Source organism: Pseudarthrobacter phenanthrenivorans, from assembly GCF_000813845.1.
In the GTDB taxonomy this organism is placed as follows: domain Bacteria; phylum Actinomycetota; class Actinomycetes; order Actinomycetales; family Micrococcaceae; genus Arthrobacter; species Arthrobacter phenanthrenivorans_B.
Window position 1 is genome coordinate 1 of the sequence record NZ_JWTB01000049.1, and the last position, 49,253, is coordinate 49,253.

General features: G+C 65.0%; 44 protein-coding genes. 17 read left to right on the plus strand and 27 right to left on the minus strand.

Annotation, left to right across the window (positions count from 1 at the left end):
* Window positions 1-185: 185 nt before the first annotated feature.
* From RM50_RS19520 to RM50_RS21190, 6 genes are all read left to right on the plus strand, one after another.
* Window positions 186-1,085, plus strand: a complete 900-nt coding sequence (locus tag RM50_RS19520) for an SDR family NAD(P)-dependent oxidoreductase (RefSeq protein ID WP_240472023.1) — start codon at window positions 186-188, stop codon at window positions 1,083-1,085.
* A gap of 41 nt (window positions 1,086-1,126) precedes the next feature.
* Window positions 1,127-2,578, plus strand: a complete 1,452-nt coding sequence (locus tag RM50_RS19525) for an aldehyde dehydrogenase family protein (protein WP_043456103.1) — start codon at window positions 1,127-1,129, stop codon at window positions 2,576-2,578.
* A gap of 31 nt (window positions 2,579-2,609) precedes the next feature.
* A complete protein-coding gene (locus RM50_RS19530; protein ID WP_043456105.1) occupies window positions 2,610-3,398 on the plus strand; it encodes an HpcH/HpaI aldolase family protein in 789 nt (262 codons plus the stop codon).
* A 24-nt stretch (window positions 3,399-3,422) separates the two neighbouring features.
* The gene (locus RM50_RS19535; protein ID WP_043456107.1) at window positions 3,423-4,409 is read left to right on the plus strand and encodes a ketopantoate reductase family protein; all 987 of its coding nucleotides are present in this window, start codon (window positions 3,423-3,425) and stop codon (window positions 4,407-4,409) included.
* Window positions 4,410-4,593: 184 nt separating this feature from the next.
* Window positions 4,594-4,833 carry a hypothetical protein gene (locus RM50_RS20755; protein WP_156133920.1) on the plus strand — a complete coding sequence of 80 codons (240 nt, stop codon included), beginning with the start codon at window positions 4,594-4,596 and terminating at the stop codon, window positions 4,831-4,833.
* 173 nt (window positions 4,834-5,006) lie between these two features.
* Window positions 5,007-5,129, plus strand: coding sequence for a hypothetical protein (locus RM50_RS21190; protein ID WP_276202745.1), 123 nt, complete (start codon window positions 5,007-5,009; stop codon window positions 5,127-5,129).
* 826 nt (window positions 5,130-5,955) lie between these two features.
* On the opposite strand, the gene RM50_RS19545 is transcribed toward RM50_RS21190, so the two are convergent.
* The 4 genes from RM50_RS19545 to RM50_RS19560 form a co-directional block, all read right to left on the minus strand.
* Window positions 5,956-6,696, minus strand: coding sequence for an SDR family NAD(P)-dependent oxidoreductase (locus tag RM50_RS19545; RefSeq protein ID WP_043456113.1), 741 nt, complete (start codon window positions 6,694-6,696; stop codon window positions 5,956-5,958).
* A gap of 116 nt (window positions 6,697-6,812) precedes the next feature.
* The gene (locus RM50_RS19550; RefSeq protein ID WP_240472025.1) at window positions 6,813-7,646 is read right to left on the minus strand and encodes an ABC transporter ATP-binding protein; all 834 of its coding nucleotides are present in this window, start codon (window positions 7,644-7,646) and stop codon (window positions 6,813-6,815) included.
* A gap of 155 nt (window positions 7,647-7,801) precedes the next feature.
* A complete protein-coding gene (locus tag RM50_RS19555; RefSeq protein ID WP_043456116.1) occupies window positions 7,802-8,824 on the minus strand; it encodes an ABC transporter substrate-binding protein in 1,023 nt (340 codons plus the stop codon).
* Window positions 8,825-8,914: 90 nt separating this feature from the next.
* Window positions 8,915-9,787 (minus strand): ABC transporter permease, encoded by an 873-nt coding sequence (locus tag RM50_RS19560; protein WP_043456119.1) that lies wholly within the window; start codon window positions 9,785-9,787, stop codon window positions 8,915-8,917.
* A 379-nt stretch (window positions 9,788-10,166) separates the two neighbouring features.
* On the opposite strand from RM50_RS19560, the gene RM50_RS19565 reads away from it, so the two are divergent.
* Window positions 10,167-11,102, plus strand: coding sequence for an aldo/keto reductase (locus tag RM50_RS19565; protein WP_043456121.1), 936 nt, complete (start codon window positions 10,167-10,169; stop codon window positions 11,100-11,102).
* 255 nt (window positions 11,103-11,357) lie between these two features.
* Here the strand turns inward: RM50_RS19565 and RM50_RS19570 are convergent, their stop codons facing one another.
* Entirely contained in the window at window positions 11,358-12,350 is a 993-nt protein-coding gene (locus tag RM50_RS19570; RefSeq protein ID WP_052260413.1) for an alpha/beta hydrolase, read from the minus strand.
* A gap of 63 nt (window positions 12,351-12,413) precedes the next feature.
* Window positions 12,414-13,076 carry an SDR family NAD(P)-dependent oxidoreductase gene (locus RM50_RS19575; protein WP_043456185.1) on the minus strand — a complete coding sequence of 221 codons (663 nt, stop codon included), beginning with the start codon at window positions 13,074-13,076 and terminating at the stop codon, window positions 12,414-12,416.
* Between the two features lie 189 nt (window positions 13,077-13,265).
* On the opposite strand from RM50_RS19575, the gene RM50_RS19580 reads away from it, so the two are divergent.
* Entirely contained in the window at window positions 13,266-14,159 is an 894-nt protein-coding gene (locus RM50_RS19580) for a helix-turn-helix transcriptional regulator (RefSeq protein ID WP_043456122.1), read from the plus strand.
* Between the two features lie 193 nt (window positions 14,160-14,352).
* Here the strand turns inward: RM50_RS19580 and RM50_RS19585 are convergent, their stop codons facing one another.
* Complete coding sequence (locus tag RM50_RS19585) at window positions 14,353-15,405, minus strand: LLM class flavin-dependent oxidoreductase (protein WP_043456124.1); 1,053 nt, start codon at window positions 15,403-15,405, stop codon at window positions 14,353-14,355.
* Window positions 15,406-15,580: 175 nt separating this feature from the next.
* Here RM50_RS19585 and RM50_RS19590 point away from each other — a divergent pair, with 175 nt between their 5' ends.
* Window positions 15,581-16,525, plus strand: a complete 945-nt coding sequence (locus RM50_RS19590) for an alpha/beta fold hydrolase (RefSeq protein ID WP_043456127.1) — start codon at window positions 15,581-15,583, stop codon at window positions 16,523-16,525.
* A gap of 96 nt (window positions 16,526-16,621) precedes the next feature.
* Here RM50_RS19590 and RM50_RS19595 read toward each other — a convergent pair whose 3' ends face one another.
* The 6 genes from RM50_RS19595 to RM50_RS19620 form a co-directional block, all read right to left on the minus strand.
* Window positions 16,622-17,128 carry a gluconokinase gene (locus RM50_RS19595; protein WP_043456129.1) on the minus strand — a complete coding sequence of 169 codons (507 nt, stop codon included), beginning with the start codon at window positions 17,126-17,128 and terminating at the stop codon, window positions 16,622-16,624.
* Window positions 17,128-17,439: a putative quinol monooxygenase gene (locus RM50_RS19600; protein WP_043456131.1), complete on the minus strand. Its 312-nt coding sequence runs from the start codon at window positions 17,437-17,439 to the stop codon at window positions 17,128-17,130. Before RM50_RS19600 ends, RM50_RS19595 begins: the two co-directional genes overlap by 1 nt.
* On the minus strand, window positions 17,436-18,359 hold the full coding sequence (locus RM50_RS19605; protein WP_043456133.1) for an NAD(P)-dependent oxidoreductase: 924 nt from the start codon (window positions 18,357-18,359) through the stop codon (window positions 17,436-17,438). The genes RM50_RS19600 and RM50_RS19605 overlap by 4 nt, the downstream gene beginning before the upstream one ends.
* Before the next feature lie 3 nt (window positions 18,360-18,362).
* Window positions 18,363-20,282, minus strand: coding sequence for a TRAP transporter large permease subunit (locus tag RM50_RS19610; protein ID WP_043456135.1), 1,920 nt, complete (start codon window positions 20,280-20,282; stop codon window positions 18,363-18,365).
* A gap of 93 nt (window positions 20,283-20,375) precedes the next feature.
* Entirely contained in the window at window positions 20,376-21,407 is a 1,032-nt protein-coding gene (locus tag RM50_RS19615; RefSeq protein ID WP_043456136.1) for a DctP family TRAP transporter solute-binding subunit, read from the minus strand.
* A gap of 94 nt (window positions 21,408-21,501) precedes the next feature.
* The gene (locus RM50_RS19620; RefSeq protein ID WP_043456138.1) at window positions 21,502-22,854 is read right to left on the minus strand and encodes an NAD(P)H-dependent oxidoreductase; all 1,353 of its coding nucleotides are present in this window, start codon (window positions 22,852-22,854) and stop codon (window positions 21,502-21,504) included.
* A 236-nt stretch (window positions 22,855-23,090) separates the two neighbouring features.
* On the opposite strand from RM50_RS19620, the gene RM50_RS19625 reads away from it, so the two are divergent.
* Window positions 23,091-24,125 (plus strand): LacI family DNA-binding transcriptional regulator, encoded by a 1,035-nt coding sequence (locus RM50_RS19625; protein ID WP_043456140.1) that lies wholly within the window; start codon window positions 23,091-23,093, stop codon window positions 24,123-24,125.
* Between the two features lie 116 nt (window positions 24,126-24,241).
* Complete coding sequence (locus RM50_RS19630) at window positions 24,242-24,508, plus strand: YciI family protein (protein ID WP_240472027.1); 267 nt, start codon at window positions 24,242-24,244, stop codon at window positions 24,506-24,508.
* A gap of 15 nt (window positions 24,509-24,523) precedes the next feature.
* On the opposite strand, the gene RM50_RS19635 is transcribed toward RM50_RS19630, so the two are convergent.
* From RM50_RS19635 to RM50_RS19650, 4 genes are all read right to left on the minus strand, one after another.
* Window positions 24,524-25,099, minus strand: coding sequence for an SRPBCC family protein (locus RM50_RS19635; protein WP_043456143.1), 576 nt, complete (start codon window positions 25,097-25,099; stop codon window positions 24,524-24,526).
* Between the two features lie 105 nt (window positions 25,100-25,204).
* Window positions 25,205-26,131: an intradiol ring-cleavage dioxygenase gene (locus RM50_RS19640; protein ID WP_052260415.1), complete on the minus strand. Its 927-nt coding sequence runs from the start codon at window positions 26,129-26,131 to the stop codon at window positions 25,205-25,207.
* Window positions 26,132-26,459: 328 nt separating this feature from the next.
* On the minus strand, window positions 26,460-27,095 hold the full coding sequence (locus RM50_RS19645) for a GntR family transcriptional regulator (protein ID WP_052260417.1): 636 nt from the start codon (window positions 27,093-27,095) through the stop codon (window positions 26,460-26,462).
* A gap of 123 nt (window positions 27,096-27,218) precedes the next feature.
* A complete protein-coding gene (locus tag RM50_RS19650) occupies window positions 27,219-28,124 on the minus strand; it encodes a LysR family transcriptional regulator (protein ID WP_043456145.1) in 906 nt (301 codons plus the stop codon).
* A gap of 129 nt (window positions 28,125-28,253) precedes the next feature.
* Between RM50_RS19650 and RM50_RS19655 the strand changes: the two genes are divergently transcribed.
* Entirely contained in the window at window positions 28,254-29,396 is a 1,143-nt protein-coding gene (locus RM50_RS19655; RefSeq protein ID WP_043456147.1) for a PrpF domain-containing protein, read from the plus strand.
* A gap of 53 nt (window positions 29,397-29,449) precedes the next feature.
* Window positions 29,450-30,760: a C4-dicarboxylate transporter DctA gene (gene dctA / locus RM50_RS19660; RefSeq protein WP_043456150.1), complete on the plus strand. Its 1,311-nt coding sequence runs from the start codon at window positions 29,450-29,452 to the stop codon at window positions 30,758-30,760.
* 404 nt (window positions 30,761-31,164) lie between these two features.
* On the opposite strand, the gene RM50_RS19670 is transcribed toward dctA, so the two are convergent.
* The 6 genes from RM50_RS19670 to RM50_RS19695 are packed head-to-tail and all read right to left on the minus strand — an operon-like array spanning window position 31,165 to window position 37,368.
* On the minus strand, window positions 31,165-32,553 hold the full coding sequence (locus RM50_RS19670) for an NtaA/DmoA family FMN-dependent monooxygenase (protein WP_043456156.1): 1,389 nt from the start codon (window positions 32,551-32,553) through the stop codon (window positions 31,165-31,167).
* 10 nt (window positions 32,554-32,563) lie between these two features.
* The gene (locus RM50_RS19675; RefSeq protein ID WP_043456157.1) at window positions 32,564-33,616 is read right to left on the minus strand and encodes an LLM class flavin-dependent oxidoreductase; all 1,053 of its coding nucleotides are present in this window, start codon (window positions 33,614-33,616) and stop codon (window positions 32,564-32,566) included.
* The gene (locus tag RM50_RS19680) at window positions 33,613-34,449 is read right to left on the minus strand and encodes a DUF1684 domain-containing protein (protein ID WP_043456159.1); all 837 of its coding nucleotides are present in this window, start codon (window positions 34,447-34,449) and stop codon (window positions 33,613-33,615) included. Before RM50_RS19680 ends, RM50_RS19675 begins: the two co-directional genes overlap by 4 nt.
* Window positions 34,446-35,507, minus strand: coding sequence for an ABC transporter substrate-binding protein (locus tag RM50_RS19685; RefSeq protein WP_043456161.1), 1,062 nt, complete (start codon window positions 35,505-35,507; stop codon window positions 34,446-34,448). Before RM50_RS19685 ends, RM50_RS19680 begins: the two co-directional genes overlap by 4 nt.
* Before the next feature lie 11 nt (window positions 35,508-35,518).
* Window positions 35,519-36,337, minus strand: coding sequence for an amino acid ABC transporter ATP-binding protein (locus tag RM50_RS19690; RefSeq protein ID WP_043456163.1), 819 nt, complete (start codon window positions 36,335-36,337; stop codon window positions 35,519-35,521).
* On the minus strand, window positions 36,337-37,368 hold the full coding sequence (locus tag RM50_RS19695) for an amino acid ABC transporter permease (RefSeq protein ID WP_043456165.1): 1,032 nt from the start codon (window positions 37,366-37,368) through the stop codon (window positions 36,337-36,339). The genes RM50_RS19690 and RM50_RS19695 overlap by 1 nt, the downstream gene beginning before the upstream one ends.
* A 326-nt stretch (window positions 37,369-37,694) precedes the next feature.
* On the opposite strand from RM50_RS19695, the gene RM50_RS19700 reads away from it, so the two are divergent.
* The 4 genes from RM50_RS19700 to RM50_RS19715 all read left to right on the plus strand — a co-directional run bounded on the left by RM50_RS19700 (window position 37,695) and on the right by RM50_RS19715 (window position 43,262).
* Window positions 37,695-39,653, plus strand: a complete 1,959-nt coding sequence (locus RM50_RS19700) for an FAD/NAD(P)-binding protein (RefSeq protein ID WP_043456167.1) — start codon at window positions 37,695-37,697, stop codon at window positions 39,651-39,653.
* A 20-nt stretch (window positions 39,654-39,673) separates the two neighbouring features.
* Window positions 39,674-40,213 carry a GNAT family N-acetyltransferase gene (locus RM50_RS19705; protein WP_043456170.1) on the plus strand — a complete coding sequence of 180 codons (540 nt, stop codon included), beginning with the start codon at window positions 39,674-39,676 and terminating at the stop codon, window positions 40,211-40,213.
* A 73-nt stretch (window positions 40,214-40,286) separates the two neighbouring features.
* Entirely contained in the window at window positions 40,287-42,086 is a 1,800-nt protein-coding gene (locus RM50_RS19710; RefSeq protein WP_043456173.1) for a helicase HerA-like domain-containing protein, read from the plus strand.
* A 183-nt stretch (window positions 42,087-42,269) separates the two neighbouring features.
* A complete protein-coding gene (locus RM50_RS19715) occupies window positions 42,270-43,262 on the plus strand; it encodes a hypothetical protein (protein WP_205622309.1) in 993 nt (330 codons plus the stop codon).
* A 69-nt stretch (window positions 43,263-43,331) separates the two neighbouring features.
* On the opposite strand, the gene RM50_RS19720 is transcribed toward RM50_RS19715, so the two are convergent.
* From RM50_RS19720 to RM50_RS19735, 4 genes are all read right to left on the minus strand, one after another.
* On the minus strand, window positions 43,332-44,201 hold the full coding sequence (locus tag RM50_RS19720; protein ID WP_043456176.1) for a type IV toxin-antitoxin system AbiEi family antitoxin domain-containing protein: 870 nt from the start codon (window positions 44,199-44,201) through the stop codon (window positions 43,332-43,334).
* 168 nt (window positions 44,202-44,369) lie between these two features.
* Window positions 44,370-46,388: an NHL domain-containing thioredoxin family protein gene (locus RM50_RS19725; RefSeq protein WP_043456178.1), complete on the minus strand. Its 2,019-nt coding sequence runs from the start codon at window positions 46,386-46,388 to the stop codon at window positions 44,370-44,372.
* Complete coding sequence (locus RM50_RS19730) at window positions 46,388-48,559, minus strand: cytochrome c oxidase assembly protein (RefSeq protein WP_043456180.1); 2,172 nt, start codon at window positions 48,557-48,559, stop codon at window positions 46,388-46,390. The genes RM50_RS19725 and RM50_RS19730 overlap by 1 nt, the downstream gene beginning before the upstream one ends.
* 114 nt (window positions 48,560-48,673) lie before the next feature.
* On the minus strand, window positions 48,674-48,958 hold the full coding sequence (locus RM50_RS19735; protein ID WP_011693739.1) for an HU family DNA-binding protein: 285 nt from the start codon (window positions 48,956-48,958) through the stop codon (window positions 48,674-48,676).
* Window positions 48,959-49,253: the final 295 nt, after the last annotated feature.

Sequence of the window (49,253 nt, forward strand, 5' to 3'; positions counted from 1 at the left end):
GGACATAGCGGACCTGGTCGACTTGACTGAATCAACATGACGGGATTTCGGGCATAAAGCCACCTACTCCGGCGTCCATATCCGGCAGGTTCAAAGAAATCAATGCTTGACCGAATCCCACATGACGGGATATCTTTGATAGAGACTATTTTGCAGTGCCCCCGAGAAATTCGGCGCACTAGGCGGTGGCTGAACTGGAAAAGATCAGCCCCGCCACCCCTGCCACGACCATCATGACGACGAAGCCACAAGGATCGACTATGACGACGACACCCCAGACTCACACCCCCCATGACTCCGGCGTGCCGGCTTCTGCACGGGACTTCAGCGTAGAGGGGCGCGTGGTGATCGTCACCGGCGCCGCGCAAGGCATCGGGCGGGAACTGGCCCGTCAGTTCGCGGCGGCTGGAGCACTGGCCGTAGTCGCCGACCTCGACATCAACAAGGCCGAATCAGTGGCCAAGGAAATTCACGACGCTGGGGGCACGGGGCTGGCCATCAAGGTCAACGTGGCAGATGAATCCTCCGTCAATGCCATGGTCGACACCGTTATCAACACCTGGGGCCGGATCGATGTGCTGATCAACAACGCCTCGATCTTCGCAACCCTCGAAAAGGTACCGTTCGACCAAATTCCCGTCGCACAGTGGGAAAACGTCTTGAAGGTCAACATCACAGGTACCTACCTGTGCGCACGCGGGGTTGCTGAGCACATGCGCAAGGCGGGCTTTGGCCGCATCATCAACGTCTCCTCCGACGCGGTCACCCGCGGCACTGTCAACTACCTCCACTACGTCACCTCCAAATCGGCAGTGATTGGCATGACCAACTCCCTGGCCCGCGAGCTGGGTAGCTACGGCATCACGGTAAATTGCATTCGGCCCGGCAGCGTTGCCACAGAGGTCGAACGCGCAGTCAACCCGACCGTTGCAGTCCGGGAGCGCGCAGCATCCCTGCAGTGCATTCCCCGCGGCATGGTTCCCACGGATCTGGTCGGCATCATGCTCTTCCTGGCTTCACAAGCCTCCGCTTTCATTACCGGCCAAACTATCGCCTGCGACGGCGGCTACACGCACAGCAGCTAACCCATACGATTCGTACGACGCAGCCCGAGGAGATCGCGCTCATGAAGCAGTACCCGCACCTCTATATCGATGGCCAATGGACCGAACCGGCCGGCTCCCGGGTTGTGGAGCTCATCGATCCCACCCGCGAGGAGCCCTTCGCCCATGTCACTTTGGGAACCGCTGCGGACGTTGATCGGGCCGTGGCGGCGGCCCGGAAGGCATTCGAGACGTTCTCCACCACGACCGTTGAGGAACGCATCGCCCTGATCGGCCGGATCATCGATGCCTACGAAGCCCGCATTGAAGAGTTCTCTGAACTGATCGCCCGCGAAGAAGGCATCCCGGTCGCCAACCGGGCACAAGTCACCGGACCGGCTCAGCACATGCGCGTCGCCCGCGAGATTCTGGCGCAATACTCCTTCGAGACACACATTGGCAATGCCATCGTCCGCCGGGAACCCATCGGCGTCTGCGCACTGATCTCCCCCTGGAATTGGCCGATCCAAACCGGCGTCATCAAACTCATCTACGCCCTCGCCGCGGGCTGCACGATCGTTGCCAAGCCCAGCATCAACTCTGCCGCCAGCGGCGCGCTCCTGGCCCAGGTACTGCACGAAGCTAAGGTCCCGGCAGGTGTTTTCAACCTCGTCAACGGCACCGGCCGCGAGGTGGGTGACGCACTGTCCCGCCACCCCGGGGTGGACATGATTTCCTTCACCGGGTCCACCGGCGCCGGCCAGCAGGTAGGAGCTGCCGCAGCGGAAACCGTCAAGCGTGTCAGCCTCGAACTCGGCGGAAAGTCCGCCAACATCGTCCTCCCCGACGCCGATCTCGAAAAGGCCGCCCGCTGGAATATTCAACGCGCCTTCTTCAACGCAGGCCAGTCCTGCCACGCCCCCACCCGTATGCTGGTCCACGAAGACCAGATTGACCAAGTCGTCCCGTTCCTCGTTGACGAAGTACAACGCTTCCGCCTCGGCGACCCGTTGGACCCCACCACGACGATGGGCCCGGTCGTCAGCGCCGCGCAGTACAAATCCATCCGGGATCTGATTCAAAGCGGAATCAACGAAGGAGCCCGACTCGTCACAGGTGGACTCGAGCGGCCCGAAGGCCTGGACCAGGGCTACTTCATCCAGCCCACTGTGTTTACCAATGTCACACCGGAAATGACCATCGCCCGCGAGGAAATCTTCGGACCCGTCCTGGCCGTCATTCCCTACAAGGATCAGGACAACGCCCTCCGTATCGCCAACGATTCCCCCTACGGACTCGGCGGCTATGTCTTCGGCGAAGACGAGGCCAACGCCCGCCGTATCGCCAACGGCCTTCGTGCCGGAAGGGTGAGCTACAACGGTGCGCCCACGGACTCATACACCCCTATGGGCGGATACAAACAGTCCGGCATCGGCCGCTCCATGGGCAGGTTCGGACTCGAGGAATACCTGGAAATCAAATCCGAATATGGCTTCGAAGACGAGGCACAGACACTGCCGGCACTTTTCGGCTGACAACCCCGAGTCGATCAGGAGACGACAGAACATGAACAAAGAAGCACCCGTACTGCGCAACCACGCAAAGGAAAAACTGGCTAAGGGTGAAACCGTATACTCCATGACCGTTCGTCTGGTCCGGACGGTGGATATCGCCTCTATCGCTCACACTGCAGGCTTCGATTCCGTCTACATCGATATGGAGCACAGCAGCTTCTCCCTGGAAGCCGCAGGGCAAATCTGCATGGCCTGCAACCACCTTGGTGTCACTCCCCTGGTCCGCGTCCCCGGCCTGGACCCAGCCTTCATTGCAAGGGTCATGGACTCCGGCGCCATGGGCATTATCGTGCCCGACGTGGAATCGGCCGAGCAGGCACGCGCCCTCGTCCGCGCGGTCAAACACGCGCCCCTCGGAGAACGCTCCCTCGCCGGCGCTGCACCCCAGCTGAACTACCGCACCTACCCGCCCGCCCAGGTCGTCCAAGCACTCGACCAAGCCTCCATGGTCGTTGCGATGATCGAATCCCAAACAGGACTCGACGCAGTTGAAGAAATCGCCGCCGTCGACGGGCTCGACATGATCCTCGTCGGAGCCAACGACCTCAGCGTCGTGCTCGGGATCGCCGGCCAAATGGACCACCCCAAAGTCCACGACGCCTACCTACGGGTCATTAAAGCCTGCCAGGCCAACGGCGTCTCGATAGGAATCGGGGGCCTTGGCGGATGGCCGGACCTCATCCGCCAGTACATCGAACTCGGTGCAGGCTACGTATCCACCGGCAACGACATCACATTCCTCAGCGCAGCGGCCGCGCAAAAGCGTCAGCAGTTCGCGTAATCGAGAGACCCCGGAGCGGAAAACATGAAAATCTGCGTGTATGGTGCGGGAGCGGTTGGCGGCCACATCGCCGGCCGCCTCGCCACGACGGAAGCCGACGTGTCACTCATCGCTCGCGGTGAGCAGCTGGCCGCCATCCGGCAGAACGGGTTGCGTGTCGAAACACGGGAAGAGACCCTTATTTCGCATCCTGTTGCCACCGACCAGCCGGCTGACCTTGGCCCGCAGGACATCGTCATCGTCACGGTCAAAGCCCCCGCCCTGCCAAACATCGTTGAAGGCATCAAATCCCTGCTGCATGAGGATACCCTCGTGCTGTTCGTCGGGAACGGCATCCCCTGGTGGTACTTCCACGCCCACGGGGGCGACCTCGACGGCACCCAGCTCCGGCGGCTGGACCCCGACCACTCCCTCTGGGACCGCATCGGCCCCGAACGCGCAGTCGGCGTCGTCGCCTACACCGCATGCACCGTCACCGCTCCCGGGGTGATCCGTGCAGAGAATCCCGTCAACCGCCTGATTATCGGGCGTCCCGACGGCAAGGCAGATCCCAAGCTGGACGCGTTGCCATCACTTTTGAACCCGACCGGTCTGGAAGTGAGCATCACGCCAAGAATCCGTGATGTCATATGGACCAAACTGAGCATGAACCTCATAGGCGGCTCCCTTGCCGTCCTTACCGCCTCCCCAATGAAGGACGTCCTGAACAAGCCGGCCATGGCGGGCACCGCCAAGGCAATGGCAGATGAAGGCTCAGCCATTGCCCGAGCCCTCGGATGCGACCCAGGCAACTCCGACGAGGGCCTCGTCAAACTGGCAAAATCAAGTCACCTCCAAAGCATCGCGCAAGACCTGCTTGCCGGGCGACCCATGGAAATCGATGCCCTGTTCCGCGTCCCCCTCGATCTCGCCGAACTCGCCCAGGTCCCAACGCCCAACCTCGACCTCATCATCGAACTCGCCATCCAACGGGCCCGGGCCGCCGGTCTGTATCTGGACACGGTCAAATGACATCCAGCCTCTGCAGCCGACAGGCAACTTAAGGCAGCAACACCAAACCCCAGCAGGCAAAGCTGCGGCAGCTCGCATTCCCAATTGGTTCTGTCAGCCGCGGCACATGAGGAAACACAGCCATCATGCCGTCGGGTTCTTTATGCCGGACCATGACAGCCACAACTGATTTCCAAGGAAAAAGATGAGTCGGAAAGAGACCCACGAGGACTGGGCGGGCACCAATTGGAAGCTCACTCCAGGCGAAATCGTCGAAGTTTGCTCAGCACGAAATGGCAGGCGGCGAGGAGTCATCGAAGAAGTCATGAAAGACAAATCAGGCTTCTGGTTGGCTGCCGACGGAGTAGAACCTCGCATATTTGTTGCTCTTGAAGAACAAAGCGTGCGGGTAACAGGTGCACCGACCGACAGCACGTTTCCGTAAGGCAATTCTCCACACGTATCCGCCCGTCCTCTGAGCTGAGTACGAGTGCTGGGCTGGAACAAACGAATCTTGCCGGGGCCGAGCGTGCTCGCAACCGTTCGGTCCCGGCAGTCCAACTTGGCCACAGGCCTACAGCAGTACTGGTGTTATTTGCGGCAGAAAGGAGAGATCAAGTGAAGATCCTGGAACAGGACTTGCCGAACAATCCCCCTCAGCTCGACACGACAAGCCAATTTTGCGACGGAAGTGGCGACAACGTCGACTGCCCCTTCTGCACCGGCCCCGAAACCGACTAAAGGCAGCGCTGTGGGCCGCCGTAGAGGATTGAACATCTGTCTGATGCGCGCACCCAAGCGTGCCTCCATGGCATAGCAGAGCGACTTCCGATCCTGCTGCCAGACGAAGCGCTTGTCGATGGTGTCGCAGGCTGCGCCACTTTGGGCTGCATCGGCTATGCACGCCCGCAAAGGGCTCCTCACTCGGAAACGTGGGGTGCGCGCGGGCCTGCCGTGTCCATCGACAGGGCCGCGCAGCGGCAAACCAGAAGCGCAGGGGAACTCCGTTCCTCGCCGGCTCTTTCCACCATTAGCCGGCCTAAAGTATTGCGGGAACAGTCCTAAGTTCGGCAGGGCCTGGCTCAACCTTGGAATGAGAAGAACTCCCATAATTCTTCCTCGTGCTTCATCCAGTGCCCTTCCCGAGGAAACCGCCGGCACGGAGTTCGGCCCTCAAACCCCGTCGGCACGAGAGCCGCCCGGTCCCGTGGTGAGCCCAGCCCCTGATGCCCCGGTTTGTAGGGGTTTCTGAGGACATTGGCGCCACCTGCGGACCCTTACTTCTTCGCCGCCACAGGCCACCACATACTCATCGACCACTGTAGAAGGTTCGGATGGTTCATCGTCCCGGTTAGGTGGTTCAGTCCGCACCCACAAACGGAAGCGGGGGTCATGGCTGGGTCGCTGGTCTCCTGGGCACCCGACTCGTTGCGGTCGGCGATGCGGATAGTGAAGAGGCGGCGTAAGTCCGCTGCGCGCATTGCTGTAACACTCCTTACGTGCAGGTTGCGAGATGATGACGTTTGCCGTGGTTTTCGGACGGGAACCACTTAAAGTCGATGATTCTCTAGTGGAAGGACCTGCCACCATCCGCTGCCAGGGCTGCGCCGGTGATGTAGGAAGATTCTGGTGTGGAAAGGAAGAGGATGGCCCGGGCGATTTCCACCGGATCGGCAAGTCGGTTGAGGGCGTAATTTCCGACGTTTCCCCTATAGCCGTCAGCCATCGCTGTGTCGACCATGCCCGGACAAACCGTGTTCACTCGTACTGCAGGTGCTAACTCGGCTGCCAAAGCCTTCGTTAGGGCAATCACTCCCCCCTTGGACGCGGCATACGCGCTATATCCGGGGGCATTGGGGAGCAGGCCTGCCGCTGAGGCGATAGTGACAATGGTTGAAGATGCTTCCTGCGAGAGCCAAGGTATCGCGCCGCGCAGGACGTTGTAGGTGCCGGTGAGGTTGATGTCGATCACCTTGCGCCAATCCTGTGCCGTTACATCCACAGCACGGCCTCGGAACATCACTCCTGCGGCATTTACCACCCCATCGATCCCGCTCAATGCGGCTGCAGCTTCGGTGATTACGCTTGTAACTGCTTCCTCATCGGTTATATCTACCGGAAACGCCGTGCCTCCGATTTCTTCGGCTGCTGCCTGGAGCTTCTCCTTGTCGCGATCCAGTAGCCCCACCGTCGCCCCCTCGCGAGCGAACAGCTGTGCGGTACTTTTTCCTATCCCAGAAGCTGCGCCAGTGATAATGATCCGGCGCCCCTTCAGACGTTCAATTGGACGCTCTGTATAGGCACTCATGTTGCTTCTTCCCAAGTTGTAGTTAGTCAGGTGCTCCTAGCTTTAGTGCTAGGCGCCCAGGCAAGACAGATTTCCGTACCGGGCACCGGATGTACCGGGCCGAATTCGAAGCTCCTTTACTCGTTACCCCGCTTCGGAATCTCGATCCCATGGAGGACGCCCATGCGCTCAAAGTGGGTGTAGATCCTATCGACGTAGGTTCCGAAGTCAGGGGATTCCACGAGGGCGAGCGGGCGGGGACGCGGGAGATCGACCACGATTTCGTCTACAACTTCACCTGGGCTGGGGCTCATAACGAATATCCGGTCGGAGAGACCGACAGCTTCTTCAACGCTGTGGGTGATGAAAAGAACGGTGGGCTTGTTGCGCAGCCATAGTGCCTCGAGGTCCGCTCTTACCTGCAATCGGGTAAGGGCATCCAGTGCTCCGAATGGTTCGTCAAGCAGGAGCACAGATGGTTCGTGAACGATGGTGCGAATGAGCGACACCCGTTGACGCATGCCGCCGGAGAGTTGGCGCGGGTATTTGTCGATCGCTTTCTCGATGTGGAGTTGTTTGAACAGCTCGGTGGCTCGAGAGCGCAGTTCCTTTTTGTCCAACCCACGGATGTCTGCGTGGATGAGGACGTTTTCCATTGCCGTCCTGAAGTCCAGCAGGAGGTGGTCCTGGAAGGCGATACCTATGTCAGTGAAGGGCTTATTGACTGACGTTCCACCGACTTGGATGTCGCCTTCGGTTCGTTCCAGCAGGCCGGCAACCATGAGCATGAGGGTGCTCTTGCCGCAACCGGACGGGCCGACGATCGAAATGAACTCCCCAGGGTTAATATCCATCGAAACAGGCCGCAGCGCTTCGAAGGACTTTCCCGCTGGGCTCGTGAAGGTCTTGGCGACGTCTTTTATTGAAATGGGCAGACCTGCCGCCCGTGTCTGCACTGCTGTGTCGTTCACTGGTGTGCCTTTCGCGATCCGTGCAGGACGGATCTAAATCCGCGTTGTGGATCTCCACCGTTCATGGTGGGTCAGACTGTGAGTTGCTGATCTGCTCTCATGAACCCTGAGCAGACCCCCAAGCCCTTGGTGATGCTCCCGGGTCTGCTGGGAGACTACTTGCAGCTCTTCAGGTCGCTGGCTGGAGGGAGGAAGTCGTAGGAGACGGACTTAGCGGTGTCCAGGGGAGCCGGGAGCAGCTTGGCTTTGGTCAGGATGTCATTGCTTTGCTGCCAGTGGGTTGGTTCAGCGCGGCCGATGGCGTTTGCGTCCGCCGCGCAGAGCAAGGGGAGCAGGAACGTGAGCTCAGCTCGTACGGTGTCGTCGACGGAGTCGGGCAGGAGCTGTTTGACGGCTGCCACCGCGTGTTCGGGATTGTCCCGCGCGGACGCCCAGCCTTTGAGGCTTGCCGACACAAATTTCTTGACTGCATCCGGGTTCTTCTCGGCAAAGCTTTGGGTCGTGAAGATCGAATGGGCGACCGGAGAGACGCCGTGGTCAGCGAACGGGAAGTTCTTGAAATCTGCGTGCTGCTGTTCGAGCGATACTGCCGTGTCCTGGCCGCCTACGATCGCGTCCACGTTGCCTTGGAGCAGCGCCGCGGGCATGGAGGCAAAGGGAACGTTCGAAATGGTGACATCCTTTTCGGACAGCCCGTTTGCCTCGAGGAACAGGGGGAACAGGAAAGCGTGGGCGCTGCCCTGGGGAACGGCGACGGTCTTGCCTTTAAGGTCCTGGACTGAGTTGATCCCTGATTTGTTAAGGACCTGCATGGCGATGTTGGTCACCTGGTTCACAGTTGCAACGATAACCAGAGGGGCGCCTTTTTCAATCTGCTGGCTGATCGGGACGGCGTCCGCAATGCCGATGTCTGCCTGGCCATTAGCCACAAGTTGTACTGCCGTGCCAGAGCCGGTGCCCTGCTCAATCTTCGCGTCGATTCCGGCGTCCTTATACAGGCCATCAGCCTGGGCGACAGCGAAGCCGGCGGTCGAGGCTGACCACGACCAGTGCATTTGAAAGCGGACCGAGTTTTCACCACCCGTACCACTGGCAGAAGGGCTGGCAGCGCAGCCGGAGAGCAGCATTGCTCCCGCAGCGATCGCGGCTGTGAGCAACTTGGTGATGCTTCTTTGCATAACGATTCCTCTAGATGTCGTTTACCGATTGGTGGGTTGAGAAGTGCCGGATCCAGCGGTGGACGCCCTGTAAATAAGCCGCGCGCGCCTTTACGCCGAGCGGCGCTGCCACGGCGTCAACAGCCATTCGGCTGCCTCAACGACGTAGTTCAGGATCACGCCGATGACAGTGAGGATCACCAAGATGGCAAACATGTATTCGGTATCCATCGCGCCGCTTGCCCGGAGCAGGGCGTAACCCAGGCCGCTGTTTGAACCAAGGAATTCCGCGACAAGTGCGCCGGTGATTGCGATGGTCGCGGAGGTTTTGATGCCTGAGAAAATCACCGGAAGTGCCGCCGGAAAACGAAGGGCCCAAAAGGTTTGCCACCGGGTGGCCCCCATGGACCGTGTCAGGTATAGGAGCCTGTCGTCCAAAATCCTGAATCCACTGATGCTGGCCATCAGCAAAGGGAAGAATGTTATGAGGACGACCAGCGCAACCTTTGTGTTAAGGCTGAAGCCGAGCCACACCAGAAGCAGCGGTGCCACAGCGATTTTAGGCACGAGTTGAAGCACGATCACCGGTGGGTAGACCAGCTGTTTAGCGGTCTTAGACAACGCAATGACCAAGCCGAGTGGGATGCCGATGACGATACTGAGCAGTAGACCGACCACGAGTACGACGAGAGTGGACTGTGTATGTACCCAAAGGCTGCCGGCGTCAGTGAAGAGCCGCTTGAAGACGGCGACTGGTCCGGGAAGAAGATAGGCAGGAATTTTGAATAGTTCTACCGCTGCAGCCCACGCCAGCACGATGGCAACAAAGACAAGAGGTGGCAATGATGACCAGGCGACGGAACCGATGCGCCGTTTCGTAGCCGATGACTCCCGTGCTTTGGGGCGAGCCGTTCCCGTTGTTGGCAAGGCAACGGCGGATGCTGTCTGACTGGGCCGATCAGCCGTGAGATTTTTCCTCGACATGAACCTTCTCCTCCTTGAGCGGAACAAATAATGGCGGCCCGCCCTATTTCTCCCGCAGAGTGGAACCTCACGAGAAAAAGGGGGGAAACGGAGCCTCTAGGGCTTCCCGGGGCGAGGACTCCCACGTGCTCCCCTTCGGATTATGGGGCGCATCACACAATGTCCGAAAACGACAATATCCGGCACTGTGGGACATCGTCAAGAGATTAATCCTGCAATATGAGATTACTTTCATGCTACGGTGCAGGTGTGTTCTGGTGGCGACCTCTGTGGCCGTGGTTTGTTTTGTATAACGACCGCAGTCAGCGGTTATGGACCCCCACTGAAAATGCCACCGAGACGCTTATAGCGTCGTTTTAAAAATATCTATGGAGGAACCTTGCGCACCGTTCCCTTTGGCCCGACAGACATCCGGGTGCCTAACCTCGCTGCGGGCATGATGCGAATCAAGGACAGTTCAGATGACGAAATTCGCGCCCTGTACACGGCGGCGCGAGAGGCAGGTATCAACTTTTTCGACCACGCCGACCTGTACGGAGGTCAGCGGCACATGTGCGAGCGGCGGTTCGCATCAGCCCTCAAGTTGAGCGGAACTGAGCGTGAGCAGATCATCCTGCAGACCAAAACCGGCATTGTTGCCGACGAGTGGCATTACGATTCCTCATACGAGCACATCGTTGCCTCCGTGGAGGAGTCGCTGGAAGCACTTGGCACCGACTACATTGATGTGCTGCTGCTGCATCGGCCCGACGCCCTAGTAGAGCCTGAAGAGGTTGCACGCGCGTTCGACGACTTGAAGACCAGCGGTAAGGTCCGGGCCTTTGGGGTCTCCAACCACACACCCCGTCAGATTGATCTGCTCAAAACCGCAGTGACTCAGCAAATCGTGGCAAACCAGGTGCAGCTGTCTCTCACGCACTCCACCATCATCGCGCAAGGGCTTTCATCCAACATGGCTGTCGAGGCTGATTCAATCACCCGCGATGGCGGTGGCATCATTGACTACGCCCGCGTCAACAGGATCACCCTGCAAGCATGGTCTCCCTTTCAAAAGGGCTTCCAGGATGGTGTGTTTTTTGCGTCAAAGGAACATTTTGAACTCAACGCAGAACTCGAACGGTTGGCGGCGAAATACAAGGTTACCCCGACTGCCATCGCCACCGCCTGGATTACCCGCCACCCGGCCGGGATCCAGGTCGTGCTCGGGACTACAAGGCCAGGGCGCATTGTGGATGCGGCGGCAGGCTCGGAGATTCCGTTGACCCGTGGAGAGTGGTACGGGCTGATTCAGGCCGCTGGACACAGGGTGCCTTAAGGGAGCTTCCGCCGCGCTCCAAGTGATGTCGATCCTGTCTTTCCGTAGGAGGCAAGAAGGACTCGCTAACGGCGTACACGATAACCAGCACTGTCCGACAGGTAAGGCTACGTCGCTACCGCTTCCTGGTGGTGACGCGGCGCGGCTTCTTGCCCTTTAGGCTAGGAGAAACCACTTGCCCGTAGAGATAGGCGCATTTGCTTCTATGTTGGGTGCCAGTCCCTGTGGCCGGCGCCCAACACAGAAGCAGACGGTCTAGACGGAGCTGTCTGCCGGTATCCGTAAACCTTCCTGTTTAAGGCTTTCGGTGAAAAAAGTCTGGATCTCATTGAACGGGATGAGTTCCGTTCGGTCATAGAGGTCGATATGGCGCGCCGCCGGAACGACAACGAGTTCCTTCGGCCCGGTCGCTTGCTCGTACACCGTGTCGCTGAAGTAGCGGGAGTGTGCGTGTTCGCCAGTGATCAGCAGGATGGGCCGCGGCGCGATGTCCTGCAGGTGAGCGAGCGGGCCAAAATTGATGTGCGATGCGCTGCTGGTGACAGTGAAACCGCCGATGGACCGCGGGTGCCGCCCGCGATTCGTGACGTAGTACTCGTGAAACTCGGCCGTAATCGGGTCGAGCTTCTCCGGCTTGAATTCTTCAGGAAACACGGGAGTCAAAGCCGGCTCCCCTGCATCAACGTCTGCCCAACGCTGTGCAGCGACCGATTGGATAACGTCCCGGCGTCCCTGATCGCTCTGCGAATTTTCCCATCCGTTGCGAACAACTCCGCTGATGTCGTACATCGCCGCCGTGGCAACCGCTTTGATACGTGGATCTACCTGAGCCGCGCTCAGTGCGAACCCTCCGCTACCGCAGATACCAAGGGCACCGATCCGCTCCCTGTCCACGTATGGCAAGGTTCCGAGAAAGTCGACGCCTGCGCTGAAATCTTCGGCAAAGATGTCTGGCGAGGATACGTGACGTGGTTCGCCGCCACTCTCGCCGTTGTAGGACGGGTCAAAGGCAAGGACGATAAAACCGCGGAGGGCGAGCTCGTTAGCGTAGACCCCCGGTCCTTGCTCCTTGACGCCGCCGTAGGGAGGTCCGATGACGAGGGCCTGATGAGGCTGGGATTCATCGAGGTTCTTGGCGGTGTACAGGTCACCGGCAATGCCGATCCCATAGCGGTTTTTGTAGCGAACAGGTGTACGTTTCACCTCTGTGCCAAGGGCGAAGGTGAGACCATCTGCATGCAGTGGCATTTATCTATCTCCGAATGCAATTAATAGGGGGTTGTGTCAGCGGGTAGGACTAGCGCTGCCTGACTAATCAAGCGGTTTGACAAAGGTTCGGAACTCATCGCGCTCACTATGAATACGCCAAAGTCGGTCGGCCAGGGCGGCAGGCTCGTGATCCGGATCGCCCCCGCCGATGCCCAAAGGAATGATGAGCTGTGCCACGTGGATGCCTCCCGTGGCCAATGCCTCATGGAGAACCTGGGCGTAGGCGCTCTCGCCGGCGAAGGCGACGGAAGTTCCGGTGACAGCCCCCCGCGGCCGGACCGCACTAGCACCGTTGATGAAGAGGATTGTGCCCCTGCCCAGGGATTGCATGCCAGGGATTACCGCTCGGGAGGCGGTGACTGGCCCATAGATCGAAAGCTGAACCGGGCCCACCAGATCATCGGCGGCAGTGTCCAGTGCAGGACGCATGAACTCTTTTGCGGGGACAGGGCTGTACTGCAGCACTTCAATCGGACCAAGCTGTTCCGCCGCCTGCCCGATGGATGCTTCCAGGGACGATTGATCCCGAACGTCAGCGGTGAAGCCTTCTGCAGTAACTCCTTCGCTACGGAGGGTCGAAACCAAACTGTCCAATTTGCTCTTGTTACGGGCAATCAGGGCCACGGCATGGCCTTCCTTCCCGAAACGGCGGGCTGCAGCGAGCCCCAGCCCCCTACCGGCTCCGACAATGGCCATGGTTGTCATGAACGTACCCCTCACGGTGGTCACTCTTGGGACGTTCCCAAGTGCAGGCTGTCGGAGTCAGGACATGACGGCAGCCCCTCCGACCCCATGCCATAAAACCCGTATTCCAGCGCGGTAGCGAGGGTTCTGCTGTAACTGGTTTTGACAGACCCTCCTTACGATCCCTGGATTCGGCCTACCGTATCCTTCATGGATAACCGAGCCGAAGTGCGGCAGTTCCTCTCGACCCGGCGGGGCCGTATCAGTCCAGAACAGGCGGGGGTCGAACCCTATGGCGGCCGACGCAGGGTGCCGGGATTGCGCCGCGACGAAGTTGCCCATCTGGCCGGCGTCAGCGTGGACTACTACACCCGGTTGGAGCGCGGGAACCTGACGGGAGTATCCGAGAGTGTCCTGGACGCGATCGCCCGAGCCCTGCAACTCGATCGCGCGGAACACGACCACCTTTATGACCTAGCCCGCACCGCCAACACCTCCGGCCGTAAACGTTCCGAGGGTGTCAGGGGCTCTACACCAACAGGGGTCCGGCCCGAACTCCAGTACCTTCTGGACGCCATCACCGAAGCCCCGGCATTCATAGGCAACAACCGGATGGATATCGTGGCAGCCAATGTCCTTGGCTACGCCCTATATTCAGACATGTACCGCGCTCCGAGTCGGCCGGCCAACCACTCGAGGTTCATCTTCCTGGACCCAAGAGCCCACAACTTCTACACGGACTGGGACAGGGCAGCGAACACCAACGTAGCCGTCCTTCGCCGGGAAGCCGGGCGCAACCCGCACGATAAGGGAATTGCATCGCTCATCGGCGAACTTTCCATGCGCAGCGATGAATTCCGAACCTTGTGGGCGGCCCACAACGTGCGCCGCCACTACGCTGGAATCAAGTTATTCCAACACCCCGTCGTGGGACTGCTGGAACTGAACTACCAAGTTCTTGACCTTGAAGAGGACCCAGGACACACGCTGACCGTCTACCCGGCAACACCCGGAAGCCCCTCCGAGGAAGCCCTGAAGCTACTCGCCTCGTGGGCTGCCACCGAGAACATCGGCGCCCGGGTTGGCCATGGCGCAGGAAAATAAATCGCTCTGGTCCGTATCCTGCCTACTTGAACTACACCCCAACCTGACGTCAGCTTGGGGTGAGATTTGCGTCAGAATAGGGCCCCAGCTGGCACTTTGTGGACGGATACGTCGAACAGTTTTAGATTCAAACCTGACAGGTCGGAACCCTGGAAAGTCCATCGCGAGCGAGGCGTCGGGCAAACCGTGCCTCCTACGACGCCTGCTTGTCGCCACCCGTTGCAGCCCACCCCACTGCCGGCCCCAGCTTGCCGGCTATGTCCGTCAGGATCTGGACGTAGTCCTCGTGGTCGAAGCTGAAGGGAAGGGCGAATGCCACCTCATCCACTTCCTGGAAGCCGGCGTGGGCGTACAGCTGCTCGGCGATCTCTTCGCTCGTACCGATCAGATCAGCCGCGAACATCATGCCCCGCGGACCCTGCGGAGCAGCGGTGCGCGGAGTGCGTTCATCCACGTACCGCTGGTACTTCTCCCGCTGGGCCGGCGTGGCCGAGTCGGTGGGGATCACCACAAGACCCTGCGAGACCCGCGCCCCAGCATGCCCCGCCAAAGCAGCCGCCTCCCGGAACGCCCGCATCTGCGACTGCTGAACCAGGGCAAAGTCCGGCTCCTGGTCCTTGTCCGGAAAAATGACGCTGCTGGAAAGCAGGTTGAAGCCGTGCGAACCAGCCCACACCGCTGACTTCGTGCTGCCGGCCCCATACCAAAGCCGGTCACGCAGGCCCGCGGAAAAAGGTTCCACCCGGTTGGAGAACTCCTCCACCACGCCCTGCTTGCCCGAAAACTCCCGCACCGGCTCCCCTGCCACCAATCGCGCAAACCGCTCCACCCGGGCATAGCTGAAGTCCTCCACGTCGGCCGTATCCGGATACAGCTCATGCTTCACGGTGTCGTACTGCATCGGCTCACCCACGCTCACGCCGGGATTGATGCGCCCGCCGGCGAGCAGGTCCACCGTGGCCAGGTCCTCGGCCAGGCGCAGCGGATTCTCCCAGCCCAGCGGCGTCACCGCCGTTCCCAGCTCGATCCGGGAAGTGCGCTGACTTGCGGCGGCCATCACCGCCACCGGCGAAGAGATGCCGAACTGCAAGTGCCGGTGGCGCAGCCAAGCACTGTCAAACCCCAGCCGCTCCCCCAGTTCAATGATCTGCAGCGTCGATTCATGCCCGGCAGCAGGATCAAGAGGATCAAACAGCCCAATGGTGAGGAAGCCAAGCTTGCGCAAAGGACGGTCGGGCTGCGGCATGGCTTCCTCCAGGATCCGGGGACGTGGCTGGTGTTCAGACTAGGCGCTCGGACAGAGCATGAACCAACATGTCCCCACGGCCCGGCACCGCATGTAAAGACAACCTTGACGGCGCCGTCCACCGAGGCGTTAGGCTCACCACGGGCAGGCGAAGGCGCCGCCACAGGAGGAACACATGTCACTGCAGGAAATCGAGTTCACGTCCGCCAACGGCCGCGACACCATCCAGGCGTGGGTCTACGAACCCATCGGGCAGCCCAAGGCGATCGTGCAGCTGATCCACGGGCTCGGCGAGCACTCCCGCCGCTACCTCCACCTCATCTCCACCCTGGTGGACGCGGGATTCATCGTGGTCGCGGGCGACCACGCCGGCCACGGGCGCACGGCGATGCAGCAGGGCACCTGGGGCGACGCCGGCGAGGACGCGGCCAGCGTGGTCGTCGCCGATGAGGTCACCCTCCAGGCCAAGGCCAAAGAGGCGCTCCCCCCGCTCCCCTACGTGGTGTTCGGCCACAGCTGGGGATCCATGATCGCCCGCGGCATGGCCGTGGACTTCCGGACCCAGCTGTCCGGCCTGGTCCTCTGCGGAATCGCCGCCCAGATGCGCGGTATCGAAAAGATGGTCAACCGGCCCGAACTGGCACGGCTTGCCTCCGGCGAGCGCGCTGCGGAGCCCGCACCCGAGGAACTGGTGGGCCAGTTGTTCGACGGCTTCCTGGGCCGCTTCGGCGAAGGCGCCGGCCCCACCGCCTGGGTGGCGCTGGACGCCGACGTCGTCGACGACCACGGCCGGGATCCCTTCAACAACTTCGGCGCACCGCTGAGCGCCCGCTTCCTGCAGGGCTTCGTGGACCTCTACGACCAGGTCAGCTCCGACGACTGGTACAAACAGCTCCCCGCGGACCTTCCCGTGCTGATCCTCGCCGGCGACCAGGACCCCGTGACCAACTACGGCGAAGGGGCCTACCACGTGGCCAACCGCCTGGTGGATTCGGGCCACGCGGACGTCCGCACCCGCGTCTTCCCCGGCGTCCGGCACGAGGTGCACAACGAACCCACCACCCGCGCCGAGACGGAACGCGAGACGGTCGAGTTCATCCAGCGCATCGTCGGCAGCTGACGGCCCCCGAAGCACCTCCGGCAGAAGGTTCGACGGCGGCACTCACCGCGCCGCCGTCGTCGAACCTTCCAGCCCGGTACCTTCCAGCAGATGGAATCAATTCGCTGCTGCCAGCACCAGCAGTTTCCGGATCCGTTCGACGGTCGCGTCGATGCCGCCCGTTGACTCGATCATTACGCCCGATTCGTCGTCCTGCAGCTCCTCCAGGGTTTCCAGCTGGGAGGTGAGCAGCGATGCCGGCATGAAGTGCCCGGGACGTTGGGTAAGCCTTTCCTGGAGTGCCGGCTTGTCCGCCCGCAGCAGGATGAACGTGGTGTCCGGCGCGGCCGTCCTGATGGCATCCCGGTAGCTGCGCTTCAATGCTGAGCAGGCAACAACGGTTCCGGTACGGGAGCCGGTGGACAGTTTGGCCCCGACGAGGTGGAGCCAGGGCCAGCGGTCCTCGTCGGTGAGGGGCACTCCCGAGGCCATCTTCCTGACATTGGCTTCCGGGTGCAGGGTGTCGCCATCGATGAAATGGGCTTCCAACTGGGTGGCGAGCGCCTGGCCCACGGAGGATTTCCCTGCCCCGGAGACGCCCATGACCACAATGCTCTGGGGCATTACAGGGCGCCCTGCCGGGCAGTGCCGGCGGGGATGGGAACCAGGCGGGTAACCTCGACAGGTTCTGCCAGGAGTCCTTCGAGCGAGGCGTTGAGCCGCTTGACGGCATCCCCGCCGCCGTGGGCGTCGAGCAGTTCCGCTGTCTCCCACTTCTCGATCATCACGATCTGGCCGTTGGGCGCGTCGTGGATGGCGTACAGGAGGCATCCCGGTTCTTCGTGGACCTCGGCGATGGCGGGCTCCAGGGCTGCGACAACCTGGTCGCGGGCGCCGTCTTGGGGCGTGAATACTGCAGTGACGACGATGGTCATGATGGTTCCTTTACTCGATGGCTGGTGATGCTCAGGTAAATGCCTGTATGGTCCAGGTCCCCGAGACCTTCGGTGACCATGGATTCAAATTCCGATGTGAGGGTGTTGGCGACAGGCAGGGAGAGTCCGGCGTCCGCCGCGGCCTCCGTGACGAAACGCAGGTCTTTGAGCTGGTTCTTGGCCGAACCGCCGCCGTGGAAGTCCCCGGTAATCCAGCGGCCGCCTTTTTGTTGAAGGACCTCGGAGTTGGCGAGTCCGCCTTTGAGGATTCCCTGGACTTTGTCCAGGTCCAGGCCCGAGGCCTTCGCCAGGGCCATCGACTCCGACAGGGCGGTGACCGTTGCCGCCACCACGATCTGGTTGCAGGCCTTTACGATGGCCCCGGCGCCGGACTCCCCGAACCACATGACGGTGGAGCCGTAGAGCTCAAAAAGCGGGGTCAGCCACTGGACCACGCCCTGGGGGCCGCCCGCCATGATGCTCAGCCGGCCCTGCTCGGCCCCGATCGTTCCACCGCTGAGCGGCGCATCGATAACGACCACGCCGTGGCGGGACTTGCAGTGGGCGGCGAAGGCCGCGACCGCCGTGGGTGACACGGTGCCGTGGATCACCAGGACCGGTTCACTCACACGGGCCCGGGCCCACCCGGCGAGCAGGCCCTCATCTCCTTCGAGGAGTGCTTCTACCTGGGGCAGGTCCGGCAGGACGGTGAGGACAACGTCCGCTGCCGCATCGGCTGGCCGCGGGGCTACTGTCCCGCCTTCGATGGCCTGAGCCTTGTGGAGGGTGCGGTTCCACAAGGTCAGGGGTACCCCGCCGTCGATGAGGTTCCGGGCGATCGGGGCGCCCATGGGGCCGGTGCCCAGCAGTGAGACGGAGACGCCGGGATCCGGGGGTGAAAGGGGCGTGTTTTTTGGCATGGGTTAGAAGGGGATCAGGCCGGCGAGGGCGGGAAGGAAGGTGCTGAACCAGGGCACGGCGGCGAGGACCAGGAGGCCCACGAACACCGCCACCAGGTACGGCCAGAAGTGTTTGAGGCTGTTCTCCACTGTTTCGCGGGCGGTGGCGCAGGCGACGTAGAAGCCCACCCCTGCCGGCGGGGCAAAGGAGCCGATGCCCATGGAAATGATGAGGACCATGGCGTACTGCACGGGGTTGACGCCGAAGTCGGTGGCGATCGGCAGGAGCAGCGGGGCGAAGATGAGCACCGCGGGCAGGCCTTCGAGGAGCTGGCCCATGATGACCAGCAGCAGCACGGTGAAGAGCATGAACAGGATGGGAGAGTCCCCCAGCCCGGACATCAGGTCGTGGATCTGCTGCGAGACACCCGCCAGGGCGAGCGTCTGGGCCAGCGGCGACGCGGCGGCGATGATGAACAGCACCATGCCCGCCGTCGTGGTTGTTTCACGCAGGGTGTCGCCGAGCAGGCGCCTGCTGCCGCGGCGGTAGGCTGCCGCGAGCACGAAGGCGTAGGCGACGGCGACCGAGGAGACTTCCGTGGGGGTGGCGAATCCGCTGAGGATCCCGACCACCATGCCCACGGGCAGCAGCAGCGTGGGCAGCGCGAAGAAGGTGGCGGAGCCCCGGGCCCGCCACGTGGCCTTGGCGCTGGGCACGCCGCCCTGCTTGCGCGCCCTCAGGAACACCAGTGCCATGACCACCAGGGCGAGGAAGGCTGCCGGCAGGAACCCGGCAAGGAACAGCGTGGTGGTTGAGATGGTGGTGATGGAGCCCAGGATGAGCAGGACGATGCTGGGCGGGATGGTTTCGCCCATGATGGCCGACGCCGACAGCACCGCGACCACTTCGCCCCGCGGGTATTTGCGCTCTTCGAGCATGCCGCGCATGGTGGTGCCGACCGCTGCGACATCGGCGACCTTCGAACCTGAGATGCCGGAGAAGATGTACATCGTGACCACCACGACCTGCAGCAGGCCGCCCCGGAGATGGCCGATCAGGGCATCGACGAGCTTGGCCAGCGGCAGGGTCAGGCCGGCCGAGTTCATGACCGTGCCGGCCAGGATGAAGAACGGGATGGCCAGCAGGACGAATCCCTTGGCTCCGGATGCCATGCCGATGGGGATGGCGCTCACGTCGGAAATGCCGCCCAGGTACAGGTAGATTCCGGACGCGAGGGCCAGGACAAAGGCAATGGGCAGCCCCAGGAACAACAGGCCAAACAGGGCTACGAGGACCACCACGAGCAGGACGTTCGGGGAGGCGTAGTAGAACAGCGGCGGGGAGACCAGGACGACGGCGACGAGGGCCGCCGCGATTCCGGCACCCACGAGGGCGGGACGCCAGGGCTGGCGCCGAAGTTTGACCAGGGCAAACCAGGCGATGAGGACCATGCCCACCGAGAAGGGCATGTTGACCCAGAAGACGGGCAGCTGAAGGATGGGCGTCTTTTCCTCGAGCTGCTGGACGAGGGTGGGCACGAACAAGGCCAGCGCGCCGGCACTCATGACGAAGACGAGCCAGTCCACAAGCGCCGCGAGGTACGGCTTCCAGGCTGCGGGCAGGCGCATGATGAGCGCCTGGACGGACATGTGCGCGCCCTTCGGGTAGGCGATGGCGCCACCGATGAAGGCAATGGTCAGCAGGGCAATCTCGGACACCTCCTGTGTCCACAGCACGGAGTCGCCGGTGATGACGCGGACGGCGATGTTCAGGAGGATGACCACGAGCTCGGCGAGGATCGCTGCTCCCACAATCCATTCGAGAGTCTTGTCGAGCCATGCCGCGCCGCTCCAGCGGTCCGGCACGTGGTCGTGATGAAGGATTTCCTCCGCTTCGAGGGGAAGGACTTCCTCATAGTCCTGGGGAGCAACGGTGGGTTTCATGGTTTTCCAGACTGTCGACATTGATAGCGGGATGGCGGTGGGGAGTGGTGTTGATACGGGTGGGAGCCGCCGAATGGCTCCCACCCGTACCGGCTACTTCTTGCCGGCGAAGGCGATGGCCTGATCGAAGAATTCCTTGCCGATGAGCTTGGAGAACTCCGGGTAGAGGCTTTCGGAGGCGGACTTGAACTCGGCGAGTCCGGATGCGCTGAGCTCGTTGGCCTTCATGCCCTTGGCCGTCAGTTCATCCAGTTGCTTCTTGGACTGTTCCTCGTCATAGCCGGTCTTGAAGGTTGCCGTTTCCTCGGAAGCAGCGGTGAGCGCCTTCTTCTGGTCGTCCGTCAGGGAATCCCACTTCTTCGACGACAGGGCCAGCACCCAGGCGTCGTTGATGTGGTTGGTCATCGAGACGTACTTCTGCACCTCGGAGAACTTGTTCGTCCAGGGAACCTCAATCGGGTTTTCCTGGCCATCAATGGTTCCGGTCTGCAGGCCGGTGAAGACTTCCGAGAAGGCCATGGTAGTGGGGCTTGCGCCCAGCTTTCCGAAGAAGTCGGTCCACAGGGTGTTGCCCGGCACCCGGATCTTCAGCCCCTTCAGGTCCGACGGCTGTTCAATCGGACGCACAGAGTTGGTGATCTCGCGGCCGGTCCGGGTCAGGAAGGAGAGCGCCACCGTGTCCTTTGCGGCCAGCTTGTCCTTCAGCACCTTGCCCGGTTCTCCGGCGAGGAACTTTGCCTCTTCCTTGGTGTCCGCGAAGAGGTAGGGAATGCTGATGCCGTTCATCTCCGGCACCACCGAGGCGTAGACGGAAGTGGACAGGATGAGCCCGTCGAGCGATCCGCCTTGGAGCCGGGTCACAGCGGCATTCTGGTCTCCGCTGAAGCTCGTGCCGTTGGGCACCACGGTGACCTGGACCGAACCATTGGAGGTCTTCTTGACCTGGTCGGCAAAGTGCTGGGCAGTCACGCCCACGGAGGAGGTCAGCGGATCCGGGATGGAGAGCTGGATCTTGGCCACCGGACCAGTCTGGCCGGCGGGGGCTCCTCCTGCACAACCGGACAGCAGGGCCGCAGCCAGGCTGGTTGCCAGTACCCCGGTGATGGCGCGGGTCTTGAGGTTCATTCGATGCCTTTCTTCATTGGAAGGATGCGGTGCTGCGCGGCAGACACGGCTGGCCGCCGGCGGCAGCAGGTTGGCGTGGAGCCAGGGGCGCTGTTCAGGAGACAGCGACGGGGGTAGCGAGGAGCGCTTCGGTTTCGCGGCGGAGTTCCAGCGCCTGGGACAGGGAGTCATCAATGATGACATCGTCCCAGCCAACGATCGCTCCCTTGGGCACATCATTACGAAGCTCCACATGGTGGGCCAGGGCGACGGGGAGGGCGCCGGTGGCAACGGAGTGCTTGGCGGAAACCAGCTTGCCCCAGACCGTGAAACCGCCTTCGCCGTCGAGGAATTCACCGGCCTTAAGGTCCTTCTTGGCGGTGGCGACCACATCGCCGTAGAAGCCGACCGGTCCGCCGGTGGGGATGCCGCGAAGTGCTGCGTTGGCAATGGACATGTTCAGTTCGAGGCCGACGTAATGGTAGGGACGGTACAGGGCGGCGTACTGGCCGGTGGGGTCCGGGTGCCAGGGGTATTCGTTGAAGCAGCCGGAGACGTAGTCGTTGGTGGCCTTGACGACGACGAAGACGCCTTCCTGGGTGTTGTGGGGGATCCAGCTGCCGTCACGGTTGACGCTGGACATGACGTCGACGCTTCCTTCGTGGGCCAGGGAACCGCCGACGGCGGCCGGGCGGCAGATGGTTGCGATTTCCTCAACGTTGCCGGGCGTGAAGCTCAGGCCGGAATCGGAGGGGGCCAGTCCTGCGCCGTTGGCTACCGCCGCCATTTCGATGGCGGCCTTGGTGCCGTCGCGGAAGGAGGTGTGCATGTAGGGGTTCAGCTGGCCGGAGTCGGTCAGTTCCTTGGAGAACTCCCAGTTTTCCCAGACGTTGTCCGGGTTCATCTCGTGGTAGTGCTCCAGGTACTTGGCGCCCTTGCCTGCGCAGACCACGTCAAAGCCGCTGGTGCGGGCCCAGTCAACGAGTTCCATGATGAGGGCCGGCTGGTCGCCGTAGGCCATGGAGTAGACCACGCCTGCTTCTTCGGCCCGCTTGGCCAGCGCCGGGCCGGCGAGGGCATCAGCTTCGACGGTGACCATGATGATGTGCTTCTTGGTTTCGATCGCCTTCAAGGCGTGCTTGATGCCGACGATCGGGTTGCCGGTGGCTTCGACAATGACATCGATGTCGACGTCGAACAGCTCGTCAGCGTTTGCGACGATGGCGGTGGAGCGGTCCCGCAAAGCCGTGGCGATATCCGGGGCGACCTGGGCGGCAGGCCATTCCACCAGTTCAAAGGCGCCCTGGGCCCGCTTGACGTTGATGTCTGCAATGGCCACGACGTGGATGCCGGGAATGTTGTTGGCCTGGGCCAGGTACATGGTCCCGTAGCGGCCGGCGCCGATCAGTCCAACACGGATGGGACGGGACTGCTGCTCGCGTTCGCTGAGGAGTTTATGAAGGTTCACGGAATCTCTCTAAGGGGTGCCTGGCGAAAGAAAGCACCTCCGGCAGGCCGGATGGCACAACTTCTTTGTCGCGTTTTGTTGGGAAAACTGTCCGGAGTGGAACCGGTTCCACTTTTGTACCAGCTGCTGATAGGCTGTGTCAACGGTCACCTTCCCGGCCTTCCGTCATGAAGCGGAAGGGCAGGAATAGTGGCATGGATAAGGACCACCTGGGTCTTGTGTCTCAAGGAGGAGCGGTGCGCAAAGCGCCTACTATTCGCGACGTGGCGGCGGCTGCAGGGGTATCGGTCTCCGTGGTCTCACGGGTCCTGAACCCTGAGTCGGGGCCGGTCGCGCCTGCGAAGAGGCAGGAAGTCCTGCGGGTTATCGACGAACTGGGGTACCGTCCCAGGGCGGCCGCGCGTGAACTCAGCGCCGGGCACGCACTCACCATCGGCCTCGTCGTCACCGACTTGTCCAACCCGTTTTTCGCCCGCCTGGCGGACAGGATCGTCTGGGAGGCGCGCAGCCATGGTGTGCAGGTGGTGCTGATGACCACGCAGGAGGACCCGCACCTGGAGGCGGACTCCCTGGACACGTTGCTCGACCGGTCCGTCAGTGGCGTCATTGCCACTCCCACCGGAGGCAACATCGAGAAGTGGCGGCGGCTCCGGGACCTCGGCGTCAACGTGGTCTTCATCGACCGTGCCATCGAGGAACTCGAAGATGTCGACGTCGTCAGCATCGAAAACTTCGACTCGGCCCAGCGCTCCACCGAGCACCTCATCAGCCTTGGCCACACCCGGATCGGCCTCATCACGGGCCCCCTCACCACTTCCACCGGAAGTGCCAGGTTGAACGGGTACAAGGCGGCCCACCACAACGCATCCCTGCCGGTGGACCCCACGCTTATCCGCGACGTGCCGTTCCGGGGGGACGCGGGTGGGGGCGCCGTCGGATCACTGCTTGCGATGCGCCAGCCCCCCACGGCCCTCATCGTTGCCAACACCGCTCAAGTGCAGAGTTCCGTCCGCAGGCTCGTCCAAATGGGGACCGACATCCCCGACCAGCTCTCCCTCATTGTCTTTGACGACAATCCCTGGACCGAGCTGACCACTCCCCCGCTAAGCGTCATCCGCCAACCGCTCGACATGCTTGCCGTTCACGCCATTGAGCTGGTGCTGGGGCGGATGCACGGGAAGCTCCCGGACGGAGCCCGCCGCATCGAGGTCAAGGCCGACTACCTGCCCCGCAACAGCTGCGCACCCCTGATTGCCTCAGTGGCGCACTGAAGAAACCAGTACCGGCGACGCCGGCGCTCACCCCGCCGCCGTCGCCGCACCTTTTCAGCAAGGCCGGCCTGCCGTGGCTGTCCCCTGGTGGTAAGTTCTGCGGCATGGAATGTGTGGTGCTGTACACCGTGCGTGCGGGCGTCGATCGCTCCCGGATCATGGAGACCTTCCCCCGCCACAAGGCCTATTACGAGGCCTTTCACGCCGACGGCGGCGGACTCGTGGCGCTGGGCGCCTTCCAGGACCCCGACCCGGCTGCCAGCTCCATGGGTATTTTCACGTCCCGGCAGGAAGCCGAACGCTTCGTCGCCGGCGACCCCTTCGTCACCGAGGGGCTTGCCGAACCGCGGCTCCTGGAGTGGAACGCCGTGCACCTGGCGTAGGAAAGTATTCGGCCGCTACCCCTGCGGCGGGGTCGTCCCTGAGCGGCGGTGCCATCGTGCGAAGGTCGGCCCCGCGGGCGCCGGAATCCTGGCGGGGTCGGCGCCCGGCCGGCGCCGGCGCAGTTCCAGGGCCAGGGCCTCCTGTCCGCGGGCCATTGCCCAGCGGTGGTTCGCCGCGAAGGCGGGCTTGAGCAGCCAGCTCAGCCGCCGCAGCAGCGGTTTGGCCGCACTGACCCGCCAGTCATAGGTGACCTCTGTTTCGGGCCCGTCCTGCTCAAAGGTCCAGCGGCCGGTGCCGTTGAGGTCGCCGCGGGCGGCGACCGCGAAACCGTGCTCCGTGACCGGCTCGGTGACGGTGAGCTGCCACGTGAGCGTGTAGGGCAGCCAGCCTTTGGTGTGGAGGAAAAAGGCCTTCCCGGTGCCGTCGGGGCTGCCCGCATCCACCGGCTCAACAGACAGGTACACGGACGGCCACCAGCGGGTCAGTGTGCCGGCGTCACCCAGGATGTCCACAACCTCGCGCGGCGTCCCGGCCACACGCCAGACGGTCAGGAATTCGTAGTCGGTGGTGCTTTTCGAATCGCCGCCCATGGCTGCCTCCGCGGCAGGGTTGAATAAGTGGACTCACAGTACCCACGCCCGTGTCCGCGGTCAACGGCCGGATCTTGCTGGCGCCAACCGGCCCGGCGGGCACCACTAAATGGTCACGTTCAGCGCCGCCGTGTAGCCCTCCGCGGCCGAGCCGGTCATCGTGGCAAGCTGGTAGATCCCGCCGTCGTCGCCGAACACGTTGTCCGACGTGAGCGTTGTGCGGGTCACGTTGGTGATGCTGCGCTCGTACCCGGGGGTGGCGTAGACGTCGTCGCAGGCAGCCTGCGGCAGCGCAATCTGGGAGACGGCGAGGACCTGCCCTGCCGCCGTTGCGTTGTTCATCGACTCGAACACCTCGAAGTGGATGTGCGGCCACCGTCCGGAGTATGCGGCCGGGAAGATGGACGTGAAGGTGACCTGCCCGTTCGCGTCCGCCTCCTGCACGCCCCGGAGGTAGTTTTCGTTTTTCAGGGTCGAGTCGTACATCGAGTATTTCCCGTCCCGGTCGCAGTGCCACGCATAAACGGCGGCGCCGGCCAGCGGCGTGCAGCCATTGGCATTGTCCAGGAGGGTCAGGGTGAACGTCAGCGGAACGCCCTCGGCTTTTCCCGAGGCCGTGCCGAAGCTTGAGGTGATATCCCGCCGCACCACCCCGGACGCTTCCAGGACATTCGGCCCGTTCGAGCCATCGCCCGGGTAGGGACCAGCGGTTTCCTCCGGGATTTCCACGCCGCATTCAGCGATGGCCCGCGTCAGCGTGGGAGTGGCAGAGGCAGCGGAAGAGGCCGTGGCTGTGGCCGTGGCGGCAGCTGACGGCGCAGCGGCGGTGGCCGTGGAGGCTGCCGAAGAGGTGGAGCCGGTGCTTCCGGCGGGCGTGCAGGCCGCGAGCGCGGCCACCGCACCGCCTGCGCCGAGGAACAGTCCCAGGGACCGGCGGCTGACCATGGTGTTCAAGTCGAACTCCAGCCCCCGGTCATGGTCGGGATGCGGCTGGTCGATGTCGGGCTGGCGGGGTGTGCGTGAAGTAGTCATGGTCCAAGGACATCGCATGGGGCTATGCCGCGGACCGGTGGTTGCTGTGCCCTGGCTGTGCGTCCGGCCGGAGCTTCCCCATGGGAAACCAGCCCCCGCGGAAAGCACGACGGCGGCACCCGCCCGCCGTCGTCGTCGTACGTTCCAGCAAGGCGGCCCGGCGCGCCGGGCGGTAAAGAGCAAGGTGGGGCAGGCTCATGGGAGCCCGCCCCACCCCTTGCGCCGGCCGACGTCCTGCACCCGACTTTCGGGCTACCTGTTGCGATGGAGTACGCAGGAGCATCTGCCGGCGGGTTTTTAGGGGACGCTGCCAGGCCGCTGGTGCGGCCTAAAGCGTCCGGGGATCCTCGGCATACATCTTCAACCTGATGGCCAAGGCCTCCGTCATGTGCCGCGCTGCCACATTGCCGGCTCGTTCGGCGTCGCCCTCCTCTATGGCTGCCAGCAGCTCTGTGTATGCCGCCAGCACCGCCTTCCACCTGCCGGGGTAGGTCAGTGTGGTGAAGGAATACCGGCGTACCTGCTGGTCCAGCCGCTCCAGCAGGCTGATGAGCGAGGGGCTGTGGGTGGCATGCCACAGCTGTGTGTGGAAGGTCCGGTTCGTGTCGGCGAGTATCCGCCCGTCTTCGACATCCAGGTCGCGCATCTTCTGCAGGAGGGCGTTGAGCGAGCGCTTATCCAGCGATGTTGCCTTAATGGCGGCCTTGGCGGCGGCCGCCTGTTCGAGGATGATCCGCGACTCGTAGATGTCGATGATCTCCTCAGCGGAATGCGTGCGGACCACAACTGCCTTGCCGCGCCGTTCGAGCAGGCCGTCCTGTTCCAGCCGCTGGAGGGCCTCCCTCACAGGCGTCCGTGAAGCACCGTACCGCTCGGTGAGCTTAGCCTCCGTAAGCGGCTCGTCAGGAGCAAAGACGCTCGCCAGAACGTCTTCCCGGAGACGTTGGTGGATGGGGGTGGCCACTGCTTCCTCGTTCCTGTCCGTGTTCGCATACCATTGTATACAGTTGTACGCAGAAAGATAGCGGGGACACCGTACCAGCGGGACATGGCGTGTATCCTCCCTGGAACGCCCACCGTTCCCGGGTCAGGAAGCCTGCCTTTTGGCAACGGACTGAAACACCTTCGTGGCCTGTTGCGCTGCCGGACTGAGACGCCGGTTGGCCAAATGGGCAAGGAGGATGCGGCGCTTCGGGGACCCGGAGAGGGGAACCGCCACGACGTCGGGCCGCAGGGCGGTCAGTGCGAGCTTCGGCGCCAGGGCGATGCCGATACCCGCTGCCACCATGCCCTGTGTCTCCTGGTAGTCGTTGGCCGCGAAGGCGATCCGCGGCTCAAACCCCGCATCGCTGCATACCCGGCGCAGAACATCGGCCACGGGGTGCTCGTCGCGGACCACCCACTCCTGGTCCCGCAGGGAGCCGATACGGACCGTGCCCTGCTTCGCAATCGGGTGCTCCCGCGGCACCAGCAGCACCGTCGGATCGTTGGCCAGCCGGACCAGGGCCAGGTCGGGGTCCTCGATTTGCTGCCAGGGATAGTCCCAGAGAAGCGTCAGCTCGGTTTCCCGCCGCCGCAGCCGCTCCAGCAGGCCGTCCCGGCGGGCACTGACCACCGTCACAGCCACCTCCGGGTGGCGCGCCCGGAACGCGAGGACCGCATCCGGCATCAACGATGCTCCCACGGTAGGGAAGGTCCCCAGGCGCAGCTGGCCCCGGCGAAGGCCGGCAAACTCGCCCATCTCCGCCCGCGCAGCTTCGACAGTCCGGTCGATGTCCTCCGCATACTGCAGGAGGGCGTGACCCGCGTCGGTGAGGACCACACCCCTGGGATGGCGCTCGATGAGGACTACGCCCATCTCCTGCTCAAGCTTGGCGATCTGCTGTGAGACCGCTGATGTGGTGAAGGAGAGCGATGCGGCTGCGGAGGTCAGTGACCCCGTACGGCCCACCTCGCGGAGCACATGCAGCCGGTGGAGGTCGAAGATTGCCATGGTCCGAGTTTAGCAAAAGTAGATAGTCGTCCATTTATTTTCGATTGTGCTGAACGCAAGGATCCCTGATCGTAGAAATACGAAGGCGCTGTGAAGTAGAGCACCTGCACGTTACAAGGGAGAAATACAGTGGGACTCAAAGGACATTGGTACCGGGGCGGCACCAGCAAGTGCTGGCTCTTCGATGCCAGGGACGTGGCCCTCCACGCCCCCACCCGCGAGGACATCCCCGCACTGCTGTCAGCCGCTTTCGGCGCAGCGGACGCGCGGCAGCTGGACGGCGTCGGGGGCGGAACGTCCACCACGTCCAAGGCTGCAGTCATCTGGGCAACCCCTGGAGCCGGGGCAGACCTCGACTACCTTTTCGCCCAGGTGGGGATCGGCGACCCCACCGTGGAGCTGGGTTCCAACTGCGGCAACTGCGCCACCGCCATTGCCCTGTTCGCAGTCCAGACGGGCATTGTTCCCGCCCGGGACGGCATGACCAAGGTCCGCATGCGCCACGCCACGTCCGGCGCGGTACTCAGTGGAGCGGTCCCCACTCCCGGCGGCCAGATTCCCAGGTCGGGCCTGGCCCGGGTTCCCGGCAGCAGCGCCGCCGGTGTTCCGGTCAGCCTGTCCTTCCACGGCCCCTGGGGCCAGAACACCGGCGCACTCCTGCCCACCGGCAACACGGTTGACCAGCTCCAGGTCAACGGCAGGACGCTCACCGCAACAATGGTGGACGCCGGCGCCCCGGCCGTGCTCCTCCCAGCCGGCCAGGCCGGCGTCGACCTTTCCTCGATGACTGGCAACCTCGCCGCCCAGCTGCCCACCCTCATCGCAGCACGGGCATCAGCAGGCCTCATCATGGGGCTGCGGAAGCCCGAGGATCCGCCGCAGAATGCCGTCCCGAAAGTCGGGGTTGTGGCGCCTGCCGGCGACTACACCGCCGCGGACGGAACAACCATCACCGCCGGCAGCCACGACGTGCGGGTGCGGATGTTGTCCATGCTCGCACCCCACCCTGCCATCGGCCTGACCTCAGCCGTGGCAGTTGCCCTGGCATCCTCGCTGCAGTCATCCGTCGTAGCCACCGCAGCAGGCCAGTCACCCTCCACCGGCACCGGCACTCCCCGCCTGCTGCGGGTCGGGACACCCGCCGGCGTCGTCACCGCCGAAATCATCACCGATGACACCGGCGCCGTCAGCGAAGTGGCCCTCCACCGGGCAGCACGCCACATCGCCACCGCAGACATCGACGTGGCCACGGCCGCGGAGCTGTCCGCTTAAATCCTCATTTTTGCCCGGTCACCAAGGGCACGCACCAAGCAGGAAGTTGTTCAATGAAGATCAAATCCATCCTCGGACACCTCTATGTCCAGGTCCTCATCGGAGTCGCCCTCGGCGTCGTCGTGGGCGCGCTGTGGCCGGACCTCGGCTCATCCCTCAAGCCCATCGGCGACGGCTTCGTGAAACTCGTGAAGTTCATGATCGCCCCCATCGTGTTCTGCACCATCGTGGGAGGCATCACCTCCCTGCGGGACACCAGGAAGGTGGGTCCCACCCTGATCCGCTCGCTGGGCCTCTTCTATGCCCTGACGGCACTCGCCCTGGCCCTGGGCCTGGCCGCGGTGATGCTGTTCCAGCCCGGTGCGGGCATGCACATCGATCCCACCCACGTGGACTCCTCGGTGGCCCAGAAGTACACCACGCAGCTGCCCAGCAGCAACCCCGTGGACTTCATCCTGAGCATCATCCCCACCACGTTCGTTGGCGCCTTCGCGGACGGTGAAGTCCTTCCCGTCCTGGTCATTGCCCTGCTCTGCGGCTTCGCGTTCAGCAAGCTGGGCGCACCGGGCCAGCTGGCGCTGAATGTTGTCAACAGCTTCAACAAGCTGCTCTTCATCATGTTCGGCTACATCATGAAAGTGGCTCCGCTGGGCGCCTTCGGGGCCATGGCCTTCACCGTGGGCAAGTACGGCGCCCACTCCATCGGAAACCTCGGCATGCTGATCCTTGCCTTCTACGCAGCCTGCATCGTCTTCGTGGTGGTTGGCCTGGGCATCCTGGCAAAAGTGACCGGCTTCAGCCTGTGGCAGATCCTGCGCTACTTCAAGGACGAATTCCTGATCGTCCTGGCCACATCCTCCAGCGAACCCGTCCTGCCGCGCCTGCTGTCCAAGCTCGAGCGGATCGGCTGCGACCGCAGCGTTGTGGGACTCGTGGTCCCCACCGGCTACTCCTTCAACCTGACCGGCACCGCCATCTACCTCACCCTGGCCTCCATGTTCATTGCCCAGGCCTGCGACATCCACCTCAGCTGGGGCCAGATCCTGCTGATGCTCGGCATGATGCTGCTGACCTCCAAGGGCGCCGCCGGTGTCACCGGAAGTGGTTTCGTGGCCCTCGTGGCGACCCTGACCGTCATGCCCACCCTGCCGGTGGCCGGCGTTGCCCTGATCGTTGGCATCGACCGCTTCATGAGCGAGGCCCGCGCCCTCACCAGCACGGTCTGCAACATCGTCTCCTGCGTGGCCATCGCCAAGTGGCAGGGTGAGCTGGACATGGGCAAGCTCCGCTCCGAGCTCCAGGCGGGCTTCGTACCCACCGAGGCGGAAAAGGTGCAGCTGGCCGAACCCGCCCTGGCACACTAGCCGGCAGGCCACCACCACCGCGTTTGCCCGGGATCCCAGCAGGGGTCCCGGGCAAACCCCTGCAAGGGCCACTACGTCACAACCCCCACGGAAAGGACCCGCAATGAGCGAGCGCAAAACGGAGCAGGAAACAGCAGAAGACTGCGACGCCGGCACCTGCTTCTACTGCCAAAGCCCGGAAACCGACTAGCGGCCCGGCCGGCATCAGCGCGGCAGCAGGCCCTAAAGCCACTGCTCCCACACCGTCAGCTGCAGGCTGACGGTGCCGGATGAGGCAACCACCACAGACGCAGCCGCGCCGGAAGGGTCGACGGCGGCACCCGCCCCGCCGCCGTCGTCGCGCCTTCCAGCTGAATCGGCCGTTCCAGCAAAACCTGCCCTCCCGGCAAAACCAGCCCAGCGCATCAGGCCCGGACCGCCTCAGCAGCGTGGTCGGCGGAGCGCACCGGCGTCTCCAGCCCCAGGTGCTCGCGAAGCGTGCTGCCCCGGTACTCCGTGGGGTACACGCCGCGTTCCTGCAGCTCCGGTACCAGGTGGTTCACGATGTCGTCCAGGCCTGTCGGGATCAGCCACGGCGAAATGTTGAACCCGTCCACCGCGCCCACCCGGGCGTACTCGGCCAGCTGGTCCGCGACGGCGGTGTAGGAGCCGGTGAAGGTGGCATCGATGCGCGCGGTCTTCGAGGTGACAAACTGCCGGATGGACAGCCCCTTGTCCTTGGCCTCCGCCCGCCACTGGTCCGCCAGCTGCCGGGCCTTGGCGCCGTGGAAACCGCTGCCCCGGGTCTCAGACGTTTCCTCCACCACGGGATCGATCTCCGGCAGCGGGCCGTCCGGGTCGTAGGCCGAGAGCTCGCGGCCCCAGAACTGCTCCAGGTACGCGACGGCCTGCTGCGGGCCGATCTGCAGGCTCCGCACCCACTCCTTCTTCTCGGCAGCCTCCGCGGCGGTGGGAGCCAGGATGAACTCGCTGGCCGGCATGATCTGCACGGCGTTCGCCCCGCGGCCGGCGGCCACGGACCGCTCCACCAGGTCCTTCCGGAACTCCACGGCGTCGTCGAATTTGGGGTGGGCCGAGAAGATCACGTCCGCCTGCCGGGCGGCGAAGTTACGGCCCTCCGGCGAATCCCCGGCCTGGAACAGCACCGGCCGGTACTGCGCGCTGCGCGGCAGCCGCGGCGTCACGTCCACCGTGTAGTGCTGGCCCTGATGAAGTACCCGGCGGGCCGGACCGTCCGGCGTCTCCCAGGAGTCCCAGATCCGCTTGGCGGTTTCCACGAAGGCCTCCGCATGCCTGTAGCGGTCCGCGTGGTCCAGGTAGCCGCCGCGGCGGAAGTTCGCCCCGGTCCAGGCGTTGTCCGTGGTCACGATGTTCCACGCGGCCCGGCCGCCCGAGATCAGGTCCAGCGAGGCCAGCCGGTGCGCCAGGTCCGCGGGGTCGTTGTACGTGGTGTTCTGGGTGGCCACCAGGCCGATGTTCCTGGTGACCGAGGCCAGGGCGGCGAGCATGGTCTGCGCGTCCGGCCGGCCCACCACATCCAGCGCGTGCGGGCGGCCAAGGTGCTCCCGCAGGCGCAGCCCCTCGCCCAGGAAGAATGCGGCGAAGAGTCCCCGCTCGGCGGTCTGGGCAATCCGGCGGAACGATTCGAAGTCCGTCTGCGAGCCGGATTCGGCCGCCTTCCAGATGGTGCCGGAGTTGACGCCCTGGAAGAAGACACCAAACTGGATCTGCCCGCTGGGTTTGAAGACGCCCGGCTCGACGACGTCGGATTTAGCACGGCTGTGCTGTGTCATGGTTTTCCCCTTACTTTCCGGCGCCGGCGGGTGCGGCGGCGGCGGTTGTGTAGCGGCTGGCCGGGCGGTCCAGGCCCAGCAGGTCGCGGAAGGTGCCGTCCTGCACCACCGGGCGGAGTGCCCCGCGGCGCCGCAGTTCCGGCAGCACCAGCCTGCCCAGCTCCTCGAGCTCCGCAAAGAGCGACGCCGGGTGCAGCCGCACGCCGTCAGCCTCCTTCAGGAGGTCCGCAAGGAAGTCGGTGAGACCGGCTGCGGCGCCTGCGTAGGCCGCCCGGCCGCCGTCGAACGATGCATGGCGCGCCGCCGCAGACTGCCCCCGCGCGTCCAGCACGACATTGAGCTCGGCGACCACCGCAACGCCGGCTCCCACCCGGGCACGCACATCACGGACCTCGGCCGCCAGCAGTTCCGCGGTGGGCGCGGACACCAGCACGGCGTCCACGGCCTCCACCGGAACCTCTCCCAGCAGGGACGCAGGAGCCAGCACGGGCAGCTGGCCCTGCAGCGGCCGCGGGATGATGGACGGCCCCTTCACGGAATAGCCCGGGCCGGTGAAACCGGCAGGCGTTTCAAAATCCGCATAGTGCAGCTTGTCCACGTCGATGTAGCGGCCGGTGGCAACATCGCGGATCACGGCATCGTCCTCCCAGGAGTCCCACAACCGGCGGGACACCTCGATGGACGCCGCGGCCTCCTGCCCCAGCGCCGCACCGGTAACAGAGGAACGCCCGACCGCAGCAGCGGCCTCCGGCGATTCCGCCGCCGTCACGATCCATCCCGCCCGGCCGCCGGACACGTAGTCCAGGCTGGCCAGCTGGGTGGAGATGTGGAACGGCTCCGTGTACACCGTGTCCACCTCCGGGACCAGCGCAATGCTGCGCGTCACCGGCCCCGCGAAGGCCGCCCGCTGGAGCGCGTTGGGCCGGCCCGGAGCAGGTGCATCGGTGAACGTGGCGGCGTGGAAGCCCGCGGACTCGGCGGCCAGCACGGCCCGGGAAATACCGTCCCAGCCGGCGCCGTCAAGCTCGATGGCCAGGAAGCCCGGCCCTGCAAATGTACTCACTGCTCATCCTGACGTTCGTAGGGAATCTTCTCGCCGGCTTCGATGGCCACGGGCAGCCGGTTTTCCGCCGGGGGCAGCGGGCAGGTGGCCAGGTCGGTGTAGGCGCACGGCAGGTTCACGGCGCGGTTGAAGTCCAGCAGCACGGATCCGTCCGCTGCCGGGACAACGGAGAGCGACCGGTTGGCCGCGTAGGTGGTTCTGCCGGAGGTCTGGTCCGTGAACAGCACGGACAGCGAGCCCGGGGCATGGCCGTTGAACGCGGTCAGCGCCAGGTCCTGGCCGGCCAGCGTGAAGCGGATCTCGCCCGGTGCCTCATACACATGCTGGATGCCTTCGACGGCGGCACCCACCGTTGTGGGCCGCGGCGCCGCGAACGGCACGAAGGTTCCGCGGACTGCGTAGGCCGCGTCCGGCGTGTAGGCGGGTGTGCCCTGGTAGTTCCGGAGCAGCGTATTCGCCGGGTGCCGCGGCCGCACGATGTACTCGCCGCCCCGCTTGGCCAGTTCAATGACGGTCTCGCCGGAGACCAGGTTGATGCCCCCGCGCTCCTCGATGGGGCCAAATTCGAGCGTGGCCCCGGCAGCGGTGTTCAACTCCCTGCCGTCCCGCTGCAGGCTTTCACCCGCCGCCAAAACGACGCGGACGACGTCGGCCTCCACGCTCCAGGTGCCCGGCGCGCCATCCAGCCGGGCGGGGTCGCTGCCCAGCCAGTGCAGGTGTGTCACCGCCAGGAAACCCTGCGGGTGGGCGCGCTGCCGTTCGTGGGCGGCATGCCATTCCTGCCAGTCTGCGTCGAAGGATTCGAGGGCGGTTTCGGTGTGTACGGCGTTCATGATGCCTTTCCGGACGGCGTGGCTGAGGGGGTGGCCTGGGTGGCCGCGAAGTTTTCCGCTGTGATGGTTTTGGATTCCGGCAGGGCTTCCTCGGACAGGCCCCAGCGTTCCAGGACCTTCCCGTAGGAGCCGTCCTGGATGACCTCGTTCAGCGCCTCGGAGATCACCGGTGCCAGCCCGTTGCCGCGCAGCGTGGTGGCGGCCACCAGGGTCTCGGACGGCCAGCCGGCGTTGACCTTGCCCACCACTTTCAGGTCGTCACGGGTATTTTCGCGGTACACGGTGGACGGGTACGGAGCGATATTCAGGTCCGTCCGGCCGGAGGACAGCGCCAGGATGGTGTCGGCGTCGGACGAGTAGTACTGCAGCGTGGCCGGTGCCTTGCCCTTGGCCTCCAGTTCCTTGTTCCAGGCCAGCAGGATCTTTTCCTGGTTGGTGCCGGACCCCACGGACACCTTCAGGCCGGAGATGTCGTCCGCACCCTTGATCTCATAACTGGACGACTTCTTGGCCTCGAACCCCATGTACGCGGCCCGGTAGCTGGCGAAGTCGAACAGCTTCACCCGGTCCTTGTTCACGCCCACGTTGGAGAACACGGCCTCGAAGTCGCCGGACTGGGTCTTCAGCGGCCAGTTCTCCCAGGACGTGACCTGGACATCCAGCTCCAGGCCCAGCTTGTCCGCCACCAGCTGGGCGATGTCCAACTCCGAGCCGATGGGCGTCTTGTCGTCCGTGGCGTGGAAGGACAGCGGGATGGACCCGGCGGTGGTGGCCACGGTCAGCTTGCCGTCCTTGCTGATCAGGGCGGGGACCTTGGCGGCGAGCGCCGCGTCCTTTTCCGCCCGGATCCGCTGCTGGTCCGGGGAGGTGTTGTACACCACGCCGTTGCGGGCCGCCGTCGTCTGCGCTGCCCCGCTGGGGTTGCCTGCGGCGGACGCGCCGGGATCGGCGCAGCCGGCGAGCGCGGCGGAGCCGAAGAGTGCCGTGCCAAGAAGGACGACGGCGGGAAGCACCGGGAGTGCGGGGCTGCGGCGGGGGCCGCGGGTTGGGAAAGCCATGGGGTGGTCCTTTAGATGTTGAAGGCCGGTTCGAGCACCTTGGAGAAGAAGCTCCGGGTGCGGGGTTCCTGCGGGTTGCTGAAGATCTGCTGCGGGGTGGCCTGTTCCACGATCTGGCCCTGGTCCATGAACACCACCGTGTCCGCCACGTCGCGGGCGAAACCCATCTCGTGGGTGACGATGATCAGGGTGGTGCCGGACGTGGCGAGTTCGCGGATGACGTCCAGCACCTCGTTGACCAGCTCCGGGTCCAGCGCGGACGTCGGCTCGTCGAACAGCAGGATCTTGGGGTCCAGGGCCAGGGCGCGGGCGATTGCCACGCGCTGCTGCTGGCCGCCGGAGAGCTGGCGGGGGTAGGCGTCGGCACGGTCCTTGAGCCCCACCCGGTCCAGGAGTTCCAGGCCGCGGCGGCGGGCCTCCTCCTTGGAGCGGCGCGCCTTGCCGGGCTGGTGCGCTACCACCGGGGCTTCGGCCACGTTCTCCAGCGCGGTGAGGTGCGGGAACAGGTTGAAGTTCTGGAACACCATGCCGATTTCGGTGCGCTGCTTCAGGATCTCCTTTTCGCGCAGCTCGTGGAGGCGGTCGCCGCGGACCTCGTAGCCCACCAGCTTGCCGTCGATGGCGATGTGGCCGCCGTCCACCTTTTCCAGGTGGTTGATGGTGCGCAGCAGGGTGGACTTGCCGGAGCCGGAGGGGCCCACGATCACGGCCACTCCCCCGGGTTCCACCGTGAGGCTGACGCCTTTGAGGACTTCCGTTGCGCCGAAGGACTTGCGGACGCCGGTGATTTCCACCAGGCCGCGGGTGGCGGCGGTGAGTGTTGCAGTCATTAGATGTTCCTCCGGGTGGGGACTGCCGCATGGGTGGCGAAGAATTTGCGGGCCTTCTGCAGGGGCGTCAACGGCAGGTTCCGCACCGCGCCCTTGGAGTAGTGCCGTTCGATGTAGTACTGGAAGACGCTCAGCACCGAGGTGATCACGATGTACCAGAGCGTTGCCACCAGCAGCAGCGGCAGGACCTGCTGGGTGCGGTTGTAGATGACCTGCACGGTGTAGAACAGCTCCGAGTAGGCCAGCACGTAGACGATCGAGGTGCCCTTGACCAGGCCGATGATCTCGTTGAACGCGGTGGGCAGGATGGCGCGCATCGCCTGCGGCAGCACAATCCTGGTGGAGCGGCGCCACGCCGGGATGCCCAGCGCCGCCGCTGCCTCCAGCTGCCCCTGGTCAACGGAAAGGATGCCACCGCGGATGATCTCGGCCGAATAGGCGGCCTGGTTCAGGGTGAGGCCCAGCACTGCTGCCGCGAACTGGCTGATCAGTGTTGTGGTCTGCACCTCGAAGAACCGGACATCGGTGAATGGGATTCCCAGGCTGATCTTCTCGTACAGGTAGCCCAGGTTGTACCAAAGGAGCATCTGCACCAGCAGCGGCGTGGACCGGAAGACCCAGGAGAACGTCCAGGACACCGAGACCAGCAGCGGCGACGCGGAGAGCCGCATCAGGGCCAGGATGAAGCCGAGCACGAACCCGAGGATGCCGGAAATCGCGGTCAGCTTTAGGGTTTCCACCAACCCCTTGACCACGGACTGGGCGGTGAACCACTGGGCCACCACACCCCACTCCCACCGGGGGTTGGTGGCCAGCGACCAGGCCACGGCAAGGACGCCGAGCGCGACGACGGCAGTGCCCACCCAGCGCCACGGATGCTTGGCCGCCACCACCCGGTAGGAGGAATAGTCGGCGGGGATCCGCGCCGAAGCGCCGGGTCCGGCCGGCGGTACGGCGGTCTCTTCCGGCTGCGCCTGAACCTGTACCGGTTGCGGCTGCCGTGACTGCGCCACCCTGGTTGCTGAACTCATGCGCCACCTCACTTCTCTTGCTCGTCGTTGTCGGGCCGCGGCCCTGGTCCTGCAGGCCGTTGCCCCTGGTCCGGGCCCTTTCGGCCGGTTGCTGGCTGCAAATCTAGGACCGGCCGGAACGGGCCAGCAAGGCGCCGGGTTGCAATACTTCACGGGGCTTCGCACGGCGTCATGAGTCGGTTTTTTGCGTCCTTTAACCTGGCGTGACGCGGCGTTAACGGCCGTGACCAGGCGCTCGACCGACGTCGCGGCCGCTGCCTAGCATGGGCACTCCGGCGGCCGCTTCCGCGCCGTCCCTGCAGACCAAACGCCCGTCAGGAGTTCCCATGCCAGCCACCATCCCGGCCATCGTCTTCATAGGCGGCGGACCGCGCACGGCGGGCGTGCTGGAACGGATCGCGGCCAACCGGCCGGAGGTGTTCGCCGGCCCGCTGCAGATCCACGTGGTGGAACCGCACGTCCCGGGGTCGGGCCGCATCTGGCGGTACGACCAGGATCCCGGCCTCCTGCTGAACTCCATGGCGGCGGACATCACCATGTTCACCGATGATTCCGTGGACTGCGAAGGTCCTGCCGCGTCCGGTCCCGGGCTCGCCGAGTGGGCCGCGGGCGTCCTGGACGGGTCCATCATCGACGTTCCGGACTTTCCCCGGCAGCTGTGGGACCAGCTGCGGTCCCTGACCGGCGCCACCTTTCCCACCCGCCGGCTGCAAAGCCAGTACCTCGAATGGTTCTTCCGCCGCGCTGCGAGGTCGCTTGGCCGCAGCGTGACGGTCCACCGCACCACGGCAGTGGGCATTACGGAACTGGCGGACGGCGGCCACGCGGTTGGGCTGGCCAACGGCCGCACCCTGCACGCGGACATCGTGGTGGCTGCGCTGGGGCACACGGACTCCCGCCCGGACGCCGCCTCCGCCCGCTTTTCGGGCTTTGCTGCCCGCCACGGCGGCTACCACGCGGCACCCAGCTACACCACCGACGTCGACTACTCCGCCATCGCCCCCGGCCAGGACGTGATCGTCGCCGGGATGGGCCTGGCGTTCGTTGACTTGCTGGTCCTCCTCATGGAGGGCCGCGGCGGCAGGTTCCAGGAAACGGCCGACGGCGGGCTGCGCTACCTTCCGTCCGGACGGGAACCACGGCTGTGGGCCGGGTCGCGGCGGGGCGTTCCATACCACTCGAAGATTTCAGCGTCCCTGCGCGGGCAGGCGCCGGGGCCGCTGCAGTTCTTCACCGCTGCGGCGGTGCAGGCCCTGCTGGAGCAGCACGGCGAGCTGGACTTCCACCAGCACCTGTGGCCGCTCATTGCCAAGGAAGCCGGGCACTACTACTACCGCGAAATCCTTACCGGCAGCCCCGAACGGGCCGCCATGGACTGGGACGAGTTCGCGGCCCGCTACGCGGGGCTGGACTGGTACAGCCCCGGCCGCGCCGGCCTGGTTGCCGCCGCCGTCCCGGACCCCGCCCTGCACCTTGACCTCGAACGGCTGGACCGGCCCTTCGATGACGTCCACTTTGCCGGCCACGGGGACGTGCAGGAGGCCGTTGCTGCCTACATCGGGGATGACCTGCGGTTGCGGGACAGCCCGGACCACCCGGAAACCCTGTCCCTGTTCCTGGCCCTGCTGCACGTCTACATGGAAGTGGGGCGGGTGGTCCCGCCGGAGCGGCTGAACGCCCGGTCGCAGCAGGTCATCCACGGCTGGTGGCACGGCTTCTTCAGTTTCGTGGACTCCGGTCCGCCGCCTCACCGGCTCCGCCAGATGCTCGCACTGCACCGGGCGGGACTGCTGCAGTTCCTGGGCCCGGGCCTGCAGGTGTCCACGGACGAAGCCACCGGGACTTTCCTGGCCACGTCTTCGCAGTCCGGTGTTTCGGTTTCCGCCACCGCGCTGATCGAGGCGCGGCTGCCCTCCACCTCGGTGGCCCGCAGCCTCAATCCCGTGCTCGCCTCGCTTTACAGCAGCGGGCTGGGCAGTGAGCAGCAGCTCCTGACCGCCGACGGCATCCACTCCACCGGGAAGCTGCTGGTCTCGGCCCGGCACCAGCTGGTGGGGGCGGACGGGGATCCCCGGCCCACCCTCTTCGGCGTCGGTCCCGGAACGTCCGGCTGGGGTGCCGGAGCGTTCGCCAGGCCCAACACCAACGCCGCACCGTTCCGGGAAAACGACGCCCTGGCCCGGACCCTCCTTGGCGTTGCCAGGGATTTGCACGGCCAGGCTCCCCCTGCCCCGTCTGCAGGGGCAAGAATTACACCAGAACCAGCCGCCGCCGGAAAGAACTGACCAATGACAAGGAATGACCAGTGACCGCAGCACCTGGCCTCAAGCCCCACGACGTCAAGCCCAGCCCCCTCGATCCCGCCCGCCTCACGGTCCTTGCCCTGCCCATGCACGATCCGCGTGTCCGGCCGCTCCTGGACGAACTCGCCGTCGAGTATGACACCCGCTACGGGGACCTGTTCGGGCGCTCCGCTGCCGCGGAGGAACTGAACCGCTATCCGGCCGAGGAGTTCGAGGAACCGCACGGCGCCCTGCTGATCATCCAGGAGGATGGTGCGTCGATCGCGGGCGGCGCGTTTCGCCGCTATGACGACACCACCGCGGAACTGAAGCGGATCTGGACGCACTCCGCCCACCGCCGTCGGGGACTGGGCCGGCTGGTCCTGGCCGAGCTGGAAGCCCTGGCGGCCGCCCGCGGGTACACCCGGCTGTACCTCACCACCGGGCCGCGGCAGCCTGAGGCCAGGCACCTCTACCTGAACAGCGGCTACCAGGCCCGGTTCGATCTCGACGCCGACCCCGAGACCATCGGACCACTGGCCTTCACCAAGGACCTTCCTTAGGCCGCTGCGGGACTGACCCCCGTTCCGGCCGGGCATCGCCCCATCCGGGCAAACCCACCGCTATGCTGGCGCCATGGCCTCCAAAACCACAGCAGAGAAGCTTGCCACCATCCAGAAGGGCTACACGCTGGAAGGCCCCACCATCGAGCTGGGGGCCGCCATCATCGACGGTGAGCTCCACAAGGACGCCCCCGTGCGGCTGCCGCTGGCCATGATGAACCGGCACGGCCTGGTGGCCGGCGCCACCGGTACCGGCAAGACCGTCACGCTTCACATGATGGCCGAGCAGCTGTCCACCGCCGGCGTCCCCGTCTTCCTGGCCGACATCAAAGGTGACCTTTCCGGCCTGGCGACTGCCGCCGTCGGCAGCGACAAACTCAAGGCGCGCACGGACAGCATTGGCCAGGCGTGGCAGGGGAAGACGTTCCCCGTGGAATTCCTCGCGTTGGGCGGCGACGGCAACGGTGTGCCGGTGCGCGCCACCGTGACGTCATTCGGGCCCATCCTGCTCTCGCGCATCATGGAGCTCAACGACACGCAGGAATCGAGCCTGCAGCTGGTGTTCTACTTCGCGGACAAGAACGGCTTGGAGCTGATCGACCTCAAGGACCTCCGCGCCGTCATCCAGTTCCTCACCTCGGACGAGGGCAAGGACCAGCTCGAGGAGCTCGGCGGCCTGTCCAAAGCCACCGCGGGTGTGATCCTGCGGGAGATCGTGACCCTGGAGGCGCAGGGGCTGGAGAAGTTCTTTGGCGAGCCGGAGTTCGACACCGCCGAGCTGCTGCGCACAGCCCCCGACGGCCGGGGCGTGATCACCTGCCTGGAGCTGCCCACGCTGCAGACCAAGCCGATGCTGTTCTCCACCTTCCTGATGTGGCTGCTGGCGGACCTGTTCGAGGACCTCCCGGAAGCCGGCGACCTGGACAAGCCCAAGCTGGTGTTCTTCCTGGACGAAGCCCACCTGCTGTTCAACGGCGCGTCCAAGGCCTTCCTGGAGGCCATCACCACCACCGTGCGGCTCATCCGGTCCAAGGGCGTGGGCATCTTCTTCGTCACGCAAACCCCCAAGGACGTTCCCGCCGATGTCCTGGGCCAGCTGGCCAACCGTGTGCAGCACGCCCTGCGCGCCTTCACCCCCGAGGACGCCAAGGCGCTGAAGGCCACGGTGTCCACGTTCCCGGTCAGCGATTACGACCTCGAAGAGACGCTCACCTCCGCCGGCATCGGTGAGGCCGTCATCACTGTCATGAACGAAAAGGGTGCGCCCACGCCGGTGGCCCTGACCCGGCTGCGTGCGCCCGAGTCCCTCATGGGCCCCAGCGACGAAGCCCTGGTCCGCAGCACGGTGGCCGACTCCGCCTTGCTCGGCAAGTACGGAATCGCCATGGACAACCCCTCCGCGTACGAGAAGCTGACCGGCAAGGCCGCGGCCTCCACCGGTCCGGCGGCACCCGGGCCTTCGCCCGCGGCGCCCGCCGCTCCTGCCGGCTACGACGTTGACGCGGAGGCCCGGCGGATCGAGGAGGAGATCCTGGGCCGGCCCAGCAGCAGGCCCCCGCAGGCCTCTGTCCCGGCGCCGCTGGATCCGGAACCGCAGTATCCCGAACCGGCATATCCCGAACCCCGGTCCGACGAACCCCCGTCCGGCGGGCCGCGGGCCCCCAAGTCGCGGTCCAAGGCTCCGCGTGCGCCACGGTCCCGCCAGGCCGAGCCTCAGCCCCAGGCTGGCGGCATGATGGGCGACCTCGGTGGAGTACTGGGCGGTGCCTTGGGCGGCGGGCTCAAGAGCATGGCCCGCTCCATGGGCACCCAGCTGGGGCGCGAGCTGCTCCGGGGTGTCTTCGGGACGTCGTCGCGGCGGCGTCGCCGCTGATCATTCCACCCGGGTTCGGCAGTTGAGGCCGCCGCCCCGGCTGTCCCGGCCCTCCGCCCAGGCTCCTGTTGCTGTGGTCCCCGGCCGCCGCCGTCGTGCTTCACGCAGGAGCGGCGGGGCAGATTAGGGGGGACGCCAACTTTAGTGTGCGTCCGCACTGCCGTTACTGTAAGGAACGTGCAGATGAGTCAAGCGTTGGTGAGGATTGCGGCCGGATGGCTGCTGGGCCTCATGCTTGCCGTCGCCGGAGCAATCGTGGCCATCAATGTCGTCAACAACACCGTGGCCAGTCCGCAGCAGCCCGTCAGGGAGTACCTGGACGCGCTGAAGAGCGGCGACGGCGGCCGCGCGCTGGGCCTCCTGCGCGCCGCGGTCCCGCCCAGCAACGCCGCCATGCTGGATGGCCCCGGCCTGCAGACGGCCGCGTCCCGGCTGGCCAACGTGACCATCGGGGACCCGGAAGAGCGTCCGAACAACCAAGTCATGGTGCCGCTGGAGTACACGATCGACGGCAGCCGGCTGCACACCGAATTCCTGCTGCAGAAGACCGGCACCGAATGGATCTTCTTCAACACCTGGGCCTTCGTTCCGTCCCGGCTGCCCACCGTTGACATCACCGTGGTCAACGGCAGCGAGGCCGAGGTCAACGGAGTTCCGGTGAACATGCCCAACGGCCGCAACTCCTTCGCCGTGTTCTACCCCGGCGAGTACGAAGCCTCCCTCGACGGGCAGTACTTCTCGGCCCCGGCCACGCGGGCGACAGTGACGGCCAAGGACGCCCCCGTGGCACCGCTCAACCTGCTCACCCAGGCCACCGACAAGCTGAAGAGCGATATCGCCGGCAAGGTCCGGGAGTTCCTGGACGGCTGCGCGGCGCAGGCAGTGAAGGAACAGAAGCTCCAGCCGGACTGCCCGTTCTACTACGCCAGCAACAACAGGGTGCAGGACGGCAGCATCCGGTGGACCGTGACCAAGTACCCGAATGTCTCGGTGGAGCCATTCGACGGCCGGTGGGTGGTGGCACCGCTGGACGGCAAGGCCAAGGTGGAGGCCCTCCAGCAGAACGCGTTCACCGGGGCCTGGTACCCGCTGGACGAAGAGGTGGACTTCAGCTTCACCACCCGGTTGGACGTCTCCGGCGGCACGGTCAAGGTCACCCCGATGCTGAGCTTCTAGAGCTTCCCACGGCTTCCCCCGCAACATTGGCCCAGTTTTGGAGCCGGGCCTGCCCTGTTCTGCACCGTTTCAGACCCACTCGCGCCGAAAACTGGGCTGGTTTGGCAGCGGCCACCGGAGTGACCCCCGTGCCAGGACCTCCCGGACCTGCGCCAGGACGGATTCCGGGGCGTACACCACGTCGTCATAGAAGAACCTGAGTACAGGCAGTCCCTGACGGACAGCCATGTTGTCCCTGCGGCGGTCTTTTTTGAACTGCCGGGGTTCAAGGTGGAAGGCCAGCCCGTCGATTTCGACAATAAGGAACCCCTCCAGCAGGAAGTCCACCCGGCCTACCCCGTTAATCCATACCTGGGTCTCGGTGGCGATGCCGGCATCCCTGAACAGAACCCGGGCCACGGTCTCCAGGAGGGAGTCTGCGCCGTGTTCCACCTTGGAGACAACCATCCGTGCCCTGCCGCACCGGTTGCCATTCAAGTGGCGCAACAGGAAGGACAGCTCGACGTCCCCTCTGTTGTAGGCGCACTCCACCATCACCAACGACTCAAGTTCAGGCAGGCAGAGCAAGGCGTGAAGCAGGACGTCAGGAAGTGCTGCAAGGGTTCGGTGGCGGGGCCGCTGTGTCAAGGGAAGGCGGTGGCTGACGCAGTTGGCGGTACGTCTTCCGTTGCTTTGCCAGTAGTGCGGCCGGGCAGCGGGTTGGAGCTGCCAGAGACCGTAATGCCGTGCGGCAGATGCGCAGGTCAGGAGGCTCCGGGCAAGTCCTGCGTCCACCAGTTCCGGGTCAGCACCCGAAACGGCCAGCAGCCCACGCTCCAGCCGCACCACGTGCCCAGCGCGGATGGCGCGGCGGATGTCCGTCTCCGTTGCCCCGGCGGCTGCCACGTCACGCCGCAGCAGCACTCCTCCCGCTGATGTGAGGATTTCCGTTGGGTCCATCACGCCACGATGTCTGTCCCCCGCGTCTCTGGGCAGGCCTCAGAAGCACTATGTGGACAAGAGGCAGCGAAAACTGGCCCAGCTTTGGCGGGGCCGTAACAGAACTGGCCCGGTCCTCAGGCTTGGAAAGCGTGAAAACCGGGCCAGTTCAGCAGGGAGTAAACGCGGTCAGTCCATTCCGCGCAGGTCCAGGACCAGTTCGGTGTCGCCGTCGGCCTGCAGGACCACCGGGATGCCCCAGTCCTGCTGGTACAGGTGGCACGCGGCGTGGTCAGGGATCTCGCCGTCCTCGGTTTCGGGGCCGTCGCAGGCCGCGGCGCGCGCGGTAATGTGCAGCACGCCCTCGGGGACATCCGGGGACAGCTCCAGGGTGCGGAGGAGGCCCACGGAGGTCCCGCCACCGGACACCAGCAGCTCAGGCGGGGTGGAGGAGATCTTCAGCTGCGTGGGATCGCCCCACCGGTCATCGAGCTTCTGCCCGGTGGGGGCGGTAAAGCGGACGGTCAGGTCCAGCGCGCCCGGCGCTACGGGGCTCTTGGGCCGGTGGGTCTGGGACGCGCCCTCGTCCACCTGCTGCGCTTCCTTGGGAATGGGCACGTACACCAGCTGGTGCTTGTTCGCTTCCACCGCTACCAGCAGGGGCTCCGAGCCGGCGGACTGCGTGTGGTCCACGATCACGTCGGAGGGCTCAGCCAGGCCACGGGCCAGCGTGGACACGGTACCGGTCGCGGGGTCGTAGCGGCGGACGGCTCCGTTGTAGGTGTCCGCGATGGCCACGGAGCCGTCGGGCAGGACGGTCACACCGAGGGGGTGCTGCAGGCGGGCTTCAGCGGCGGTGCCGTCGCGGAAGCCGAAGTCGAACAGGCCCTTGCCCACGGCGGACTCCACGGTAATGGTGCCGTCGTCGGCAATGACCAGCTTGCGGAGCGCCGAGGTTTCGGAATCCGCCACCCAGATGTTGCCGTCCGCATCCTCGGCCAGGCCGGAGGACTGGGCGAACCAGGCTTCGTGCGCGGGCCCGTCGAGGAGCCCTTCCAGGCCGTTGCCGGCGATGATCGAGACGGCGCCGGTGACGGGGTCGAAGCTGAAGATCTGGTGCGTGCCGGCCATGGCCACCACCACCGCATTGAGCTTGCGCGACCACACCACATCCCACGGCGAGCTCAGCGCAACATCCAGCGGGTCCGTGCCCAGGGAGCCGCTGAAGCCGGCGCCTTCCTCGTCCACACGGGCGGGGCCCGTCTCCAGCAGGCGCTGGATGCCGTTGCCGGCCAGGGTGGAGGCTTTTCCGTCGGTGAGGGACAGTCCCCGCAGGCGGTGGTTGACCGAGTCGGCAATGACGACGTCGTAGCCGACCTTGGCTGCCACATCCTCCGGCAGCAGGACCAAGCCCTGCGGTTCGTTGAACTGGGCGCTGGCGGCGTCCCCGGCCGCGGGTCCGTCGGCGTAGCCCTTGGTGCCCGACCCGAAGGTGGCCAGGACGGTTTCGAAGTCGGTGCCGAGTTCCACCAGGCGGTGGTGGCCGGTGTCGGTGACCAGCCAGGAACCCTTCTCCGCAGCAACGGAAGCCGCTGCACCTGCGGGTGTGCCGCCGTCGGCCGTTTCAGCCGTGGAACCGCGCCCTGCCGGCAGGAAGAGTGCCTTGCCGGGGAAACGCAGGGTGCCGGAGGTTGCCTCGGGTGCCACGTAGGGTCCGGAGCCTCGGTGCAGGGTGCCCTTGGCCTCGTGTTCGGCGATGAGCTCGGGGATCAGGACAGCCAGTCCGTCCGCGTGGCCCTCGCCGGAAAGATGCGCCACGATGTAGCCCTCGGGGTCGATGACCACCAGGGTGGGCCAGGCGCGGGCGGTGTAGGCCTTCCAGGTGTCCAGCTCGGGATCGTCCAGCACCGGGTGGTGGATCTCGTAGCGCTCCACGGCGGCGGCCAGCGCCACGGGATCGGCCTCGTGCTCGAACTTGGGCGAGTGGACGCCCACGGTGACCAGCACGTCGGAGTACTGCTCTTCCAGCGGGCGCAGTTCGTCCAGGACATGCAGGCAGTTGATGCAGCAGAAGGTCCAGAAGTCGAGCAGGACGATCTTGCCGCGCAGGGCTTCGAGGTCGAGGCTCTTGCCACCGGTGTTCAACCAGTTGCGGCCCACGAGTTCGGAGGCCCGGACCCGGGCATGCGTGCGTACGGTTTCGCTCATCAGCGTCCTTCCAGCTTGTTGCGTTCAGCCAGCTTGGCGTCGCGTTCGGCCAACTTGGCAAACATATCGTTGTAAGCGGCCAGATCGGCGTCGTTATTCCTGTCTGCGGCGCGGTCCACCCGTTTGGTTTCCCGTTGGTCCGACCTGGACCACATAATGGCGACGCCGATCGCCACCAGCAGCGTTGGCACCTCGCCGATGCCCCAGGCCACGGCGCCGCCGGCCTGCTGGTCGGCGAGGGCGGACGGTCCCCAGGCCCGGCCAAGGTTGCCAAAGTAGTCGGCGGCCAGGAGACCGGTCCCGCCCATGATGGAAACCCCGAAGAAGGCGTGGAAGCCCATGGTGGCCAAGAGCAGCAGCAGCCGCATGGGGTACGGCGCGCGGCGCGGCAGCGGGTCGGTGCCGATCATGCTGAGCACGAAGATGTAGCCGGTGAGCAGGAAGTGCAGGTTCATCAGCTCGTGGCCCACGTGGTCGCGCATGGCGAAGCCGAACAGGGCGGAGTAGTAGAAGAGCACGATCGATCCCGCAAAGTTGGCCGCGGCGAAGATCGGATGCGTGACCAACTGGGAGAACTTCGAATGCACGAAGACCAGGATCCATTCGCGGACCCCGCGCGAACCGTCGCCACGCGCCGGCAGCGCCCGCAGCGCGAGGGTCACCGGGGCGCCCAGCACCAGGAAGATCGGCGCGACCATGGTCAAGGCCATATGGTCCACCATGTGCGCGGAGAACAGGACGCGTCCATAGACCGACGGCGGCCCTGACGTGATGTAGGTCAGCACCACCAGGCCGATGATCCAGTTCAGCGACCTGAACCACTGCCACGAGTCGCCGCGCCGGCGGACCTTGGCCACGCCCATGACATAGGTGACGAGGCCGAAGAGGGCCACCCCGACCCAGATCCAGTCCAGTCGCCACTCGGTGAACCACCGCTCAGGGGTGAGTTCCGGGGGCAGCTCGTAGCCGCTGAGGATGAAGGCGGGAGATGCGTTGGGTGCCAGTTCCGTGGGCTGTGGCGGGGCTGAGCGGCCCAGTGCCACGGCGATGCCGGAGGTGGCACCCATGATCAGCAGCTCGGCCAGTACCAGCTGCCAGAGGACCCGGCGCGAGGACATGGTGGAGCCCTTGCGCCCAAGCTGCGGGATGACCCACTGCCGGTGCATGAAGCCGATGCCACCCAGCACCACCGCCGCGGCGGTCTTGGCCAGGATCAGCTGGCCATAGGCGGACCCGACGAGGTCGGACCAGCTGGTGACGCGGATGCTGGCGTTGATGACGCCCGAGGCAAAGACCAGGACGAAGGCGAAGCCGGCCAGGGCGGAGAACCGGCGCAGGGTGGGTTCGGTTATATCGGTGGCTGCCCCGGCTTTGGGGCCGGTGAGGATCCCGGAGAGCAGGGCGAGGATGATGATGCCGCCCACCCAGGTGCTCACGCCCACCAGGTGCAGGCCCAGCGAGTTGATGGCGCCTTCGTGGTCCGACGAGCTTGAGGAGTGTCCGATCAGGGCCGCTGGCGCCAGGCCGATCAGGGCAAGCACGAGGGTAAGGGCCAGGCCGCCCAGGGACCTCACGCCGAACAGCGCCGTGGTGACCACTGCGGCGATGATGGTGACGGCGAGCCATGCCTGGCCTGTTTCGATGTCGGTCATGAAGTAGACCAGGGCCTGGGTGAAGGCGGGATCGCCGGAGAGCCCCTGCCCCGCCACGTCGGCGTACGTGAGCACCAGGACGGCGATGGCGGACAGGGTCCACACCGCGCCGGCGACGGCGGCCACGGCGAGTGCCCGGGTGAAGGCGGGATGCTCGGGCCCGGCGTTGTCCTTCGTTGTTTCCCGGCCGCGTGCCGAATGGCTCCGTCCGTTCAGGCTTTGGGGAAGAATGCCGACGGCGAAGACCAGGCCGCCGATGACGGTCGCCAGGGACACGTTGTGGATGGCTTTGCTGACGGGCAGACCCCAGCGGACCAGAACGCCCGGATCAGCCACGCTGCGGGCTGCTGCGGCGCCGGAAAAGATCAGTGCTGCTGCGAGGCCCAGGAAGAGTGCTGCCAGGCCTGCGAGCTGCCAGGGAACGGGGATCCCGCGGGTTCCGGCGTCCCGGACCGCTGCTCCCTTGCCGGGACCGGACTGGGGCGGGGTGGAACGTGGTTTTGCGGCAGAAGACACCATTCCATTGTCCGCTACGCCTGCCCGGGCGGCGAATCCGCCTTAAACGCCGAGGAGCGGCAACCCACGGGGTTGCCGCTCCTCGCCCAGCCGCATCATGCCGGGCCGGGACGAACGCTACTTCTTGGAGACTGCAGCCTTCAGCTTGGAGCCGGCGGTCAGCTTGACGCTGTGGCCTGCTGCGATCTGGATGGTCTCGCCGGTCTGCGGGTTGCGGCCGGTGCGTGCTGCACGGTCGGTGCGCTCGACTGCGAGCCAGCCCGGGATGGTGATCTTCTCGCCCGCGGCGACAGAAGTCTCGAAAACCTCGAACAGTGCATCGAGGACGGAGTTGACGGCAGCCTGGCTGGTGCCGGCCTTGCCTGCTACCTCTGCAACAAGTTCACTACGGTTCTTAGCCATTGATGTCCTCCTGGACGGTTCTGTTTCTGGAGCCTGCACGCGGCATGCGCACAAGCCACTGTCCGAAAACTTACCAGCTTGGGCGGTTCCGGTCCGCAAATTCCGCGTGTTTCCGCGACTTTTTGAGGTTAATCACCGATTCAAGGCGCATATTTCCGCTTACGGAGTAACCCTTTGCCGTTCCGGTCCCGGTTTCCTTTAGGGGCGTCGGTTGACTGGCGGGTCCGGTCAGTGGCTGGGCGGTGCCCCTGGCTGGTGGTGTACTCGTTGGCGTTGTGTGTTAAATGTGGGAGGC

Excerpts from the sequence above, each read along its gene's own strand:
- RM50_RS19575 (WP_043456185.1), bottom strand. The coding sequence starts at position 13,076 with ATGACAACCATGGCCATTGTCGGAGCCGGTAGGGGGCTGGGGCTCGCT.
- RM50_RS19595 (WP_043456129.1), bottom strand. The coding sequence starts at position 17,128 with ATGCCCCAGAGCATTGTGGTCATGGGCGTCTCCGGGGCAGGGAAATCC.
- RM50_RS19735 (WP_011693739.1), bottom strand. The coding sequence starts at position 48,958 with ATGGCTAAGAACCGTAGTGAACTTGTTGCAGAGGTAGCAGGCAAGGCC.
- RM50_RS19560 (WP_043456119.1), bottom strand. The coding sequence starts at position 9,787 with ATGTCGAGGAAAAATCTCACGGCTGATCGGCCCAGTCAGACAGCATCC.
- RM50_RS19690 (WP_043456163.1), bottom strand. The coding sequence starts at position 36,337 with ATGACTGCAACACTCACCGCCGCCACCCGCGGCCTGGTGGAAATCACC.
- RM50_RS19605 (WP_043456133.1), bottom strand. The coding sequence starts at position 18,359 with ATGCCAAAAAACACGCCCCTTTCACCCCCGGATCCCGGCGTCTCCGTC.
- RM50_RS19535 (WP_043456107.1), top strand. The coding sequence starts at position 3,423 with ATGAAAATCTGCGTGTATGGTGCGGGAGCGGTTGGCGGCCACATCGCC.
- RM50_RS20755 (WP_156133920.1), top strand. The coding sequence starts at position 4,594 with ATGAGTCGGAAAGAGACCCACGAGGACTGGGCGGGCACCAATTGGAAG.
- RM50_RS19710 (WP_043456173.1), top strand. The coding sequence starts at position 40,287 with ATGGCCTCCAAAACCACAGCAGAGAAGCTTGCCACCATCCAGAAGGGC.
- RM50_RS19590 (WP_043456127.1), top strand. The coding sequence starts at position 15,581 with ATGTCACTGCAGGAAATCGAGTTCACGTCCGCCAACGGCCGCGACACC.
- RM50_RS19585 (WP_043456124.1), bottom strand. The coding sequence starts at position 15,405 with ATGCCGCAGCCCGACCGTCCTTTGCGCAAGCTTGGCTTCCTCACCATT.
- RM50_RS19720 (WP_043456176.1), bottom strand. The coding sequence starts at position 44,201 with ATGGACCCAACGGAAATCCTCACATCAGCGGGAGGAGTGCTGCTGCGG.
- RM50_RS19680 (WP_043456159.1), bottom strand. The coding sequence starts at position 34,449 with ATGAACGCCGTACACACCGAAACCGCCCTCGAATCCTTCGACGCAGAC.
- RM50_RS19725 (WP_043456178.1), bottom strand. The coding sequence starts at position 46,388 with ATGAGCGAAACCGTACGCACGCATGCCCGGGTCCGGGCCTCCGAACTC.
- RM50_RS19730 (WP_043456180.1), bottom strand. The coding sequence starts at position 48,559 with ATGGTGTCTTCTGCCGCAAAACCACGTTCCACCCCGCCCCAGTCCGGT.
- RM50_RS19555 (WP_043456116.1), bottom strand. The coding sequence starts at position 8,824 with ATGCAAAGAAGCATCACCAAGTTGCTCACAGCCGCGATCGCTGCGGGA.
- RM50_RS19600 (WP_043456131.1), bottom strand. The coding sequence starts at position 17,439 with ATGACCATCGTCGTCACTGCAGTATTCACGCCCCAAGACGGCGCCCGC.
- RM50_RS19670 (WP_043456156.1), bottom strand. The coding sequence starts at position 32,553 with ATGACACAGCACAGCCGTGCTAAATCCGACGTCGTCGAGCCGGGCGTC.
- RM50_RS19615 (WP_043456136.1), bottom strand. The coding sequence starts at position 21,407 with ATGAACCTCAAGACCCGCGCCATCACCGGGGTACTGGCAACCAGCCTG.
- RM50_RS19650 (WP_043456145.1), bottom strand. The coding sequence starts at position 28,124 with ATGGCAATCTTCGACCTCCACCGGCTGCATGTGCTCCGCGAGGTGGGC.
- RM50_RS19530 (WP_043456105.1), top strand. The coding sequence starts at position 2,610 with ATGAACAAAGAAGCACCCGTACTGCGCAACCACGCAAAGGAAAAACTG.
- RM50_RS19695 (WP_043456165.1), bottom strand. The coding sequence starts at position 37,368 with ATGAGTTCAGCAACCAGGGTGGCGCAGTCACGGCAGCCGCAACCGGTA.
- RM50_RS19715 (WP_205622309.1), top strand. The coding sequence starts at position 42,270 with ATGAGTCAAGCGTTGGTGAGGATTGCGGCCGGATGGCTGCTGGGCCTC.
- RM50_RS19525 (WP_043456103.1), top strand. The coding sequence starts at position 1,127 with ATGAAGCAGTACCCGCACCTCTATATCGATGGCCAATGGACCGAACCG.
- dctA (WP_043456150.1), top strand. The coding sequence starts at position 29,450 with ATGAAGATCAAATCCATCCTCGGACACCTCTATGTCCAGGTCCTCATC.
- RM50_RS19570 (WP_052260413.1), bottom strand. The coding sequence starts at position 12,350 with ATGCCACTGCATGCAGATGGTCTCACCTTCGCCCTTGGCACAGAGGTG.
- RM50_RS19580 (WP_043456122.1), top strand. The coding sequence starts at position 13,266 with ATGGATAACCGAGCCGAAGTGCGGCAGTTCCTCTCGACCCGGCGGGGC.
- RM50_RS19635 (WP_043456143.1), bottom strand. The coding sequence starts at position 25,099 with ATGGGCGGCGATTCGAAAAGCACCACCGACTACGAATTCCTGACCGTC.
- RM50_RS19610 (WP_043456135.1), bottom strand. The coding sequence starts at position 20,282 with ATGAAACCCACCGTTGCTCCCCAGGACTATGAGGAAGTCCTTCCCCTC.
- RM50_RS19640 (WP_052260415.1), bottom strand. The coding sequence starts at position 26,131 with ATGACTACTTCACGCACACCCCGCCAGCCCGACATCGACCAGCCGCAT.
- RM50_RS19700 (WP_043456167.1), top strand. The coding sequence starts at position 37,695 with ATGCCAGCCACCATCCCGGCCATCGTCTTCATAGGCGGCGGACCGCGC.
- RM50_RS19685 (WP_043456161.1), bottom strand. The coding sequence starts at position 35,507 with ATGGCTTTCCCAACCCGCGGCCCCCGCCGCAGCCCCGCACTCCCGGTG.
- RM50_RS19545 (WP_043456113.1), bottom strand. The coding sequence starts at position 6,696 with ATGAGTGCCTATACAGAGCGTCCAATTGAACGTCTGAAGGGGCGCCGG.